Genomic DNA, 57052 nt, shown 5'->3' with positions numbered 1-57052 from the left:
CCTGGTCGCCCGACACCCGCACGAGCGCGACCGCCTGCGGCGACAGCCGAGGGGCCTCGCCGAGCAGCTCGAGCAGCTGCGGGAGCATCGCGGCGACACCCTCGTCGGAGGGCACCACCACCTCGGCACGACGGACGGAGCCGACGAGCGTCAGCCGGGTGAACGTGCTCACGGGGTCCCCCCGGTCGACGTGGGAACGGTGGTGCCGACTCCGCCACGCAGCGAGCCGCTGTTGGCCTGGATGAACGAGTACCCGGCGCAGCCGGCGCAGAGCAGCGCGGCGATCACGGTGCTGCCGACGAACCGGCGGACGTTGTCGTTGGTGGTCCGGCGGTCGCGCAGGTCGCCGTGCAGGAACGCCGCGCGCAGCCGGCCGCGGTGCACCTTGACCGACTCGAGCAGGATCGCATCAGGGTCGCGGGCCATCGAGCACCTCCTCGAACGGTCCGCCGGTGCCCAGCGCGCGCCGCACGTTGTCGTGTCCGATCGCGTCGAGCACCGCGTCGAGCGCGGTCCACCCCTCGCGGTCGAGCGTGCCGAGCGGGAAGTACAGGCCAGGGACGCGCGGCCGGCCGACCACCCGGGCACCGAGCCGCGCGGTGAGCTCGTCGACCGGCAGGCCCAGCTCGCGCACGCCCGGCGGGCCCATCAGCAGGCCGAGGGGGGTCGGCGGCGCCTCCAGCACGGACGGGAACGTCAGGTCGCGACGCCCGTGCCGACCCATGACCAGCCCGAACAGGGGCATCTGGTGGGTGGCCAGCGCGGCGAACACCGACGGCAGGGAGTCGATCGCGGTCCGCGCCTGGTCGCTGCCGGGCTCGCCGATGCCGACGAGCAGCTGCGTCGTCTCCTCGAGCCCGCTCTCCGTGCGGGCGGTCCGGAGCGTGCCGATCAGCGGGCGTTCCGGTGACCCCGCCACCATGACGACCGTCTCGTTCGGCATCCGCTTGCGGGCCAGCTCCGTCAACCGCGTCCGGTCCCACGTGCTGACCGCGGGCTCGTGCGCGCCCCAGCCGCTGGGCACCGCGCCCGTCAGCTCCTGCGCGAACAGCTCCGCGGTGGCGCCCAGCAGGGTGGTGTCGGCGGCCTTGTGCCGGACCGACTGCGAGATCAGCAGCTGCACCGACTCGGCCGGAACGGGCCGCAGGAAGCGCACGGCGACGTCGTCGGCGTGCTTCAGAGGGGTGCGGTCGGCGGCGTCCGCGATCGACGCGAGGCGCCGACCGTCGAGCCCGTCCCGCAGCGTGCCGTCGGTCCCGCGGACCACCCACCGGCCGCCGGCGTCCCGCAACGCCTCGCGCAGCGGGTACGTCATCCGGGTCACCTCGTCGCTGACCAGGGCGACGGTCCGGTGCGCGGCCGACGCCTGCACCAGCAGGTCCGCGCGGGCCTCGCTCAGGTACGCGATCTCGGCGCGGGTCTCGGTGGCGATGACCTCGCCCGCGGAGGCGTCGATCGCGGGGTGCGGAGCCGTCACGCGCCCACCGGCCCCTCGACGGTGAACGTCTGGTCGCCGAAGTGCACCGACGTGCCGACCGGGAGGGCTTCCTCGCCGCCGGGGGGCAGGAGCGTGCGCGCCCCGCCGCCGATCGACACGGTGGTGCCGTTGGTGGAGCCGCGGTCCGCCACCCAGAGCGTGCGGCCGTCCCAGCGCAGGGACGCGTGCGTCTTGGACACCGACCGGGACAGGTCGATGAGCGGGACCAGCTGGTCCGCGACCTCGCCGCGCACCGGCTCCGGGTTGCGGCCGACGAGCGTGAGGCCGGTGACCTCGAGGCGGTGGCCGTCGGCGGCGACGAGGACCATGCCACTCACCGCCGGGGCGCCCGCGGCGGGGGTGTCGATGACGGGGACCGCGCCGGTGGGCGGCTGCGACCGGCGCGAGCGGCGCGACCCGTCGGGCTCGGCGGGGACGGCGGGGAAGGAACCCGTGGCGGGTCTGGTGGTCGACGGGTGGGAGACGGCGGGCACCGCGCCGGTGGTCGGCGGGGCGGGCACGGTGGGGAAGGCACCCGTGGCGGGCCTCGTGGTCGGCGGGGCGGCCACGGCCGGCACCGCGCCGGTGGCGGGGGCTCCCGCGCGGCGCGCGGCGCGGGTGGCTCCGGTCGGTATCGCCCGTGCGGCGGCGACGTCGGGCCCGATCTCCCGGGGACCGGAGGCCGCAGCGGTCACGTCCGGCCCGACCGCGCGGGGTCGCCGCGTCGCGGGAGCAGCCGCGACCTGCGTGGTCTCGTGCGGTCCGTCCGGCGTCACGTCGTGCAACGGGTCACGGCCCGCGCGCACGTCCAGCGTCACGGTGTCCCGCCACCACGTCCGCAGCCCCACGCCGGTGCCGGGCGGGAGCCCGGTGAGAGCGTCGACGGTCCGCAGTCCCAGCAGCGCGCCGCCGAGGGTCTGACCAGCACGAGCGAGCGAGACCCACATGGCCAGCAGCAGGCCGACGACGAGCACGGCGCCCGTCGCGATCAGCGCGGCACGGGCGCCGGACTCGCTCAGCAGGCCGATCACCAGCGGGGAGACCGCGACGAGCAGCAGGACGACGTCCACGGCCGTGGCCCCCGCACGGGACCCTGCGGCAGCGGGCAGGGTGCCGGCCAGGACGGTGGGCATCGTGGCCTGCGGGTGCTGCACGCGCGATCCGCACCGAGGGCAGACGTCGCGCCCGCCGGGCAGAGCGGACGCGCACACGCCACAGGAGGCGGCGACGGCGACGGTCATGCCGGCGGACCCCCTCGATGTAGCTGGGTGCCACGGCGGTCGGCGGTCAGTCGTGGCCCTCTGCGACCGCCGATACTGGCACGTTTCCCGCGGCCCTGCGACCGCCCCCCGAGCGACACCGGTGCGCTCAGCCCGAGGTGGTCCACGACGCGGGGACGAGCTGAGTGGTGACCACCTCGACCAGGTGGTCGGTCGGCACAGTGACCTCGTACACCGCCGCGTCGACCTTGGGCAGCTGCAGCCCTTCGGCCAGGTCGGCGTTGTGGCCGGTGTAGGACACGCGTGAGACACCGGCACCGTCGGGCGTCGGCCACTGGTCGACCACCCGGACCTCGAGCCCGTTCCACCGGCCGGACATGTCCATCTCGAACAGCTCGGTGGTCTCGGCCTTCGGCACCACGCGACGGAACCGACCCGCGGGCGTCCGCTCGAATCCGTACGCGGCGGGCGGCTCGACCTCCGCCACGACGACCACGTCGTCCCCCAGCACGTCGGCACTGAGGTAGGTGTTCTCCCACTTGGCCATCGGGCCCACCAGGCGCGAGATCCGCGGATTCGGCGAGGGCGTCACCGTCACCACGTCGGACACCCACGCGAACCCCACGTCGACGTACCGGGCGAGGAGCGTGCTCGTCCCGTCGGCGGCGATCCGCACCAGCTCCGACCCGGCGGGCACCCGCGAGTGGACCAGCCAGTAGAGCGGGACGAGGTGGCCCGGCGCGAGCACGAACCCGGTGCCCTGGAACGGAGGCCGGTCGACGAACGGGCCGCCGGTCAGCTCGCGCGTCTTCTGGTCGGGGCCGCCCGTCGCGTTCTCGAACCGCAGCTGCGGCGTCGCGGGGAAGCGCAGGACGTCGACGTGCGGGGCGTCAGCAGTGAACGGGGACCCCGGGAAGCCGAGCCCGTGCGCCTCGAACAGGTCGGCCGGCGTGGTCGCCCACGCGACGTCCTCCGCGCGCACCACGAACCCCGCGAGACGGTCGTAGCCACCGTCGAGGTACGCCGCGCTCATCGCGGGGGTCACGGCCTTCTGCATGACGGACAAGTGGTCCTCCGGGGTCGTCGGCAACGGCTACCGAGTATGTCGCAGGGGCGGCAGGCGGACCGGGCACGTCCACAGCTCGCTCACGTCGGCGCCCCGAGGGCGAGGGCCCGGACCAGGAGCTCCATCGCCGACCGGCGGAACGCAGCACCCAGCGGGTAGGGGGATGCGTCGGTCACCGCCGGGTCGATGCCGCGCTTCGCGACGATGCGCCCGAGGTCGTACCGGATCGCTCCGGCCAGCGAGGTGAGAGCCGCGATCGCACCGGGAGCCGATCCCGACGTCCCCACCGCGCGACCGTGGACCGGCACCGACTTGCAGACCTCGACGAGCGCGTCGGCGCGGCCGCCCTTGCGAGCGGCGCGCCACGCGATCTCCTCCCACTCGTCGGCCGGGCCGCGGCGGGCGGCGATCCGCGCCCGGTCGATCACGGGACTCGCCTGCTCGAGGAGGGGCCGGGCGTTCAGCGCCGTGTCGTCGTCGGTCACCGGCGGGAGCATCCGCAGGGCGTCGGCCAGGTCGGCGAAGCCGCCGATCGCGGCCCAGGTGGCGGTCGCGGTGCGCAGGGTCCAGTCCAGCCGGAGGTAGCCCCGGGCATCGTCGAGGTCGTCGTCGACCGCCAGGATCCGGGGTGTCTCCTGCGCGATCATCGCCGCACCGTCCGCGTCCGCCGCCCTGGCCAGTGCCGCGACGAGGTCGCGCAGCTCGCGGTTCCGCGTGCCACCGCTCGCCACCCACTCGGCCAGCTCGGGACTGACTCCTGCGCCGGGTGCGAGGCGAGGCGCCCGGATCACGCGAGCGGTCGGTGCTGCCGGTGGTGCCGGGACCGGGAGTGACCTGATCTCCTCCGCCACGTCTGTCAGGTCACCGACGGGCACGACGTCCGCGCGGCCGTCGGTGTGCTCGACCAGGGCGTTCGACCCGTCGACCGATCGCACCGTCACGCGCGCACCGGCCAGGCTCGCGGTCGTCGACACCGTGCTCATGGCTGTCACCTCGCCGAGACCGGCGATCGCGTCCCCGACGGGCAGCAGACCCGCGAACGCCTCACCGCTCGGCAGCGTTCGTCCGCCGACCTCCGCGTACGTGCCGACCTGCGTCGGCACGGGTCCGTCGACCACCCAACGCGGCCGGCGACGCAGGAGATCCGTCTCGCGCTCGACGACCTGGGTGAGCTCGGTCGGGTCGACGACCTGCTGCCAGGTGTACCCGGTATCGCGTACCGCAACGCCGCGCGGGCGGCTCGCGGCCTGTCCCAGGACGACCACGCCGGCCAGGCGGATGGCCTGCACCTCCACCGGGGCGTCGTGCCACACGGCTGTCGTCGTCACACGGAACACCCGGGTCACGGCGGCCCGATCGACCTCGCGGGTGGTCAGCGTGGGGTCGTCGTCAGCCTCCGTCGACCGCAGCCGGATGCGCGGGGAGTACGGCGCCTCGCACGGGTGCACAGCCTCGGCGACCTCGGCGTAGTGGCCCACCCGGATCGCGGTGCGCGACGGTCCGGACCGCACGTCAGAGCGGGACGTCGGTGACGACCTCGACGACGTCGCTCAGTTCATCGACCGGGACGGTGCCCTGCCACTCGAAGCGACCGATGCGGCGCACGGCGGGGTTGTCCAGGGGGAGGTCGTCCCCGTCGTAGCTGAACGTCGCCTTGTTGCCGACGACGTTGTCGACAGTGACCGTCCTGCCCGACCACGTGGCAGTCGTCTGCACCCAGAACAGGCGACTGATCGCCGACCGGTCCACGAGACGACCCCACCGGTCCCACCCGTCGTGCTCGAACCCGGGCAGCGGTTGTTCGTCGCCGAAGGCCAGAATCCGGACGGTCGGGCCGTGCAGGGCCACGGCGGGGTAGGTGACGCCGTCAACCTCCGCGTAGGGCCCAGCTCTCACGGGACGACCTTCCACACACCGCCTGTGTAGACAGCGGCGATCTCCTGCGTTCCGTCGGGTCGGACGCGCCAGAGCTCCGAACCCTCGATGATCTGGATCTTGTTGGATCCGTATGCCAGCTCAGGGCTGTACGCCGAGGACGTCCCGCTCCAGCCCGATCCCCGGAAGGGGTTGCGGTCGGGGCCGACGTTCGGCACACCGGTCGCCCGGTCGACGTCGAACGCGCGAGCGGCGTCGTACGTCGAGCTCGGGTCTACGGTCCTGACCCAGTCGAACATCGCGGTCCGACGGGCCGCGTCGTTCGTGATCTGGAAGATGCTGTCGGGCATGGACGCCATCGCGCGCAAGGTGCCGTCCGGGATCCCCGCGACGACCGGCGTAGGCAGCGGCCCGGGTGCGATCCCGTCGCCGGCCATGTAACGCACCGTGAACACGGAACCACCGTCGGGGCTGAACGTGCTGCCGGGGTAGTTCAGACCGAGCTGGTGGTACAGCTGCGCCGGGGTGGCACCGTCGACGTCGATGAGGCGCGACACGAACCCACCGATGGTGGGAACCTGCTGCGCGCCGGATGCCCTCGCGGCGGCAAGCTGGTCGGGCTCCATGAACCGCGCTGCGTCCCCGTCGAGGAGGCCTAGCGCCTGCTCCTGGGTGATCACCTTCTGCAGGAGGGTGTCCGCGTACACCGGCGGCATGGCCTGCCGGATGTCGACGAGCACGTCCACCTGCGCGCGCGTGAGGTCCTCGACGCGGGTCTGCAGCAGCTCGCGGAAGTGGGTGCGGTTGAGCCCGTTGTCGAGCAGGACGTCGTCGAGCACGTCCGTGAACTTGAGCTCAGGACCGGACGGCGAGCTGCCCAAGCCGGTGCCCGGCGGGGTGGGCGGCGGAGGCCCGCCTGCCGGGCTCGAGGGGTCGTGCGGTGCGACCGGGTCGACCGGACCCGAGCCGGGACCGGTCGGGGTCACGGGGTCGACGGGACCGCCCGATCCGCCACCGATCGGGGTCGCCGGAGCATGACCCCCACCGGAGGGCGGAGTGGTGGAGCCGCCGGTGCCCGCACCGTCTCCGGTGGAGGGGCCGTGCGACGACCCACCCGTCGGCGCGTCCGTCCCGGGCGTGTGGATCGGACCGGCCGGCGGTGCCTGCGGGCCGGCGAGGTCGTCGGCGCCCGAGCCGGTGCCGCCGGGGGTGTCCCGGATGGGGTTGCCGTCGGGTCCGACCAGCTGGTTCGCCGGGACGGGGACCTCGACCGGCTCGTGCACGGTCGGGACCTCGGCGTCGGGGTCGCGCAGCGGGGGCAGGCCGTCGGCGAGGTCGTCGAGGTTGCTGGTCGGCAGGTCGAGGTTGGTGGGCACGTCGGGGATCCGCAGGGCGCCTTCCAGGCCCTCGGTGGCGCCGCGCATGCCGGTGAGCAGGTCTCCGAGCTTGGGCAGGGCGAACTGGCCGCCCTTGATGACCAGCGAGACCGGGTCGAGGAAGTCGACGATGCGGGCGCCCTTGGACAGCAGGGCCGCCGCGCGTCCGGTGGTGCCGGCCGCTGTCGCGGCGGCCTTGGTGCCGGAGACGGCTGCGCCGGCGGGGATGACGATGGTGGCGATGTTGAACACCGCGCCACCCGCGGCGCGCGCCGGGTCGTCCTCCCACGTGTCGTAGGCGATCAGGCCCTTGCCCAGCGCGAGCCAGGAGTCGCCCGCGTTGCCCCAGGACCACTCGCCGTCGGCGTACCCGATCAGGCCGCCCATCGCGGTCCACGACTCGGTGAAGTTGTCCGCCGACCACTTCCAGTCCTTGATGCCGACCAGCGCGCCGAGGCCCACGACGGTCCCCCACAGCCCGTCGACGACCACGCCGTCCCAGACGAACCGCTTGACGCCGACGGCCGCCGACTTGGGGCAGTGGTCCTGGCGCTCGACCGAGGAGCCCCAGGCCATCGGGGCGTCGGCGGGGATCTCCGAGACGCCGTAGCCCAGCGGGTCGTCCGCGCTGGTGGCGGCGTGCCAGGGGGCGGCGCAGTACAGCGCCCGGATGCCGTTGGCGCAGGTCCGCTCGGCGTCCCAGAGCTTGATCTGCGCAGAGTTGACCCGGTTCACCAGGTCCGTGTTCTCGTCGACCAGGTCCTGGTCGTAGTCCCACTCGGAGTTCGAGGCGATCTTGTCCCGGAACGCGTACGCGTCGCGCCTGACCGCGTCCAGGGAGGCCTTGATCACTCGGAGTTCGAGGCGATCTTGTCCCGGAACGCGTACGCGTCGCGCCTGACCGCGTCCAGGGAGGCCTTGATCGGGCGGATCTCCTCGGCGTAGGCCTTGAGCACGGTCGCGACCTGCTGCACCGCGTCGCCGAAGGTGCGGGCGTTGGTCTCCACGGGGTCCATCACGGTGAACAGCTGCCCCGACTCGGGCGCCTCGTAGTGCGCCCCGAGGCCACGCCACTTCCCGACGACGTCCGCACCCGCGTCCCGGACGGACCCGCCGCCCGTGCTCAGCGAGTTAGCGGCGGAGATCACGCCGTCAGGGTCGAGGTCCGCACCGGGGATCGCGTACGGCTGGATGCCGCCGCCCGCGTAGCACATGTCCGCGCTCATGAACCCGGCACCGGGGGGACGGTGAACGTGGACACACCCGTGCCGGCGACGGTCTGGGCGGCCGCCTGCTGCTCGGCGGCCATCGTCTCGTCGCCCGTGAGGTACCACCGGGTGGCCGCGGCCGCGCCGCCGACGGACGCGTTGATGCGGTTGCCGATGGACGTCAGCGTGGGCTTGTAGAACTCGAAGAACCCCGCGATGGCGTCGGCGATGATCGGCGAGTTGGCCGACCCTGCCACGACCGTCTCGGCGTGCGGGGGAAGGTTCTCCACCGCCGTGCCGAGCAACTCAGCAGCCGTGCCCACCTTGGTGAGGACGGTCTGCACTCCCTCCGGTTCGATCCGCCATCCCGTCATCGGGTCAGCCGATCGCGTCGACGGCGGCCTTGGCCTTCTTGAGGGTGTCCTGGGCGGTGGTGTCGTTCTTCTCCAGCGCGCCACGGAGCGTGCGGATGATCGTGCGCACCTCGCCGGCCACCCGGTTCCACCGGGCTTCCTTGGCGGCGTAGTCCTCGGACACGCCGTCGGCGGTGTAGTCGGCCATCGCGCTCTTGACGTCGCGGTCACGGGCGTCGATGAGGGACTCGAGGCGCGAGGCGACCGCGTTGAAGTTCTCCTGCGCGGTCTGCGAGGCGGCGAGCTCGTAGTCGCGGCGGTCGATGCTGTTGCCGGTGCTCATGGTGGTCCCCCTCAGGCCTTGGTGGAACCGAAGCGCGCCGCGTCGAACGCGGTGCCACCCTCGGTCGATCGGGTCTCGTCCGCCATCTGCTGGTCGCCCTCGCCGAACGAGCGGTCCATGCCGGCGATGCCGCCGAGCACGCCCGCCAGCGCGGCGTTGAGGTCTGCCGAGATGCGGTCCGTCTCGCCCTTGAACTTGTCGAAGGCAGCGCGACCGGCACCGTTGAACTTGCCGTGGAGAGGCTCGGCGGCGGCCGAGAGCTGCTTGACCAGTGCTCCGAGATCCTCGCTGGACGTCGAGGTCTTCTTGGTCAGCGTCGAGAGGACGTCTGAACCCATCGCAAACTTCATGTCGGCCCCCAAAGTCGCCGTCAGATCCGTCATCGCACCGCCCGGCTCGGCGGCAAGTCAGCATCGTGCCAGGTATGCCCGTCTCGTGCAGCGTGTGTCCACACTCGAAAGAGGTTGCCCCGGGGGACATCGGACGGGCCAAATCGCGCTCTGACGACGGACTATGCCCGATGACCCCACCCGAGAACCAGTTGCCCGATTCACCCGTCTGGGGTCACGCGTCGCGGACGACGACCGTCCCGGCCGCCTTGTCCGCGAACGTCTGCCGACGCCGGTCCCCCAGCGGCCAGAGGAAGCCGACCAGCAGCGGGAGGTCGAGGACGTGCAAGAGGTCCCTGCTGAGCGCGGGTCCGGACCCGATCGGCTGCCCGGTCGCGGTCGAGACGAGCCGGGTGCCCGTCAGCGACCGCCCCAGCGACTGGCCCGAACGACCCTGCTGGCCGCCGCGGTTCCAGATCCACACGACCGGGATCAGGACCGCGCCGGCGACGACGACGACTCCGCCGACCGTCGGGGGTTCGGCGGTGCCGTCGGGGTCGGTCAGGAGCGTCAGCGCGACGCCGAGCAGGTACACGGCGAACGCGACCAGCACGTCGACCACCGAGCCGGCGGCGCGCTGCCACCAGGGCGCGTACCGGGGCGGCTCAGGGGCCGGTGCCGGTGCGGGCGGCCCCCACGAGAGGTCCGGCCCGACCACGGGGTAGGGGGAGTCGTCGGTCACGCGGGCATTCCTACCACTCCTCAGCCGAGCAGTCGGTCCACCAGGAGCAGCGCCTCGTCGACCGACGACACCTGCGCGGGACCCTCCGCGGGCGCCGGCACGCGCCAGCCGTTGATGGCCACCACCGGCACGCCCGTCCGCACGGCCAGCGCCACCTCGCTCAGGGTGCCCCAGGACCCGCCGACGCTCACGACCACGTCGCTCGAGCGCACCAGCAGCGCGTTGCGCAGCTCGCCCAGCCCGGTGGGGATCGCGACGGTGACGAAGGGGTTGGCATCGGCCCGGTCGGCACCGGGCAGCAGGCCGACGACGGTCCCGCCGGCAGCCGCAGCCCCGCGCGAGACCGCCGCCATCACCCCGCCGAGCCCGCCGCACACGACGACGTGCCCGCGCTCGGCGAGTCCGCGTCCGAGCCCTTCGGCGTCGACGAGCTCGTCAGCCGCCGCGCCCGAGGGCCCCACCACTCCCACGTAGGCCATGTGCCGCTCCTCGAGCTCGGTGCTTCGCGTCGAGATCGGTGGGTAGAGCCACCGAGCTGGGCACCGACCACCGAGCTCGGCGCCCGACGCCGGTCAGAACCGGTCCGGGTCCCCGGCGCCCACGCGGACCACCTCGGGGGTGCCCTCCGTCCAGTCCACCACCGTCGTCGGTTCCGTGCCGCAGTCGCCGGCGTCGACCACCGCGTCGAGCACCAGGTCCAGCTCCTCCTTGATCTGCCAGCCCTCGACCATGGGCCACTCGTGGCCGGGCATCAGGAGGGTGCTGGACAGGAGGGGTTCGCCGAGCTCGCGCAGGATCGCCTGGGCCACCGGGTGGTTCGGGATGCGCACGCCGACCGACCGCTTCTTCGCGTGCGCCAGCCGCCGGGGCACCTCGGGGGTGGCCAGCAGGATGAACGTGTACGGGCCGGGGGTCGCCGCCTTGATGGCGCGGAAGGCGCTGTTGTCCAGGTGCACCAGCTGGCCCAGCTGCGCGAAGTCGGCGCAGACCAGCGTGAAGTGGTGCCGGTCGTCGAGGTGCCGGATCTTGCGGATGCGGTCGGCGCCGTCGTGGTTGTCGATGCGGGAGCCCAGCGCGTAGCAGGAGTCCGTGGGGTAGGCGATCACCGCGTCGTTGCGCAGCAGGTCCACCACCTGCGCGATCGACCGCGGCTGAGGGTTCTCGGGGTGGACGTCGAAGTACCGGGCCATGGTGTCGAGGCTACGGCTTGTGGGGTGCGACGCCCCGGACCTGGTCGGCGGCGAACCGCACGTGCGAGGCGGCCAGCTTGGCGCGCGCCGCCTCCCCGAGGTCGACGCCGAGCACGTCCGCCAGGCACACCAGGTAGACGAGGACGTCGGCCATCTCCTCGGCGACGCGCGCATGCCGGTCGGGTGCGGAGAACTGCGCGACCGCGTCGTCGGCGGGCACCCACTGGAACAGCTCCGCCAGCTCCCCGACCTCCCCGACGAGCGCGAGGATCACCGACTTGGGGTCGTGGAACTGCTGCCAGTCACGCTCGGTGCTGAACTCCCGCACGAGGCGGCCCAGCTCGGCGAGCTCGGTCACGCGGGGACCAGGTGGTCCGGGCAGACCTCGAACCGGTCGGGCGCGATGGTCAGCTCCGCGCGGCCCCCGGTGAGCGAGCGCAGGTCCAGCACGTACCGGCCCAGCTCGGCCTCCGGCACCGACGCGTCGATGCGCACCAGCCCGTCGTCGAGGGACGTCGTCGCGTTGATGTGCCCCCGGCGCGCGGACAGGTCGCTCATGACGTCGCCCTGCGCGGCGATCGGCACCGTCACCGACACGTGGCTGATGGGCTCCAGCACGGTGGTCCCGGCGGCGTGCAGGGCCTCGCGCACCCCGTTGCCCGCGGCAGTGCGGAACGCCATGTCCGAGGAGTCCACCGAGTGCGACTTGCCGTCGTAGACCTCGACGCGCAGGTCCACCACGGGGTACCCGTGCGGGCCGCCCGAGGCCATCGCCTCGACCACCCCCTTGTGCACCGCCTGGACGTAGGTGCGGGGGATCGCGCCGCCGACGATGGCGTCGACGAACTCGAACCCCGAGCCCTGCGGCAGCGGCGACACCCGCAGCTGCACGACGGCGAACTGCCCGTGCCCGCCGGACTGCTTCTTGACCTTGCCCTCCGCCTCGACGAGCCGACGGATCGTCTCCCGGTACCCGACCGGCACGGGTGACGTGCTGACGTGCACCCCGAACACACGCGCGAGCCGCTCCAGCGCGACCGCGAGGTGCGTGTCACCGAGACCGCGCAGCACCGTGCTGTCGCCGGTGCGGTCGATGCTCAGGGTCGGGTCCTCGGCGGTCAGGCGGGACAGCGCGGCGGAGAGGCGGTCGTCGTCGGACTGCGTGACGGGTTCGAGCGCCAGCGCGTAGACGGTGTCCCGGGCACGGGGAGGCCGGGCGGTCATCGACGCGCCCGGCCCGGTGCGTTCCGCCAGCAGGCTCCCCGACGGCGTGCCGGTGAGCTTGGCGACGGCGCCGATCTGCCCCGCCGGGACGGCGTCGACGGGGAGGTGCTCCTTGCCGCGCAGCCGGAACAGCCCGGGGATGCGCTCCTCCGTCCGCGTGGTGGTGTTGAGCAGGCGGTCGCCGTTGCGGACCGTGCCGGACAGCACCCGGAACATGGTCACCTGGCCGACGAAGGGGTCCGCCATCGTCCGGAACGCGTACAGCAGCGTGGGTCCGGCGGGGTCGGCGGCCACCTCGACCTCGGTCTTGCCCGCCAGCACGCGGGCGGTGCGGTCCGCCGGGGACGGCCCGAGCTCGCACAGCAGGTCCGCCAGCCGGTCGACGCCCACGCCGGTGACGCCGGACGACAGCAGCACGGGGAACGCCTCGCAGGCCCGGACCTCCTGGGCGAGCGTGCTCTCCAGCTCGGCCGTGGTCGGCACCTCGCCGGACAGGTAGCGCTCCAGCTGGTCGTCGTCGTGCGCGACGATCTCCTCGGTCACCTCGTCGTGCAGGCGGTGCTCCTCGTCGGCCAGCCCGGCCGGCAGGGCCTCGGTGTGGTGGTGGCCGTCCCGGTCGTAGGCCAGGCCCTGCTCGCTGAGCACGTCGGCGACGCCCGTGAACGACGTCTCCTCGCCCAGCGGAAGCTCGAGCGGCACCAGGCCGTCGCCGAACGCCGACCGCAGGTCCGCCAGGACGTGCCGGAAGTCCGCCCGCGCCTTGTCCTCCTTGGTGACGACGAGCATCCGCGGCACCCCGGCCTCGGCCGCGAGCCGCCACGCGGCGTACGTGCCCGCCTGCACGCCGTCCACCGCGCTGACCACGATCAGGGCGAGGTCAGCGGCGGCGAGTGCGGCATCGACCGCGCCCGCGAAGTCCGCCGAGCCGGGGGCGTCCAGCAGCGTCACGTCGTAGGCGTTGCCGTCCGTCGCGGTCCACGGAAAGGGCGCGACGCCGAGGCCCAGGGAGATCCCGCGCGCGATCTCCTCCGGCTCGTGGTCGGTCACCGTCGAGCCGTCCTCGACGCGACCCGCTCGGGTGAGCACCCCGGCCCGATGCAGCAACGACTCCGTCAGAGTCGTCTTGCCGGACCCGGCGGCGCCCAGCAGCGCCACCGTCCGGATCCTCGGCGTCGCTGCCTGGTCCATGGCTCACTCCTGGTTCGAGGTTGCTCCTGAGCCACCCTAGGACGCGACGAGCCCGGGACGCGAGGCGCGTCCCGGGCTCGTCCTCCGTTCGGTCGGTCAGACGGCCCCGAGGATGTCGACGACGAAGATCAGCGTCGAGCCGGCGGGGATCGTCTCGCTCGCCTGGTCGCCGTAGCCGAGGTCCGGCGGGATGACCAGGAGCACCTGGCTGCCGACCGTCTGGCCGGCCAGACCCTGCGTCCAGCCGGGGATGACGCCGGTCAGCGCGAAGGTCGCGGGCTCGCCCGAGTCCCAGGACGAGTCGAACTGCGTGCCGTCCCAGAGCCAGCCGGTGTAGTTCACCGTCAGGGTCTGGTCCTCGGTCACCTCGGCGCCGGTGCCCTTGATGAGCGGCTGCGCGACGAGCGTGGTGGGCGCCGGGTCGGTCAGCGGCGTGATCGACGGCTTGCCGTCGGCGTCGAGCGTGACGGTGGGCAGGCCGGCGGGGGGCGTCACGGCCTCGCCCTCGGCGCGCTCCAGGGCAGGCACGGTGTCGTTGGCCTCGACGACCTCACCGACGACGACGTTGGTGCCCTCGCCGTCCGGGACGGCGAACAGGATCCGGACGCCGACCTTCTGGCCGACGAGCGCGTCGTGCAGGTCGGGGAGCAGCTGGTCGTCCGCCACGATCTTCTCGGGAGTGCTGGAGTACGTGTCCCCGAGCTCGGTGCCGTCGGTGCCGGACACCGCCGTCGTCTGGATCGAGAGGGTCTGGCCCTCGGTGATCTCGTCGCCCGTGCCCTCGTCGACCACGCGGACCACGAGAGCCGAGACCGTGAACGGCGTGGTGGGGAGCGTGATGGTGGGCTTGCTGCCGGGCTCGCCCTCGACCTCGACCTTGGCCAGGGCGGCCACGTCGGCGGGGTCGGCGGTCGACGTCGACGTCGCGGAGGGCGTCGGGTCGTCGGCCGAGTCGCCGGCGCAGGCGGCCAGCGAGAGGCCGAGGGTGAGGGCGAGAGCTGCGGCGGCGAGGCCGCGGCGGGCGGTGGTCGTGCGGCGCACGAGGGTCCTCCGTCGGTTCGGGTCCCGCCCGGGGAGGCGGCGGACCTCGGCACGGTACGCGAGATTGCTGGGAGTCCGCTGAGCGGGCCGGTGGCTGGGCGGCACGAATCGCTTCAGAGCAGCCGCCGGTCGCCCTCCCGGATCACGCGCAGCCAGCGGTACCCGTAGCCCTCGAGCTCGACCTCGGTGGCCCCGCGGGCGTCGATCGTGCACGACCCGTCCTGCAGCAGGTCGACGAGCCGGACGGTCTCGTCGCAGTCGTCGAGCCGCAGCGGGACGACGACCGCCTCGGTGCCCAGGTTGTGCAGTGCCACGAGGGACCCGTCGTCCCAGGTGCTCCGGTGCGCGAGCACCGCCGGGAACGGCTGGTCGAGGATCTCGGCGCGGGGCGTCCAGCCGAGCTCGGGGCACTCGCGGTAGCGGCGGACGAGCAGCTGCACGAAGGACAGGAGCGAGTCGGGGTCGCGGCGCTGGTCGGCGACGTTGACGTGCTCGGGGGAGAACCCGCCCTCGGTCACCGGTCCGGCCAGCTTCCGCTTCGGTGCGCGGGAGAACCCGCCGTTCAGGCCGGACGTCCACTGCATGGGGGTGCGGACGGCCAGCCGACCCTCGGCGGCTAGGTTCTCGCCCATCCCGATCTCCTCGCCGTAGAACAGCACCGGGGTGCCGGGCAGCGAGAAGAGCAGGGAGTAGACCATCCGGATGCGGCGCGGGTCGCCGCCGAGCATCGTCGGCAGGCGTCGGCGCAGACCCCGGTCGTAGAGCTGCATGTCCGGGTCCGGGCCGAAGGCGTCGAACACCTCCTGCTTCTCGTCCTCCGACAGCTTGTCCAGCGTGAGCTCGTCGTGGTTGCGGACGAAGGTGGCCCACTGGGCGTCGTGCGGGATCTCCGGGCGGTCGCCGAGGGCCTTGGCGATGGGCCGGGCGTCCTGCCGGGCCAGCGCCAGGTACAGGTTCTGCATGCCGATGAAGTCGAACTGGAGCGTGAGCTCGTCGCTGTCGGCCGCGTCGCCGCCGAAGTACAGCTTCTGCTCGGCGTACGGGAGGTTCACCTCGCCCATGAGGATCGCGTCGCCCACCCGGCGCGTGAGGAACGACCGCAGCTCCTTGAGGAAGTCGTGCTTGTCCTCCACCTTGTCGCCCGGTGTCTTCGCGGCGTCGGCCAGGAAGAACGGGACGGCGTCCACGCGGAACCCGCTGAGCCCGAGCTCCGCCCAGTAGCCGATGACCTTGGCGATCGCGTCCCTGACCTGCGGGTTCGCGGTGTTGAGGTCCGGCTGCTGGTGGTAGAACGTGTGCCGGTACCACTCGCCGGTGGCGTCGTCCTTGGTCCAGATGCCCGTCTCCTTGTCGGGGAAGACGACCTTGTCCTTGGTGGACGGCGGCTTGTCGGAGCGCCACACGTAGAAGTCGCGGTACGGGCTGTCCTTGCTCCTGCGGGCGCTCTGGAACCACGGGTGCTTCTCGGAGGTGTGGTTCACGACGAGGTCGACGATCACGCGGATCCCGCGGTCCTTGGCGGTCCGGATCACCTCGACCAGGTCACCGGCGTGCCCTAGGCGGGGATCCACCCCGTAGAAGTCGGAGATGTCGTAGCCGTCGTCGTAGTCGGCCGTCGGGTAGAAGGGCATGAGCCACAGGCACGTGACGCCCAGGTCGGCCAGGTGGTCGAGGCGCTGGACCAGGCCGGGCAGGTCGCCGACGCCGTCGTCGTTCCAGTCCATGAACGTCTCGACGTCCAGGCAGTAGATGACGGCGTTCTTCCACCAGAGGTCGCCCGTGTCGTGGATCCTCATGCGGTCACCTGCTTCAGCTGGGGGAGGAGGTGCTCGGCGGCCATGTCGACGAACGCGTCCAGGGTGGCGCTGCGCGGGGTGCTCGTCGGTGCGGCGTCGTCGTGCTTGTCGTCGCCGGGCCGAGGGTCCGTGGCTGCCTGGTGCAGGTAGACGGCGTCGAAACCGATGGCCACCAGCTCGCTCACGCGGTCGGCGAGGCGCGCCGGGTCGTGGTCGACGAGCACGCTGCGGTGCAGGGAGTCGTCGCCGACGTGGACGCCGAGGGAGTCGAACGCCTCCGGGGTGTCCAGGTCCCACGCCACCGGCGGACCGAACACCTGGCCGGCCATCTGCTCCCTGGCGACCTGCAGTGCCAGCTCGGCGGACGGTGCCCAGGAGACGTGCACCTGCAGGGCGACCTGCCCTCGGCCACCGGCGTCCCGGTACTCGTGCAGCACCTGCTTCAGGATCTCCGGCGACTGGTTCACCGTGACCAGCCCGTCGGCCCAGTCCGCGTGCGCGCGGGCCGTCGCCGGGGTCACCGCCGGGCCGATGAGCAGCGGCTTCTCGTCGGGAAGCGTCCACAGCTTGGCCCGGTCCACCGTGACCAGCCCGTCGTGCGTGACCTCCTCGCCGTCCAGCAGCGCGCGGATCACCTCGACGCACTCGCGCAGGCGCGCGTCCCGCTCGGCCTTGGCCGGCCAGCGCCCGCCGGTGATGTGCTCGTTGACGTTCTCGCCGGAGCCCAGCGCCACCCAGAACCGCCCGGGGAACATCGCCCCGAGGGTGGCCACCGCCTGCGCGATGATCGCCGGGTGGTACCGCTGGCCCGGCGCGTTGACCACACCGAAGGGCAGCTCCGTGGTGGCCAGCGCCGCGCCGAGCCACGTCCACGCGAAGCCGGAGTGCCCCTGCCGGACCGACCAGGGGGCCCAGTGGTCCGAGCACATGGCGGCGTCGAACCCCACCTCCTCGGCGCGCCGCGTGGCCGCCAGGAGCGCGGCGGGGTGGACCTGCTCGTGCGAGTTGTGGAAGCCGACAATGGTCATGGGGTTCGGTTCTACCGGCTGCGGGGCTCCTCCGCGCGGCGAGCGTCCGTGCACAGGCCGATGAACGCGCCCAGCTCCGCCAGCTGCTCCGGGCGTGCGGGCAGGTAGTCGGTCAGCCGGCGGGAGCGGACGATGATCGCGCACCACTGCGCCCGGGAGACCGCCACGTTCAGCCGGTTGCGGTTGAGCAGGAACTCCATCCCGCGCGGCACGTCGTCGGCCGAGGAGGCGCAGGTGGTGACCAGCACGACGGCGGCCTCCTGGCCCTGGAACTTGTCGACCGTGCCCACCCGGACGCCCGTGATCCCGGCGTCTCTCAGTGCGCGGGCGACAGTCCAGACCTGGGCGTTGTAGGGGGCGACGACGAGGATGTCCGCCCCGGTCAGCGGCCTGCTGGTCCCGTCGGTCCAGCGGCGACCGAGCAGGTCCCGGACCTGGTCCACCACCACCGCGGCCTCCTCGGGCGACGAGACCGCGTTGCCTTCGTGGTCGACGACGACCGTCCGCAGCCCGGGCGCGACGCCCTCGAGCTCGCGGTCGGCGGTGCGCGGGACCGCGGTCAGGCGGTCCTCGTAGGAGAGGCGCGAGACGGCCGCGCAGAGTGCCGGGTGCATCCGCCAGGTGCGGGCCAGGAAGTAGCCGAGCTCGTCCGGCAGCGTGTCCTGGCCGTCCACCAGCCACCCGAGCGCCGACCGGTCCACCGGCTCCGGGTGCCGGCCCTGGGTCACCTGCGGCAGCTGCTGCGGGTCGCCGAGCAGCAGCAGGTTCCGGGCGGCGGTCGACACCGCGATGGTGTCGGCCAGGGAGAACTGGCCCGCCTCGTCGATCACGAGCAGGTCGAAGCCGCCGTCGGGGATCCGCTCGCGGCTGGTGAAGTCCCACTTGGTGCCGCCGATGACGAAGCCACCGGGCTGCCGGGCATGGAACGCGGTGGCGTCCTTGCCCTTCGGCAGCGACTGCCAGACGGCGTCGTCGGGGTGCTCGTCCTGCGCCTTCTTGCCGATCTGCTCCGCGGGCAGACCGGCCGCGTTCACCGCGCGCAGCATGTTCTCCACGACGGCGTGCGACTGCGCGACGACGCCCACCTTCCACCCCTGCGCGGCGAGCGCGGCGATGACGTGACCGCCGGTGTACGTCTTGCCGGTGCCGGGCGGCCCCTGCACGGCCAGATAGGAGCCGTCGAGGTCGAGGACCGCGCCGATGATCGCCTCCGTGGTCCCGCTGACGTCGTCGGGACGCGGGAGCGGCAGGGTCCGGGTGCGCGGGGGCACGCGGCGCAGGATGTCGACCGCGGGCAGGGGCGGGAGGTCCGGGAGCCCGTCGGCCACGCCGCCGACCAGCGTGCGGATGGCCTCGACGATGCTCTTCACGCCCGGGCCGGCGGAGGGTGCCAGCGCCATCGGCAGGTCCGGCCCCGGGGTCGCGCCGGTGGGCAACCGGTCGCTGACCAGCAGGACGTCGCGCGTGCCCGACGCCGAGTCGGTCGCCGCGCGGACCGTCACCTCCAGGATGTCCACCCCCGAGGTCCAGCCGCGGTGGCCGGTGCTCGACGTCTGCGCGTACTCCGGCGGCGGGTCGTAGAGCGCGTACGCGGTGCCGCCCGCGCGCAGGTCGCTGCCCGGCTCCAGCTGCCCGGTCAGCCGCAGTGTCCGAGCGAACGTGCGCTTGCCGGGTCCGATGGTCCAGTCCTCGACCACCTCGGGGGTCCCGTCGACCAGGAGGGTGCCGCGCGGGTCCAGCCACTCGGCGGGATCGGACTGCAGCCGGTCGAAGTGGGCCCACCAGAACGGCTTCGCCTCGCGTGAGTGGTAGCCGACCGCCGCGGCGAGCATCCGGACCGCCTGGTGGTCACCGGGGTCGTCCAGCACCTCCGACCTCGCCAGCACGTCCGCCACCAGCGGGTCCTCGTCCGCGGGCTCCTCGAGCTCGCCCGCCGCGGAACCCGTCGGAGCCGGGCCGTGCGCCAGCAGCCAGTCCCGCAGCCGGAGCGTGGAGACGCAGTCGTACCGGTTGTACTCGGCGATCTCGGCGAGCTTCGCCTGCCAGGCGGTCTCGTTCCCCGCGTCGCGCAGGTCGCACGCCTCCGCGTACTCGGCGATCGAGTCGGCCGCGGTCGTCACCTCGCTCTCCCGCGTCTCGTCGCCCATGTAGAGGGGTTCGAGCTTCTTCAGCGAGTACGAGCTGCTGCCCACCCGCAGACCCCGGCGCACGGTCGCGTACAGGTCGACGAGCACGCCGTCGCGCAGCAGCTGGTCCACCACGTCCTCGCCGACGCCGTACCGTCCGGCCAGCCGGAGCAGGGCCGTCCGCTCGTACGGGGCGTAGTGGTAGACGTGCATGCCGGGGTGCGCGGTGCGGCGCTCCGCGACGTACGCGAGGAACTCGACGAACGCCTGCCTCTCCTGAGCGCGGTCGTGCGCCCAGAACGGCCGGAACGTCCCGTCGGCCTCGACCACCCCGAACAGGTACTCCAGACCCCAGTCGGCGGGCGCGTCGGCGGGGACCGTGTCGTCCGTCCACAGCGGGTCCCCCTCGAAGTCGAAGAAGATGTCGCCGGGGTCCGGCGCGGGCAGGTCCTGCACCGCCCCCGCGTCGATGACCTCGAACACCAGCGGCTCGGTCGCCGTCTCCTGCCGCACCTGCAGGGCCGCCTGCCGGCGCAGGTTCGCCAGCGTCGCGCCCCCGATCCCCACGACCGGGCCGGTGCTCGCGGCCAGCTCGTCGACGGTGCCGATCCCGACCGCCGCCAGCCGCGCGCGCTGCGTCGACCGCAGCCCCGCGACCAGGAGGACGTCCCGGTGCGCGGCGATCTGCGCGGCACACACGTCGCACCGACCGCACGCCCGGTAGCGGGGGTCGCCCCAGGCCACCGGCTCCCGCGCGGCGCGGTGCTCGTCGAGCACGTCCTCGAGCCGCGTCCGGCGCTCGCGGTAGAGCGGCAGCAGGTCGGCCAGCCGGTGGCTCGACCGCGTCCGGTCGCCCAGGATCAGGTGCACCTCGTCGGTCACGGGGATGCCCGCACCGATCAGCTGGTCCGCGTAGGCCGCCAGCTGGAGCAGGGCGGTGACCTTCGCGCTCCGGGCCAGCTTGGTGTCGAGCACCGCCCAGCCGCCGTCCTCGCGCACCACGAAGTCGGCCCACCCCGTGAACCGGCCGTCGAAGAACCCCGCCTGGTAGATCACGTCGGCGCCGGACCCCAGGGCGGCCAGCGTGGCCGCGTGCACGCGCTCCAGGGCGGCACGGTCGCCGGCCTCGTCGTACCGCGGGCGGGCGATCGTGACGACCTCGCCGGACGCGCGGTACTCCTGCAGGACCCGGTCCTCGTGCGCCGTGCCCAGCGCGGACACCCGCGCGAGCATGGCGTCCGCCGCGATCGGCGTGGGCTCCGCCAGGCCGAGCCGGCTGTCGAGGTTCCGCAGCACGGCGAGCTCGCAGGCGGCGGCGTTGGCCAGGTCGCTCGGGCTGAGCACGAGGCCACCGTCGTCGAGGAGGAACATGGGCCGAGGGTAGAGGGCGCCTCGGACAGGGTGGCTGCGGGTGCGCTAGACACGTGCCATGCCCCGCCTCTACCCCGAGGACCCGCAGTTCCGCGACGACGTCGGCGCCGAGCGCACGGTCTGGGAGGCGCTCCGGGACCAGCTGCCGGACGACGTGGCGCTCGTCGCGGGGGTCGGCCTCCAGGACGGCTCGACCGAGCGCGAGATCGACCTGCTCGTCGCGTGGCCGGGCGTCGGGCTGGCGGTGATCGAGGTCAAGGGGGGCCACGTGACGCGCGAGGGCGGGACGTGGTGGCAGGGCTCGGGGGAGCGGCGGCACCGGATCGACCCCGTCCACCAGGTGCAGGACGCCCGGCACGTGCTGCACGAGCTGCTGTCGCGACACGGCCTCGACGCCGCCCGGGCGCGCTCGGTGCACGTCGTCGCGCTCCCTCACGTCTACGTCCCTCAGGACTGGTCGGCCACCGACCTGCCGCGCACGATGCTCATGGACCGCAACGACGTCGGCAGCGCCGCGGGACTCGTGAAGCACGCGATCGACGGGCACGGCGCGGGGCACGTCCCGCTCGGCGAGGCCGCCCTGGAGGACCTGGTCGACTACCTGGCCGGCAGCTTCCCGTCCCAGGTCGAGGTGCTGGCGCACGCGGCGCAGTTCGAGGACCACCTGGACCACCTCACCCGCGACCAGGCCCGGATGCTCGAGCACTTCACCTCGTTCAACCGGCTGCAGGTGGTGGGCGGTGCGGGCACCGGGAAGACGTGGCTCGCGCTGGAGCAGGCCCGGCGACGAGCCGCAGGGGGCGAGCGGGTGGCGCTGCTCTGCTACTCGCGCGGGCTCGGCAGGTACCTCCAGCGGATCACGCAGACGTGGAAGCCGAAGGAGCGCCCCGCATTCGTCGGGCTGTTCCACGACCTGCCCATCGCGTGGGGCGCCCAGCAGGGTGCGGACGACGACGTGGACTTCTTCGAGCGCATCCTCCCGGTGCGTCTCGGCGAGCTGGCGGACAGCCGGCCGCGGAGCGAGCTGTTCGACACCGTCGTCGTCGACGAGGCGCAGGACTTCGGCGAGCAGTGGTGGCCGTCGCTCGTCCGGTGCCTCCGGGACCCCGACAACGGCGGGCTGTTCGTGTTTCTCGACGAGGCCCAGAGGGTGTTCGGCAGGGACGGTGTCGCGCCCATCGCCACGCCACCGGTCCGGCTCGACGAGAACCTGCGCTCCACCAAGCAGATCGCGCAGCTGTGTGGCTCGCTCCGGGACGACGTGACCCGCCCGCGCGGGATGGACGGTGCCCCCGTACGGATCCTCGACGTGCCGTACGACCGAGCGATCGACGTGGCTGACGACACGGTGGACGCGCTGCTCGAGGAGGGCTGGCTGCCCGGACAGGTCGCGCTCCTCGCCACGGGCTCGCGGCACCCGCTCCAGGTCGAGCTCGTCAGCGGCGCCGGGCACGCGGGCTACTGGGACGGCTTCTTCGCCGGGGAGGAGGTCTTCTACGGCCACGTGCTCGGGTTCAAGGGCCTCGAGCGGACGGTCGTGATCCTGGCGGTGAACGGGTTCCGGGAGGCGCAGCGCGCCCGCACCCTCCTGTACACCGGCCTGTCACGGGCCCGGGTGCTGCTCGTCGTGGTGGGACCGCGCGCCGAGATCGAGCGCATCGGCGGCGAGGGAGTCCGCAGGCGCCTCGAGCGGGCGGACGTGCGGCAGCCGGACTAGGCGCCGACGAACCAGTCGGTGACCGCGGCGGCGTCCTCGTCGAACACGCGGACCTCCGTGGCGACCTCGGTGAGCTCCGCGAGGAAGCCGTCGTCCGCGTCCACCGTCCCCCGGGCATGCACGACGACCACCACGGGAAGCCGGTCCGCCTGCGCCGGGTGCAGGACCGGGCTCACGCGCTGCACCAGCTGTCGGCGGGTCCGGCTCCCGGCGAGGATCACCACCGCGTCGATCGCCGGCAGGTCGAGGCCCTCGTCGAGCACCTTCGGGACGGACAGCACCGTGACGCCGCCGCTGCGCAGGTCGCGCAGGGTGTTCCGACGGACCTCGGGCTCCTGACCGTTGTGGAACCACGAGGCGGTGACGTCGACCGACCGCAGTCGCGCGGCGGCGGTGTCGGCGTCGTCCTTCGTGTGCGTGTAGACCAGGCCGCGGGCCGACCGGGCGAGCAGGGGCGCGAGCTGCGCCACGGCATCGATCTTGGCCGCCGACGTCGCCAGCAGGTCGCGCCGGCTGCTCACCGCGCGCAGCCACGCGCTGGCGTCGGCCGCGGCGCGCGCGTTCTCCCGCCAGCCGCCCTGCAGCCGGATCGCGTCGTCGTGGAACGTGTCCGGCGCACAGCCGTACGCGGCGAGGCGTTCGTGCAGCGCGGTGAGCTGCGCGGACAGTGAGTCGTACTCCGCCTGGTCGGCGGCGTCGAGGTCCACGGGGACGAGGGCGAGCCGGAACCGGCCGAGCACGCCCTCCGCACGGCCGCGGCGCAGGTCACAGCCGTCGAGCACCGTGCCGAAGTACGGCCGCAGCACCTCGTCGACCCCGGCGTCCTGGCGTTCGACCGACGTCGTCAGGCCGAGGCGCGCGCCGAACCCCTCGCGCAGCGTCTCCGCCGGACGGGCCGAGCCGTACTTGTGCACCTCGTCCGCGACCAGCAGGCCCGCCCGGTCCTCCAGGAGGTCACGCCCGAACGCGCTGCTGACCAGCGACACCAGCACGTCGCACTCGTCGAACGTGTGCGCGGTCGTGAGGTCACGACGACCGAGCGACAGGCCGGGCAGCTGGACCGTCAGGGTGGTCAGCCACTGCTCGAGGAGGTCCGTCGTGGGGACCAGGACGAGCACCTTCTCGCCGCGCGTCAGGGCGTCCCAGGTGGCCAGGACGCCGACGACACCTCGGCCCTGCGCGCTCACCGCCTCGACGATCCCACGACGGCCCGCGGCCAGCCACGCGTCGAGCACGTCCTTCTGCCACCGGCGCAGCTGGGGTCCGACGTACCGGACCTCGCCGCCGGGCGGGAGAGGGCCGCGGTCGGCGACCGGCGGAGCGGCGCGGACAGGGGCGACCGGCGCGACGGAGGGAGTCGCGACGGTCCTGGTCACAGGTGCGAGGGACTCGACCGGCGCGACCGGGGCGACCGGGGCGACAGGCTCGGCGATCCGGGCGACGGGGTGCGTCGTCGGGGGTGCCGGGAGCGTCGCCGTCGTGCTGGAGGAGTGGGTCGGGACCGGCCGTGCCGGCAGGGCGGGAGGCGTCGCGACCGGACGGGCGGGCAGTGCCGGCGGCGTCGTGACCGGGGGTGCGACAGCCTCGACGGCTGCGGGCGGCGGGTCGATGGCCGCCAGGCGCGAGATCACGGGGACGCGGACCGGCATCGGAGCTGCCGGGGGTGGGACGGCGGCGTCCGGGATCGTCTCTGCGGGTGCGGCGTCGTCCAGGAGCCGCACCGACGGCCTGCCCGCGAACGCGGCCGCAGGCAGGATCCCGCGCGGCGTGACCGGCGGGGAGGCGTCGGCCGCAGCCCGGTGGCCGAAGGACGCCGCGGGTGCGAGCACCTGCGTCGCGGGGTGGTGCGGGGTCGGGATCTGCAGGACCGTGCTCGGGTGGCCGGCGCCCAGGGCGCGCCACCGCGGCGGCGTGCTCCCGTCGTACCGGAGGCGCGGGTCGCGGTGGAGGACCTGTTCCACCTCGGCATCCGTCAGGCCGGGGTGCCCGGCGACCGCGAGTGCCTGCGCCAGCTCCCGCGCGGTCTGTTGCGGGCGAGCGATCAGAGCAGCGTGCAACGCGTCGTTCGGCGTAGACACGGCCTGCCCTCCAAGACGTCGACGTGCGAGGCGGGCCCGGATCGCGGAGCCCACGCCTAGTTGTCGGCATCCGAGGGGCCAGAGTTCAGTCGCGGACCCTCACTCGTCCGACGGAACCCCTCAGGGCACGCTCGGGCAAGCCCCTGTCGACGCCGATGAGCGCCGGGCTGCCGCTCAGCCGGCGACGATCTCCTCGGCGTTGTCCATGATCCACTCCATGAGCGGAAGCAGCCGGGCCACGAGCTCGGACCCGCGCTCGGTGAGGGAGTAGTCGACGCGCGGCGGGATGCTGGCGGTCACCTCGCGGTGCACGATCCCGTCGGCCTCGAGGGTGCGCAGGGTCTGGGCCAGCATCTTCTCGCTGATCCCCTCGACGATCCGTCGCAGCTCGCCCCACCGCATGGTGCGCTCGGACAGGGCGACCAGCAGCAGGACCCCCCACTTGCTGGTCACGTGGTCGAGGACGACGCGCGACGGGCACGCGGCCGCGAGAACTCCGTCGGTCATCAGTCGTTCCAGCGCGCTGACCTCGTTGCTCACCGTCACGTGCGTACCTTACGCCAAAGTGGGTACCCACGATCTGGAAGGTTCCCGGCACGCGGCCGGTTGCGGCGGACGACACCCAGTCGCTCCACCGAGAGGAACTCCCCATGTCCGTCGTCGTCACCGGTGTCACCGGCCACCTCGGCCCGCTGGTCGTCCAGCACCTCCTCGCCGGCGGGCTCGCCGCCGACCAGATCGTCGCGGGCGGCCGCCGCCCCGAGCTGCTCGCGCACCTGGGCGTCCGGACCGCCGCCGTCGACTACGACGACGCCGCGTCGCTGGAGACCGCGTTCGCCGGCGCCGAGACCGTCCTGCTCGTCTCCGGCAGCGACGTCGGCCGGCGGGTCGCGCAGCACGGCCGGGTCATCGACGCCGCCAAGGCCGCCGGTGTCCGCCGCGTCGTCTACACGAGCGCCCCGCACGCCGACACGACCGAGCTCGTCCTCGCGCCGGACCACAAGGCGACCGAGGAGCTCCTCCGGGCGTCCGGGCTGGCGTGGACCATCCTGCGCAACAACTGGTACACGGAGAACTACGTCGGCGCCGTCGAGCAGGCCCGGACCACGGGCGTCATCCTCACCAGCGCCGGCGACGGCCGCGTCGCCAGCGCCACCCGTAGCGACTACGCCGCCGGCGCCGCCGCGGTGCTGCTCGGCGGCGACCACGACGGCCGCGTGTACGAGCTCTCGGGCGACGTCGCCTGGACGTTCGACGAGCTCGCCGAGGCGGCGTCCACCCTGCTCGGCGTCCCCGTCGTCGCCCAGCAGGTCTCGTTCGACGAGCACCGCGCGATCCTGCTCGGCGTGGGTCTCGACGAGGGCACCGCGGGCTTCGTCGCGACGCTCGACGCAGGCATCCGCCGCGGCGACCTGGCGGACGCGACGTCGGACCTGCGGACGCTCATCGGTCGGCCGACGACACCCCTTGTCGACGGTCTGCGTGCGGCGCTCGACTCCTAATCAGGGAGCAGCACGGTCGGACGTCCGCGTACCTTCTCCGAGTCCCGCCGTCCGTCGGCGGGGCTCGGCCGAAGGAGAATGACCGCATGACCGCAACAGTGCAGGCCAAGGGTGTCGGGGCCGGCTTCGGCGATCGTGAGCTGTTCTCCGGTGTCGACCTCGTCGTGGCGCCCGGGGACGTCATCGGCCTCGTCGGCCCCAACGGCGCGGGCAAGTCCACGCTCCTGCAGATCCTCGGCGGCCGTCGGCAGCCGGACTCCGGGAGTGTCGCGGTGTCGCCGTCGCACGCGCAGCTGGGCTACCTGGCGCAGGAGATCGAGCGTGTCGACGGGGAGTCCGTGCGTGCCCACCTCGAGCGGCGGACGGGTGTCGCGGACGCGCAGCGCGCGCTCGACGACGCCGCGGACGCGTTCGGCGCGGGCCAGGACGGTGCCGACGACGTCTACGCCGAGGCCCTCGAGCGCTGGCTCGCACTTGGCGGCGCCGACCTCGAGGCCCGGCTCGGCACGGTGGCCGACGACCTCGGGCTGACCGTCGACCTCGACCACCCCATGACCGCGCTGTCCGGCGGGCAGGCCGCCCGGGTCGGTCTCGCGGCGCTGCTCCTCTCGCGGTACGACCTGTACCTGCTCGACGAGCCGACCAACGACCTCGACGCCGCCGGGCTGGACCTGCTGGAGGAGTTCGTCGACCGGTCGGAGGCCGCGATCGTGGTGGTCAGCCACGACCGCGAGTTCCTCAGCCGCACGGTCACGGCCGTCGTCGAGATCGACCGGAGCCTCCAGCGCGTCACCACCTACGGCGGCAGCTACGACTCCTACCTCGACGAGCGCTCGATCGCCCGCCGCCAGGCCCGCGAGGCCTACGAGGGGTACGCCGCCCGACGCGACGCGCTGAACGCTCGCGCCCGCATGCAGCGCGCGTGGATGGAGAAGGGCGTGCGCAACGCACGTCGCAAGGCGACCGACAACGACAAGCACATCAAGCACCACCGCGGCGAGACGTCCGAGAAGCAGGCGGCGAAGGCGCGGCAGACCGACAAGATGATCGCCCGCCTGGACGTGGTCGACGAGCCGCGCAAGGAGTGGCAGCTGCAGATGAGCATCGCGACGGCCGGCCGCTCCGGTGCCGTCGTCGCCGTCGCGCGGCACGCCGTCCTCACGCGCGGAGCGTTCACCCTGGGCCCGGTCGACCTGCAGCTCGACTGGAAGGACCGCGTCGCGGTCACCGGTCCGAACGGCGCCGGCAAGTCGACCCTCCTCGCTCTGCTGCTCGGGCGGCTGGAGCCCACGTCCGGCGCGGTCGACCTCGGCTCGGGCGTGCTGGTCGGCGAGGTGGACCAGGCGCGTCGCGCGTTCGAGGGCGACGAGCCGTTGGTCGACGCCTTCTCCCGCGAGGTGCCGGACTGGCCGACCGCCGACGTCCGCACGCTGCTGGCCAAGTTCGGTCTGGGCGGCCACCACATCCACCGACCCGCGTCGTCGCAGTCACCGGGGGAGCGGACCCGCGCCGCGCTCGCGCTCCTGCAGGCCCGCGGCGTGAACCTGCTGGTGCTGGACGAGCCGACCAACCACCTCGACCTGCCCGCGATCGAGCAGCTGGAGCAGGCGCTCGACAGCTTCGAGGGGACGATCCTGCTGGTCACGCACGACCGGCGGATGCTGGAGACGGTCCGGCTGACCCGCCGGTGGCACGTGGAGGACGGCCGGGTCACCGAGGTGACCGCCGACTAGTCTCGACGCCGACGCACCCACCGACGACGAGGACGGTTCCATGGCACCCATCAGGTTCGGCGTGGTCGGCAGCGGGTGGCGGGCGGAGTTCTTCGTCCGCATGGCGCGGCTGATGCCGGAGCGGTTCCAGGTCACCGGCGTGGTCACGCGCTCCGCCGAGCGGGGTGCCGAGGTCGAGCGCGCGTGGGGCGTGCCGACCGTCCGGACGATCGAGGAGCTGGTCACCAGCGCGCTCCCCGGTTCGGGGACGGACCGCCCGGAGTTCGTCGTCGTCTCGGTCCCGTGGCCCGTGACCCCGGAGGCGACCGCCGAGCTGGTGTCGCTGGGCATCCCGGTGCTCGCCGAGACCCCGCCCGCGCCGGATGCCGACGGGCTGCGCGAGCTCTGGGCCGAGGTCGGCTCGTCGGGACTCGTCCAGGTGGCCGAGCACAGCCCGTCGATGCCGTCTCACGCGGCCCGGATCGCGGTGGTCGACGCCGGGACCATCGGCCGGCCGACGAGCGTACAGATCAGCTCCACGCATCTGTACCACGCGGTCGGGCTCATCCGGCGACTGCTCGACGCGGGCCGCGGCGAGGTCACTGTGCGCGCCTCGACGTTCACCGCGCCCCTCCTAGGACCGCTCGGTCGCGACGGCTGGACCGGTGCCACGGAGCCGGCCGACGCGTGGAACATCCTGGCCACGCTGGACTTCGGCAGCGGGCGCAGCGCGCTCTACGACTTCACCGACAACCAGTGGCACAACCCGCTGCGGACCAACCGGATCGTCGTCCGCGGATCGCACGGCGAGATCGTCGACGACGCGGTCACGCGGTGGGTCGACGAGCGCACGGTCATCACGTCGCCGATCGTCCGACGGGTCACCGGCCTGGAGCAGAACCTCGACGGATTCGACCTGGAGCACCTGAGCCTGGACGGCCGGGTCCTGTACCGGAACCTGTTCCAGGGCGCCCGTCTGGCCGACGACGACATCGCCGTGGCCGCGCTGCTCGACGCGACCGGTGCGTGGGTACGCGGGGAGGGCCCGGCGCCCTACCCGTTGGCCGACGGCTGCCAGGACCACCTGCTCGGTCTGGCCATCGAGGAGGCGGCGCGCACCGGCGAGACCGTCCGGACCGGCCGGGAGGCCTGGGCGGACGCGTAGCGGATGCGAGCCGGCGACGGCGGTGCCACGGTCGTGAGACGACCGACCGAGAGGAGTCCGCACATGGCTGTCACCGCATTCGGCGACCTCCCGCTGGCCGACCGCGACCGGGCCTGGGACGGCGACGCCGCCGAGAAGCGCGTCCGCGCCTGGGCCGAGGCCGAGGCCGAGCCGAACGAGAGGTACCGCGACGCGCACGTCTGGTACGACGCCGAGAACAAGGAGAACTTCACCGCGTACAAGCTGTTGGTCGCCGACGTGATCGACGGGCGCCTGAAGGCCGTACCGCGGGGAGTGTTCGCCGCCGCGGCCGTCATGCAGGGTTCGCGCGGCGGGGTCGACGTGCCGGACAAGGACCGCGACCGCATCAAGAGCCACCTGGCGAAGTACTACACGAAGCTCGACGAGACGCCGCCCTGGGAGGACTAGACGCACCGGCGGGCGCGACACCATCGGTGCCGCGCCCGCCGGTGCGTGCGCGCCTGCCCTCAGATCGTCAGGAGGCCGTGCACGTCAGGCTCGGCCACGTCCAGTTACCGCCGTGCTGGACCGTGAAGCCGAACGAGGTCGTCTGACCCGCGGAGAGCGCGCCACTGCCGCTCGGCCGCATCGTCATGACGTTGCCGGAGGAGTCCCACGTCGGCGAGCCGTTCCATGTCGCGATGATCCGCTGCGGGTTCCTGACCGTGACGGTCGACTGCCAGCCGCTGATGTTCGTGTTCGCGCGGATGGTGACCGTGCCGTTGAAGCGGTCGCTCCACTTCTGCCCCTCCGAGTACGTCGCGGTGCAGCTGCCGCCGCCCGTGGGCGGGGGCGTCGTCGTCGGCGTCGGTGCCGGCGTGGTGGGCGTCGGGTTCGGGGTGGTGGTCCCGCCCGCGTTCAGCTGGTTCAGCACGCTCGTGTAGGCGGCCTTCTTGTTGCCGGAGCCGTCGAAGAGCAGAGGCGTGCCCGAGGCACGCCACGAGTCGGAGTCCCGGACGCCCCACACGGTGATGCCGGTGCAGCGGGACACCGAGAGGCACGCCTGGACCACGCCCTGGTACTGCTGCGCCTGCGAGCTCCCCGAGCCCTCGATGTCGAGCTCGGTGATCTGCACGTCGACGCCCAGCGCGGCGAAGTTGCGTAGGGTCGTGTCGTAGTTGGACGGGACGGGGTTGCCCGAGTTGAAGTGCGCCTGGAAGCCGACGCAGTCGATCGGCACACCGCGGGACTTGAAGTCGCGGACCATGTTGTAGACGCCCTGCGTCTTGGCGTGCGACCAGTTGTCGGTGTTGTAGTCGTTGTAGCAGAGCTTGGCGGCCGGGTCCGCAGCGCGGGCGGCCCGGAAGGCGGCCTCGATCCAGTCGTTGCCGGTGCGCTGCAGGTTGGAGTCGCGACGCCCACCGGAGGAACCGTCCGCGAACGCCTCGTTCACGACGTCCCAGGCGTAGATCTGGCCCTTGTAGTGCGTGGCCACCTGGGTGACGTGGTTCAGCATCGCGTTGCGCAGCGACGTGCCGGACATGTTCTGCATCCAGCCCGGCTGCTGCGAGTGCCAGGCGAGCGCGTGGCCGCGCACCTGCTTCCCGTTCTGCCGCGCCCAGCTCACGATCCGGTCGCCGTTGCCGTAGCTGAACTGGTTCTGCGACGGCTCCGTCGCGTCCATCTTCATCTCGTTCTCGGCGGTGATCATGTTGAACTCGCGGTTCGCGATGGTCGTGTACGTCGAGTCGCTGAGCCGGTTGGCCGCGATGGCGGTGCCGAAGTACCGCCCGCTCTCGCTGGCCGCTGCCTGCAGGGTGCTGCCCGCTGCCGCCGCCGGCAGGGCCAGTGCCACAGACAGGCCGGCGACGGCGAGGCCGCCGATGGCCGCGGTCAGGCGTCCTGGTCGTGGGGTCGTCATTGATCCTCCTCGGTGGTGCGCTCGTCGGCTGATCGCCGGCGCCTCACCTTCTGAGGTCCCTCAGGCACGGTCAAGGGATGGGAGCGCTCCGGTAGTTGCGATAACTCCAGCGAAACGTTTCTTAACTCTTATGGGTGACTTCCATCGGTGTAAACAATGCCCTGGGCGGTGACGGCGCGGCGATGGCATCGAACGCTCGGCCGTGAACGCCGAGCGGAGCACGCAAGTATCGGACCCGCGTCCTGGTCAGCCGTCGCGTCGCGGCGTGCTCTCTCGCTCCACGAGGCGCATGCCGGCGAGGTAGAGCACCGGCGCGCTGTCCACCGCGCTCGGGTCGAGCCGCTCGCGGACCCGGCGGCGGAGGATGTCGACGGCGACGTGCGCGATCTCCCGTCGGCCGGGGTCGACGGTGGTGAGCGTCGGCACGGAGTAGCGCGAGTCCTCGATGTCGTCGAAGCCGACCACGCCGACGTCCTGCGGGATCGCCAGGCCGCGCGTCTGCAGCTCGTACATCGCGCCGATGGCCAGCGCGTCGTTGAACGCGACCACGCCGTCGACCCGCACGCCGGAGTCGAGCACGGCGGCCATCGCGCGCGCGCCGTTGGCCCGGTGCCAGGCCTCGTCCGACCAGCCGAGCAGACGCGTGTCCACCTGGATCCCGCGTGCCTCGAGCGCCTGCCGGTACCCGGCGTAGCGCAGAGAGGCGGATCCGGCGGTCTCCGCATGCAGCATGCCGATCACGGCGATGTGGCGTCGGCCGGCGTCGAGGAGGAGGTCGGTCGCCGCCCGGGCGCCGTCGATGTTCCGCATGGTGACGTGGTCGACGCTCGGTGAGAACAGCTGCTCGCCGAGGAGGACGAGCGGGTAGCCGAGGTCGTCGAGGAGGTGCGCGTCGCTCTGGACGAGCGCCGCGGGGCTGAAGATCAGACCGTCGACGAGGCCACGGCGGGGTACCCGCAGCGCGGCGAGCTCACCCTCGCGCGTGAATCCCGTCGGCTCGATGAGCACCTGCAGGCCGTGGCTGCGGGCGGCCGAGAGGATCTCGTCGGCCAGCTCGCCGAAGTAGGGCTGACCCAGCTCGGGGACCGCAAGACCCACCACTCCGCTGCGGCCGGAGCGGAAGATCTTCGCCGTCACGTTGATCTCGTAGCCGAGCTCGTCGACAGCGACGAGCACCCGGTCCCTGGTCGTGTCGCGGACGTGGGGGTAGCCGCTGAGCACGTTCGACACCGTCTTCACGGACACACCGGCGTGCCGTGCGACGTCCGCCATCGTCGCCACAGCCCCTCCTTCGCGTCCCACGGCACGGGCGGTCGCAACCTACCGGACGCCGGGAGCGGTCGGGCCGTGGTCCTGGTCCGACCTCAGGCCGCGGGCGTCAGCGCTCGGTGGAGAAGGCGCCGAGCTCGCTGACGTCGTCGTGCCGGAGCTCGAACCAGACCGCCTTCGCGGCGTCGCCCTCCTCCTCGACCGTGCCCCAGCTGCTGGACAGCCGGTCGACGAACATGACGCCCCGGCCCCCGAACGCGGTCGGCGGCGGGTTGCGCACCACGGGCACCTCGCGGACGCCGTCGGTGACCTCGACGCGGGTGCGCTCGTCGTCCACGTGCACGCGCAGGGTCACGGGCGGGTCGGCGTGCGCGACGGCGTTGGTGACCAGCTCGCTGACCAGCAGGACGAGCAGCTCGAGACGTCCGTCGTCCACACCTGCCTCGGCCAGTCGGTCCCGCGCCCAGTGCCGTGCGGGCGCGATCGCGGAGAGCGAGGGCGACACGGCCGTCTCGGCGTACATCGGGAGCCTCCCGGGGAGTGGTCGGAAGGCCGCATCGGCCCCCCGTCGGTCCCGGCCACGGTTGTGCACAACTGATGATTCGGCAACCTGAACACCGCCCTGGAGCCAGTTTCTCGCCCTCGCGGCTGGGACGATGAGTGCGTGCAGACCTCTTCCACCTCGTCGGGCGCGGACGTTCCCGCACGTCAGACGCCCTCGAGCTCCCAGATCCGGCGGTGGCGGCAGTATCTGGCCGACGAGCGCGCGGAGGCGGCCGTCTACCGGGACATCGCGTCGCGCCGCACGGGCGAGGAGCGGGAGATCCTGCTCGCCCTGGCCGAGGCGGAGGGTCGTCACGAGCAGCACTGGCTGGACCTGCTCGGCGACGACGTCGGCAAGCCCCGCCGCGGCGACTTCCGGACCCGGGTGCTCGGTGTGCTCGCCCGGCGGTTCGGGTCGGTGTTCGTCCTGGCCCTGGCGCAGCGCGCGGAGGCGCGGTCGGGCTACGACGGCGAGGCCGACGCGACGCCGACGATGGCGGCCGACGAGGCCATCCACGAGGAGGTCGTCCGCGGTCTGGCCACCCGGGGGCGCAACCGGATCTCGGGCACGTTCCGGGCTGCGGTGTTCGGCGCCAACGACGGGCTGGTGAGCAACCTGGCGCTGGTGCTCGGCATCGGGGCCAGCGGGGCGTCCGCGTCGATCGTGCTGCTGACCGGCCTGGCCGGTCTGCTGGCGGGAGCGTTGTCGATGGCCGCGGGGGAGTACGTGTCGGTGCGCTCGCAGCGGGAGCTGCTCGAGGCGTCCCGCCCGGGGCAGGCGGCCCGCGCGGCGCTGCCCTACCTGGACGTCGACGCCAACGAGCTCGCGCTGGTCTACCGCGCCCGCGGCATGGAGCCGGCGGAGGCGCAGGCACGGGCAGACGAGCGGCTGCGGACGCTCGGCGATCCGGGGTCGGTCGCGCCGACGAGCGCCGACGAGGTCGACGAGCACGAGGCCGTCGGCACCGCGGTCGGTGCGTCGGCGGCCAGCTTCTGCTTCTTCGCCTCGGGCGCGGCGATCCCGGTCCTGCCGTACCTGCTGGGTGCGGAGGGCCTGACCGCGGTGGTGTGGGCGTCGGTGCTGGTGGGGCTCGCGCTGCTGACCACGGGTGCGACCGTCGGGGTGCTCTCGGGGGCGTCGCCGGTCAAGCGCGCGCTCCGTCAGCTGGCCATCGGGTACGGCGCCGCGGCGGCCACGTACCTTCTGGGGCTGGCGTTCGGCGCCACGGTGTGACGCCCATCATACGAACAAGGTTTGCCAACCCTTACTTAGTGCAGGCTAACCTCACCGTGTGACCACCCTCGAGCAGGACGCCCTCCGCGGCGACAGCCTCACGCTGGCGTACCACGGCACCGTCGTGGTGACCGCCGCGGACCTGTGCCTGCAGCCCGGTCAGGTGACCGCGCTCATCGGGCCCAACGGCTCCGGCAAGTCGACCCTCTTGCGCGCGCTCGCCCGGCTGCACGCCCCGCAGGAGGGGACGGTCAGCCTCCCCGACGTCCCCGACGCCCACACGCTGTCCGCCAAGGACTTCGCGCGCAGGGTCACGCTCCTGTCGCAGTCGCGGCCCACGCCCTCGGGGGTGAGCGTCCGCGACGTCGTCGGCTACGGCCGGCACCCGTACCGCGGCCGCTGGCGCCAGAACGACGCCGACGGCCCCCGCGCGATCGCCTGGGCCATGGAGGTCACGGGCGTCGGCTCGATGGCCGACCGCGGTGTCGACGAGCTCTCCGGCGGCGAGCTCCAGCGCGTGTGGCTGGCCACCTGCCTCGCGCAGGACACCCGCGTCCTGCTGCTCGACGAGCCGACCACCTACCTCGACCTGCGCTACCAGGTGGAGATCCTCGACCTGGTGCGGGACCTGGCCGACGACCACGGGGTCGCCGTCGGTGTCGTCCTGCACGACCTCGACCAGGCCGCCGCCGTCGCCGACCACGTGGTGCTCCTGCGCCAGGGCGTGGTCGTCGGCTCCGGCCGCCCGCACGAGGTGCTCACCGCCGACGCGCTCACCGAGACGTACGGCATCCGCATCGACGTGGTGCGCGACGAGCACACCGGCCGCGTGCACACCCGCCCGGTCGGCAAGCACACGCACCGCCAGCACCTGACCTCTGTCTAGTCCCCCCGTCTCACCTACCTCTGAGGACACCCCTGTGCGCAAGACAGCCTTCCCCGCCCTGCTCGCCGGAGCAGCCCTGCTCCTGGCCGCCTGCGGCACCACCGAAGACGCAGCGGACGCGCCGGACGCCGCGGCGTCCGAGTCCGCCGCCGGTGGACCGATCACGATCACGGACGACCGCGGCACCGTCGAGCTCGACGGCCCCGCCACCAAGGTGGTCTCGCTCGAGTGGGGCCTGACGGAGAACCTGCTCACGCTCGGGGTCACGCCGGTCGGCGCGGCGGACGTCGCGGGCTACAACACCTGGGCGACCGTCGTGCCGCTCGACGAGTCGACGCCGGACGTCGGCTTCCGCGGCGAGCCGTCGCTCGACGCGATCGCCGCCCTGGACCCGGACCTGGTGGTCACCACCACCGACCTGCCGGCCGAGGTCATCGAGCAGATCGAGGCCGAGTACCCGGTCATCGCGCTGCGCGGCTCGGACGCGACCGACCCGATCGGCAAGATGCGCAGCACGCTGGAGATCCTGGGCGAGGCCACCGGCACCTCCGACGAGGCCGAGACCGCGCTCGCGGACTTCGACGCCAAGGTCGAGGACGCCAAGACGCAGCTCGACGAGGCCGGCCTGGCCGGCGCCGAGTTCACCATGGCCGACGGCTGGGTGTCCGACGGTGCGGTGTCGATCCGGATGTACACGCCCGGCTCCTTCCTCGGCGGCGTCGCCAGCGAGCTCGGTCTGACGAACGCGTGGACCGGCGAGGGCGACCCCGACTACGGCCTGGCGCAGACGGACGTCGAGGGCCTCACCAGCCTGGGCGACATCCACTTCCTCTACGTCGGCAACGACACCGACGGCGGCGACGCGTTCAAGGACGGGCTCGCCGGGAACGCGATCTGGGAGCAGCTGCCGTTCGTCGTCGCGGGCAACACCGCCCGCCTGCCCGACGGGATCTGGATGTTCGGCGGCCCGCAGTCGGCGTCGGCGTTCATCGACGCGGCCGTCGCGGCACTGACCGCGGCCTGACAGCAGCTCCGTGAGCGTCGACGCACCGATGGAGGCAGGATCCGCCGCGCTGGGCGTGGCGGATCCTGCCGCCGCGCCCGCGCGCACCCGCGGCGCGCAGCCGGCGCGGATCGTCGCCGTGTTCGCCGCCGCGGTCGTCGCGGTGGTGCTCCTCGCGCTGGTGGACCTGACGCTCGGCACCTCCCGGATCGGGGTCGGCGACCTCCTGGGCCTGCTCACGGGATCGGGTGACGACGAGGCCCTCGCGGTGCTCGTCGCCTCGCGCGCGCCACGGGTGCTCGCCGCGCTGATCGTCGGCACCGCTCTGGGCCTGTCGGGCAGCGCGCTGCAGTCCGTGGCGCGCAACCCGTTGGCTTCGCCCGACACCCTGGCGGTCAACGCCGGCGCCTACTTCACGGTGGTGCTCGCCGCCGTCACCGGCCTCACGCTGCCGTTCGCGGTGAACGGCGCGCTCGCGTTCGTCGGTGGCCTCGGTGCGGCCGCGCTGGTGCTCGCCATCGCGCGGGGCGGCGCCGAAGGACCCACCCGGCTGGTGCTCGCGGGGTCCGCGACCATGCTTGCGCTCTCGTCCCTGACCATCCTGCTCATGCTCCTGTTCGAGCAGGAGACGGCCGGGATGTTCGCGTGGGGCGAGGGCTCGATCGTGCAGTCCGGCACGTCCAAGGTGGCCCAGGCGGCGCCGGTCGTGCTGCTCGCGGGGGTCGCCCTCGTGGTCTGGGCGCGCCGGCTCGACGTCCTCGCCCTCGGCGACGACACCGCCGCGGTGCTCGGCCTCGACGTGCGGCGCACCCGCGTGGTCTCGGTCCTGCTGGCGGTCCTGCTCGCCGCGGTCGCGGTCACGGTCGCCGGGCCCATCGGGTTCGTCGGTCTGACCGCACCTGTCATCGCGCGACTGGTCGCCGGGCGCGTCCCGGGGTTGGCGCGGCACCGGCTGCTCCTGCCGCTGGCGGCGCTCGCCGGCTGCGTCGTGGTGCTCGGCGCCGACGTCCTGCTGCGGCTGGCGGTGCCCGGGGTCGCGGGCGTGGCCATCCCCACCGGCATCGTCACCACCCTGTTCGGCGCCTCCGTGATGGTCTGGCTGGCCCGTCGGCTGCGTGACTCGGGTCCGGCCCGCAGCACCGCGTCCGTCGGCGCCCACCCCGCGACGCGTGCCCGGGTGGCGCTCGTGGTCGTCGTGCTCGCGCTCGCGGTCATCGCCGCACTCGTGGCCGGGTTCCTGCTGGGCGACCGCCTGCTCCTCACGGGCGACGTGGCCAACTGGTTCGCGGGCGTCAGCGGCCGGCAGGTCAGCTTCGTCCTCGACCAGCGCAGCCCGCGCGTGCTCGCCGCCCTTCTTGCCGGCGCGGCCCTCGGCCTCGCGGGCACGACGGTGCAGGCGGTCGCGCGGAACCCGCTCGCGGAGCCGTCGCTGCTCGGCATCACCGGCGGCGCCGGCGTCGGTGCCGTGCTCGCGATCGTCCTGCTGCCCGGTGGCGGCTTCTGGATCGTGTCCGCCGCGGCCTGCGTCGGTGCGCTCGCCACGTTCGCGCTCGTCTACACGCTGGCCAACCGGCGAGGGCTCAGCTCCGACCGGCTCGTGCTCGTCGGCATCGGGGTGTCGGCCGTGGCGACGTCGCTGATCACCTTGCTCGTGGTGCTCACCAGCCCGTGGAACACGACGATGGCGCTCACCTGGCTGTCCGGCTCGACCTACGGACGGACGGCCGAGCAGGTGTGGCCGGTCGCGGTCGCGCTCCTCGTGATCGTGCCGCTGGTGGTCCGCTGGCGTCGGGACCTCGACGTGCTGGCGGTCGACGACGACGTGGCCCGCGTCCTGGGGGTCCAGCTGGAACGCACCCGGCTGGGTCTGCTGATCGTCACCGCGCTGCTCACGGCGGCCGCGGTGTCGGCGATCGGGGTCGTCGGGTTCGTCGGCCTCATCGCCCCGCACCTGGCCCGCTCGCTCGTCGGCTCCTCGCACACGCGGGTGATCCCGGTCGCGGTCCTGCTGGGCGCGCTGCTGGTCAGCGTGGCGGACACCCTCGGCCGGACGGTGATCGCCCCGGCGCAGATACCCGCGGGCCTGCTGACGGCCATGATCGGCACCCCCTACTTCATCTCCCTGCTGTGGCGGACGCGAAGGAGCGCACTGTGACCAACACCGTTGTGAGGACAGCCTCACCTTCCTCTACCCTGGGCGACGTGCCCGTCTCGGTCGAAGCCCCCGCGCTGCCCTTCCGCATGTTCGCCGTGCAGGTCGCTGCCGTGCAGACCATGTGCCCGAGCGTCCTGCGCGTGACGTTCACCGGCGACGACCTGGATCGGTTCGCCGACAACGGGTTCGACCAGCGGATCAAGTTCTTCCTTCCGCTGGAGAACTCGCCGTACGACGAGCTGCTCAGCCTCGAGTCCAGCGCCGACTGGTACGGCCGCTGGCGCGCGATGCCCGACGACAAGCGCCACCCGATCCGCACCTACACCGCCCGCGGGGTGCGCCAGGACCGCCGCGAGGTGGACGTCGACATCGTCCTGCACGGTGACCTGGGACCGGCGTCGCGCTGGGCCCTGAACGCGGCCCCCGGCGACGACCTGGTGATCCTCGGCCCCAACGCCGAGGCTGAGGGCCCGCACGGCGGCGTCGACTTCGTGCCCCCGGTGCACACCGACCGCCTGCTCATCGCCGGCGACGAGACCGCGCTGCCGGCCATCGCGGGCATCCTCGAGCGCCTGCCCGCCGACGCCCGTGGCGAGGCCTTGATCGAGATGCCGCTCTCGGGCGACCGGCTCGACCTTGTGGCGCCGGACGGGGTGACGGTCCGCTGGTACGGCCGCGACGGTCGCCCCCACGGCGAGCTGCTCGTCCCTGCCGTGCAGGCCGCGTGCGCGCGACTGCTGCCCGGTCAGGCACCCGCGCCGGACGTCGAGCTGGAGGACGTCGACATCGACGAGGGGCTCCTGTGGGAGGTCCCGGTCGACGCCCAGGGCCAGCCCCTGCGGGCCGACGCCGCGCTGTACGCCTGGCTCGCCGGTGAGGCCGCCGTGATCAAGACCCTGCGCCGGCACCTGGTGGCCGAGTGCGGGGTGGACCGCAAGTCGGTGGCGTTCATGGGCTACTGGCGCGCGGGGCGCTCCGAGGCCAACTGAGCCGCTGCTCAGGCGGCCCGTAGCATCGGCAGGTGCCCCCCAGATCACCGCTCCCGGCACGGCACGGCCTCAGCGCCGCCTGGCTGCGGACCCCTGATCGCGACCGCTCCCGCACGGACGAGTGGTCGACGATGGGCGCCTGGCTGCGCGACCGGTTGCCCGAGCACGTCGACGTGCCGCAGATGCTGGCGGCGCAACGCTTCGTCGACGAGGACGGCCGCCCGGTGCGCTCCGAGGACCCCTACTCGCCGCACCGGTTCGTGTGGTTCCACCGCGACCTGCGCGAGGAGCCCGAGGTGACCGCGCCGATCCACGTGGTCCACCGCGACGAGCGCCTGGTGGTCGTCGACAAGCCGGCGTTCCTGTCCACGATCCCGCGCGGCCGACACGTCACCCAGAGCGTCGTCGTCCGGCTGCGTGCCGAGCTGGGCCTGCCGGACCTGTCGCCGCTGCACCGTCTGGACCGGGTCACGTCCGGCCTGCTGATGCTGGCGACCGAGCCCCGGTGGCGCGGGCCGTACCAGACCCTGTTCGAGCACCGGGCGGTGGAGAAGACCTACTGGGCGCTGGCACCGCTGCGCGAGGACCTGGTCCTCCCGGTCGTGGTCCGTGACCACCTGCACAAGGAGCGCGGCGCCTGGCAGGCCGAGGTGGTGCCCGGCGCCCCGGTGAACGCGGAGACGCTCGTCGAGCTCGAGTCGGAGATGGACGGCCGCGGGGTCTACCGGCTGACCCCGCGCACGGGCCGCACCCACCAGCTGCGCGTGCACCTGCACGGGCTCGGCATCCCGATCGTCGACGACCCGCTGTACCCGGTGGTGCACGAGGTGGAGGTCGACGACTTCAGCCGCCCGCTCCAGCTGCTCGCCGGGGAGATCGCGTTCACCGACCCGGTCGACGGCACCCCGCGCCGGTTTCGCAGCGTCCGGCGACTCCCGCTGAGCGCGGAGGGCTGACGTACCCTCGTCCTCGTGGCCACGTTCTCCGCCGTCACCCGGCAGCACATCCTCCAGGCCATCGCCGAGTACGACTCGCGCGGCGGCGACGACTTCCTCGGCGTCTACGGCTTCGCCCCGGGCGGGTACCCGCTCGTGCACGAGGGCCGCAGCTACGACTCGACCGCGATCCTCGGGGTCGCGCACCGGTACGCGACCGGCAGGCTCGCGAGCGCCGACGAGGTGGGCTCGGGCGGCTCCGCGGTCCTGCGCAAGCGCGGGTTCGACGTGACCGAGCCGCCGTCCGCACGCCGCGCACCCGCCCCTCCGGTCCGGCGAGCACCGGCCGCCCGGCGCGCCTCCGCGGCCCCCGAGCGGGTGGCCGCGATCTGCCCGACCTGCGCGATGGCGCTCCCTGCGACCGGCATCTGCGACGACTGCGGCTGACGGCCCGACGACCGCCAGCCGCTCCCGTCAGAGCAGCGAGCGGTAGAGGTCTTCGATGTCGGCGACCGACGCCTCGCGCGGGTTGCCGCCGGCGCACACGTCCTCGAACGCCGCCTTGGCCAGCGCGGGGACGTCGGCCTCGGTGGCGCCGACCTCGCGCAGAGCGGTCGGGTTCCCCAGCTGACGGGTGAGCGCGGCAACGGCGGCGACCGCGGCCGTGCGGGCGTCGTCGAGCGGCATCGTGTGGGCGTCGGCGACCCCGAACGCGGCGGCGATGTCGCGGTACTTCTCCCCGCTGGCCGGCGCGTTGAACGCCATGACCGGCGCGAGCAGGATCCCGTTGGCCACGCCGTGCGGCGCCGAGTAGAACGCACCGAGCGGGTGCGCCATGGCGTGCACGAGGCCGAGGCCGACGTTCGAGTAGCCCATGCCGGCCACGTACTGCCCGAGCGCCATCCGCTCGGCCGCGGCCTCGTCGCCGTCCGCCGCAGCCTGCAGCGATGTGGCGATGACCTGGATGGCCTTGAGGTGGAACAGGTCGGACAGCTCCCACGCGCCCTGCGTGATGTAGCCCTCGATCGCGTGCGTCAGGGCGTCCAGGCCGGTGGCGACCTTGAGCGAGCGCGGGGCGGTGGCCATCATCTGCGGGTCGACGACGGCAAGCACGGGGATGTCGTGGGGGTCGACGCAGACGAACTTCCGCTGCCGCTCGACGTCGGTGATGACGTAGTTGATCGTCGTCTCGGACGCGGTGCCGGCCGTCGTGGGGATCGCGACGATCGGGACCGACGGGTGCGTGGTCGGGGCCACGCCCTCGAGCGAGCGGACGTCGGCGAACTCGGGGTTGGCCGAGATGATCCCGACCGCCTTGCACGTGTCCTGAGGAGAGCCGCCACCGATCGCGACGAGCACGTCAGCGCCGGCTGCTGCGAAGGCCGCGACACCCGCCTGCACGTTCTCGATCGTCGGGTTCGCCTGGACGTCGCTGTAGACCTCGTACGGGAAGCCGGCCGTGTCCAGCAGGTCGGTGACGCGCGCGGTCACGCCGGTCTCGACGAGGACCGCGTCGGACACGACGAACGCCTTGGTGAACCCACGCCGGGCCAGCTCGTCGGGGACGACCTCGATCGAGCCGGGGCCGAAGTGCGCCGTCTGGTTCCAGATCATGCGGTGCGACATCGTGCAGCCTCCTTCGTGGCGTCGTCGATGACGCCGTGAATCGATTCAGGCACTATTCAAGCGCGCGCGTTCGGCAGTCGGGCAGGGCTAAAGGTCCCCCTTCGCGGGCACGCGGCGGGCCCGATCGCAGGCGCGATCGGGCCCGGGCGGGCGGACGCGGCGAGCTAGCTGCCTTCGGAGATGTTCGAGACACCCGCTGTCACGGTGCAGGCCGTCGGCACGGACGCGGCCGTGAGGCTGATGTCGAACGGCGCCGGTGTGCCCGGCACGACCGTTCCGCTCAGGTACGTGGATCCGGCTGCGACCACGGTGCCGGCGGCGTCCGTGCAGATCGCTGCCGCGGCCACGTTCGTGACGGACTGGGTGTACGTCGAGTCGATCGTGCCGGTGACCTTGGTCGACCACTCGTCGGCCAGGATCGTGATGTTCCCGGCGGTCATCGCGATGTCAGGGTGCGCATCCGGCTGGGAGTCGGAGACCGTCACCTGGGCGTCGACCTTGGCGATGGCGGAGCCATCCGGGACGCTGATGTACGTCGCGGTCTGCGACGTCGTCTCCGACGCGATGACGTCGTACGACACGGTCGTTCCCAGCACCGCCCCCGCGGCGTCGTAAGCGGCGTAGTTCACCTCGACCATGACGACGTCGAGCGTCGAGTTCACCAGGGTCGCGTAGACCGTCGGAAGGATGTCGTCGGCGACGAAGCCCACCGATCCGAGAGCGACCTCGCCAGTCTCCTGCGACGCCTCGTCCGTCGCCGGTGCGCTGGACTCGACCTGCTCGTCGGGGGTGGACTCGACGCGGTCCGTGCTCGCAGGCGCATCGCCCGAGCAGCCGGCGAGAACCAGCAGCGCAGCAGCGGTCAGGGAAACGAATGCACTACGACGCGTGACGCGCACCAGAAGCTCCTCAGTCAGGGAGCTCCGGAGTGAAGTTCCGAGGACACAGTGAAGCGCGAGCCGTGCGCCGCTCTGTCGGCTCGCAGCACGCGGCCGGCACCCATTGCCGGGCATCCCAGGACAGTTACGACGGGGTCGTTGCGCGATCGTGATCAGACGCGCGTCGCCGTGGACATCTGCTGCACACAGCGTGAGACGAGCTCCGCACGGTCGGGCGCCCAGCCGGGTCCTGCCGTCATCCCTGGAGGGTGCCGGCCCACCTCCGCGCGCGGTCCGTCTCGCCGTCGGTCAGCGGCCCGGTGGTGCCGGCGACGACGAAGTCCGTGCCCTGCCGGGCACTGAGCCCTCGGCGCCGCAGCATCGTGACGGCCGCCTTGCTGGCGGAGCCGGAGAACCGGCCTTGCACCTTGGTCGCGAACGTGACGACCGGCGTGCTCGACGCCCCGAGCGTGCCGATCCACTCGCGCAGGCCGGAGCTGACGGGGTGCGCCCCGCGGTGGACGGCCGACGCGCGCGACGTGCCGGTCGGCAGGCCGAGGTTGTGCGTCGGCGCGCCCGCCAGGACCAGATCCGCGTCGTCGAGGTGCGGGGTGGCGGACGCGGCGTCGACCAGCTCGACCTCGACGCCGTCCTCCCGCAGCCGGTCGGCGACCACCTGGGCGATGACGTGGGTGTTCCCGAACAGCGACTCGACCACGATCAGGACCCGCATGTCAGCCCACCTGCCATGCCGGGTTGCCGGCCGTGACGGCCTCGAGGGCCGCCCCGAGGACGACAGCCGCCGAGACGAGCGTCGCCGCGGCGAGCACGCCCACGACCGCGGCCCACCAGCGCGCTGCGGTGCCCCCGGCGGGCCGCGCCGGGCGCAGCGGCCCCCAGACGGTGGCCAGCGTCGAGGCGAGCAGCAGGAACACCGAGGTGGTCAGCGCGTCGGATCCGTGCCCGTGCGCCTGCGCGGCGGCCACCTCCCCGGCCGACCCCAGGGACTCGACGGCGGTCAGGAGCGTCGTGCCCGTCCCGCCGGCGAACGCGATGGCCGCCATCGCCAGGACGCCGGCGATGACGACGGGCCATCGCATCGTGCGCCGGGCCCGCGGCGCCGCGACGTAGACGAGTGCAGTCAGCGCCGCCAGCACGGACAGCAGCAGCGCGACCAGACCGAGGACGGCATGAGCAGGCACGGAAGGTCTCCCGAGTCGATGAGACATGATGTCTCATGCAGAATAGACATCATGTCTCAGACGAGTCAACGCACCGGGAGCGCCGGGTCCCGCGTGATCGACGCCGCGGTCGAGCTCATCCGGCAGCGCGGGCTCACGGTCGGCCTCGACCACATCAGCCTCGAGGAGGCCATCGCCGCATCCGGCGTCTCCCGTGCCACCGCGTACCGGCACTGGCCGACGAAGGCGGACTTCCTGCAGCAGGTGCTCCTGCGCGTGGTGCGCAACGCCGAGCTCGAGTCCGAGTCCGACGAGGACATCGCCGCGGTCCGCGACCTGGTGGTCGAGCACCGCGAGGTGCTGGCGACGCCCGCGGGCAGGCGGACGCTCGTGGTCGAGAGCCTGCGGGTGGCCACCGAGAGCGACTTCGGCCGCATCGCCGGCTCGAGCGCGTGGCGCGACCACCTGGCGCTCCGGGCCACCTGCTCGAGCCTGCCGCCCGGCGACCTGCGCGACGCCGTCGCCGCCGAGCTCGCCAGCTCCGAGCGCGCCTTCACCGACCGCCGCGCGCGTGTGTACGCCCGGCTCCCGGACGTCGTCGGCTACCGGCTCGTCCCGTGGCTCGATCCCGACACCGGGTTCACGCTCATGGCCGAGGCGACGGGAGCGCTGATGAGCGGTCTCGTCGCGCGCGCCGCCATCGTCCCGTCGAAGCCGCCGCTGCTCATGCGGGCGCTCGGATCCACCACCGAGTCGCCGTGGACCACCGAGGCGTACGCGGTCGTCGCGACCGTGCTGTCCTACCTCGAGCCGGACCCCGACGTGGTCTGGGACGCCGGTCGGGTGGAGACCGCGATCGCGCGCTCGTTCGACCTCGAGGACGAGGCCCGACGGCTGCGGGTCCGCTGAGCATCTCGACTCCCTCCCGCAGCGTCGGAGCGCGGTCAGGGACCTTCGGCCCTTCAGGGGTGGCTGGCGCACGAGCAGCGTGAAGGGAGGACGGCGCCACGCGAGCGGTGCGGCATGCGGTGAGCAAGGCCCGCCACCTCGCCGTTCGTGCACCGCCCGGCCGGAGTGCCGGTCCGTCGGCACGCCGGAGTCGAGGGTAGGGGGATCCGATGACCGACACCGACACCGCTGCACAAGCGGGCCGCACGCTGCTGCCGAACACTCTGGATGTCGCGGTGACACGCCTCGCCGCGAACACGCCGCCGCCGCGAAGCGGAGCGGGGCGAACGCGCGAGGGCGCACTCGCCGGGGGTCCAGGCGCCGGTGCCGACTCGGCGATGTCGGGCGGATCGGCGTCGACGGCGGCGAACGGTCGTCCTGATCGAAGTCGGGCGCCAGCGACGGGGGACCAGCTCTTCCAGCGAGCGGACGGAGGGGCCAGGTACGCCGAGTACGCGAGCAGGTGGCACGACAGCCGCGCCACCCTGTGGGGCCTGGTCGACACGTGGGCTCGTCTCCTGGTTGCCGTTGCGGCGTCGCTGAGCGCCTTGAGCCTCGTGACGTCCAGCGCCATCGTCACGGCGACTCTGTCGGTGCTGACCGCTGTCGCGTCGGCGCTGAACGCCGCGCTGGAGCCAGCCCAGAAGGAGGGAAGGAACCGTCGGGCCGCCGCGGACTACCGCCCCTTGGCCCGTGACCTCGGGGCGCTGGCCACAGAGACCATGTCGCTCATCTCCGGGCACGAGGAGACCGTGTATGCAGACGGTGCCTACCGAGGCCGGTGGGTCGGACCTCCCGGACTCACGAGCGAGCGGCTAGCCGGAATGGCCAGCGATCTGCAAGATCTCGAGATCAGGCTCTACGCGATCATGGACGCCGCACCATCCCTGAACCGGACGAAGCGCCCCGACTATGCGCCCCGGACCAGGTACGGCTTGCAGCGGATGGCATGGAGGCTCGCGCGGAAGCAGCAAGCGCTGATGGTGGAGGACGTGTTCAACCAGAGCCATCCCCTCGACGACCTGACCGCTCTGCACATCCCCGAGCTCCTCCCTCGAACTCGCTGGGGGATGAGGCGGCTCGAGAAGCGCCTGCACGAGCGCGTGGACCTGCAGAGAGCCCTCCGCGAGATCCAGGACGAAGCCTTCGACGAGACCACCGGCGAGGAGCGCCGGTGACGGCGTGACCCGCGTGCGCCCTCAGTTCGTGGTCACGTGCCCGACCACCAGCCGGTTGATCACGTAGAGCACCACGCCGATGGCCAGCAGCAGGCCCGCGCGCAGGTAGACGTCGGCCTCGCGGCCGGTCAGCGGGGATGCGAGCAGCAGCGACACGACCGCGCCGACCACGGGGACCCAGGTGGGCGCGCGGAACGAGGGGCCGTCGTCGTCCTCGGCGGGCTCGTCGTCGGGCTCCTTGCGCAGCACCAGCACGGAGATGTTCACCACGACGAACACCAGCAGCAGGAGCAGCACGGTGGTGTCGGCGAGCCCGGCCAGGTCGCCGGTGCTCACCAGGGTCAGCGCGATGAGCACGGTGAACGCGATCGCCACGTACGGGGTCTGCCGGCGCTCGTGCACCCGGCCGAGGACCTTCGGCACGATGCCCTCGGTGGACATCCCGTACACGAGGCGCGACGCCATGATCATGTTGATGAGCGCGGTGTTGGTGACCGCCAGGAGCGCGATGACCGCGAACAGTCCGGGCGGGAACGTCAGGCCGGCCACCTTGACCACCTCGAGCAGCGGACCGGTGGACCCGGCGAGGGTCTCGGTGTCCACGAGCATCGACGTCGTGAACGCCACCCCGAGGTAGATGAGGCCGGCGATCGCGAGGCCGCCGAACAGGGCGCGGGGGAAGTCGCGGCGCGGCTTCTTCGTCTCCTCCGCCAGGTTGACCGAGTCCTCGAAGCCGAGCAGCGCGTAGAAGGCCAACGCGGTCGCGCCGAGCACCGCGATCCACGGCGTCCCGTCGGTCTCCAGCTCCATCGTGCGGCCCGGCTGGCCGTCGCCGCTGACCAGGGCCCAGGCGCCGATCGCGAGGATGACCAGCAGGCCGGCCGCCTCGACGAGGGTGAGCACCACGTTGACCCGCACCGACTCCGAGATGCCGATCAGGTTGACCGCCGTGATCGCGAGCAGGAAGAACCACGCGGCGGCCAGTGTCGGGACCGTGACGAACTCCGCCAGGTAGTCGCCGCCGAACGCCCGGGCCGCCGCGGACGCGCTGGTGATGCCGGACATCATCACGGCGAACGCGACCATGAACGTGAGGAACGGGCGCCTGAACGCACGGTTGGCGTAGAGCGCGGCGCCGGCGGCCTGCGGGAACCGGCCGACGAGTTCCGCGTACGACGCCGCGGTCAGTCCGGCCAGCACGAACGCGCACAGGAACGGCAGCCAGATCGCGCCGCCCACCTCGGCGGCGACCTTGCCGGTCAACGCGTAGATGCCGGCACCGAGGATGTCTCCGACGACGAAAAGCAGGAGCACCCTGCGGCCGATGGACCGCTTGAGGGGTGTCGTCGTCACGGTCTGCTCGCTCATCGTCGCCTCCCCCTCCAGTCTTGTGCGCGGAGCGCTCCACCGCGCGTCGACGCGGAACCGTGCCTACGCTCGGACACTCAGCCGAGTTCGGGAGGACCACGCATGATCAAGCGAGTGGTGTTCGTCGCCGGCGTCTCCGCGGGGTACCTGCTCGGTACGCCGTCCGGGCGCCGTCAGCTGGAGAAGATGAAGGTCTGGGCGGGGGACGTCTGGCACGACCCGCGCGTGCAGGACTACGTGCAGGAGTACGAGGCGCAGGCCACGGCGTTCGCCAAGAAGCAGGGCGCCGCCGCGTGGGAGAAGGCCGTCGACACGGCCAAGAGCGCGGTGTCGTCGTCGACCACGAAGTATCCGACCGACGACGCGTCGCCGACCGTGGTCGAGCCGCTGATGGACGCGGACGACGCCAACCCCGGGCAGCGGTGACCCCCACCCCGCTTCCGGCCGCTCCCGGTCAGGAGTCCGTCTGGGACTACCCGCGGCCGCCACGGGTGGAGCCGACGTCCGAGCGGGTGGTCGTGACGCTGGACGGTGTCCCGGTCGCGACCACCACCGGCGCGGTCCGCGTGCTCGAGACCAGCCATCCGCCGGTGTACTACCTGCCGGTCGACGCGTTCGAGCCGGGGGTGCTGGAGCCGGCGGCGGGCTCGTCGGTGTGCGAGTTCAAGGGTCGGGCGTCGTACGTGTCCCTGCGCGTCGGGGGACGTCTGCTGTCGCGGGTCGGCTGGACCTACCCGGCGCCGCTGCCGGGGTACGAGTCGCTCACCGACCGGGTCGCCCTGTACGCCACCGACCTGACCTGCACGGTCGACGGCGAGCTGGTGGTGCCGCAGGCCGGGGAGTTCTACGGCGGCTGGATCACGTCGCGCGTCGTCGGACCGTTCAAGGGGTCGCCGGGCAGCTGGGGCTGGTAGTCGTTGACATGTGACTAATTAGTCACCTATCGTCGTCGGCATGGACGAGGACCTGGTGTTCAAGGCACTTGCGGACGCCACCCGTCGCCACCTGCTCGACCAGCTCTACACGCGTGACGGCCGCACGCTGACGGAGCTCGAGCAGGACCTCGAGATGACCCGGTTCGGGGTCATGAAGCACCTCAAGGTGCTCGAGGAGGCGGGCCTCGTCGTCACGCGCCGATCGGGGCGGGAGAAGCTCCACTTCCTCAACGCCGTCCCGATCCAGCTGATCCACGAGCGGTGGATCGACAAGTACGACGTGCTCGGCGCCGAGCGCCTGCACGCCCTCACCGACCTCAAGACAGCCCTGGAGACCACCATGTCCACCCAGACCGACACGGCCACCACGACCGTTCTCGTCAACCGCATCTGGATCAAGGCCGACGCCGCCACCGTGTGGAGGGCCATCACCTCGCCGGAGTGGAACGCCCGCTACGGCTACAAGAGCCCCTCGACGTTCGACCTCACGCCCGGCGGCGCGTTCACCACGCTCCCGTCGGCGGACATGGTCGCCTACGGCACCCCCGCCGACCAGCCGATCCTCGACGGCGAGGTGGTCGAGGTCGTCGAGAACTCCCGACTGGTGCTCACCTGGCGCACCCTGTGGGACGACGAGGCCCGCGCGGAAGGGTTCACGCGGCTCACCTACGAGATCGAGCCCCGCGGCGAGGGCGTCACGCAGCTGACCCTGGTGCACGACGTGACCGGCGCCCCGCGCACCGCGGCGCTCATCTCCGGCGACCTGCCGCAGTTCGGCGGCGGCTGGCCGCAGATCCTGTCGGACCTCAAGACCCTCCTGGAGACGGGCACGTCGCTGGAGGCCTGAGGGCAGTCGCACGGGCCGGTCGCTCAGGCGGCCGGCCCGTCGCCACGCGCGGGCCGTCGTCGCACTCGCCGAGCTCGGTGCTTCGCGCCCAGCTCGGTGGTTCCAATCACCGATCTCGGCGACAAACGCCGAGCTCGGCGCGTCAGGAGCCGGGCGTCGCCCGGAGGCGGCGGAGGGCTTCCTCCGCGACCGACTCCGGCGGGCCGGTCACCGGGACGTCCACCCCGTCCTCGTCGGCCGCCAGCGGCTCGAGGGTCGCCAGCTGGCTGGCCAGGAGGGTCGCCGGCATGAAGTGGCCGGTGCGCTCCGTCAGCCGGCGGGCGAGCTCGTCGGGCGGGACCACCAGGTGCACGAACCGCACGCGGCCCTGCGCGGTGCGCAGGACGTCGCGGTAGGACCGGCGCAGCGACGAACAGGTCACGACGGTCGGTCCGTCGGCCGCCGTCATCGCGTCCCGGATGGCGCGCAGCCACGGACCGCGGTCGTCGTCGGTGAGCGCCCGGCCGGCGCGCATGGCCTCGACGTTGGCCGCAGGGTGCAGGTCGTCGCCCTCGATCAGCGGGATCCCGAGGCGCGCGGCCAGCAGGAGGGCGGTCGTCGACTTCCCGGTGCCGGACACCCCCATCACGACGAGGTGCTCGGGCTGGCTGGTCACGGCGACAGCCTCGCACGCGCACCCGGGACGACGAGCTCGGTGGCTACAGCCCGGCTCGGTGACTCCAGCCACCGAGCCGGGCGCGAAGCACCGAGCTCGCCGACAGTCCGCGTCGCTCGGGCAACTAAACTCGCCCGATGCCCTCGCTCGTCGTCGACACGACACCCCTGCGTGTCAGCCCGGCGTTCCGGCGGCTGTGGTGGGGGCTGTCGATCTCCAACCTCGGCGCGCAGCTGACGGTGGTCGCGGTCGGGCTCCAGGTGTACGCGCTCACCGGGTCGACCGCGTCGGTCGGCATCCTCGGGCTGTGTGCGCTGGTGCCGCTGGTGTTCTTCGGGCTGTACGGCGGCGCGATCTCCGACCACTACGACCGTCGCACCGTCGCGCTGGTGGCGTCGGTCGTGACCTGGGTGGTCACCCTCGGGCTGGCCGCGCAGGCCTGGCTGGGCAACACGCAGGTGTGGGTGCTGTTCGCGCTGGTCGCGGTGCAGTCCGGGGCGTTCGCGGTGGGCTCGCCGGCGCGGTCCGCGATCATCCCCCGGTTGCTCGACCCGAAGCTCATGCCGGCGGCGAACGCCCTGCAGACCCTCGGGTTCAGCGTCGCGTTCACGGTCGGCCCGCTGCTGGGGGCGTTCCTGGTGGCCGCGTTCGACTACGCCGTCGCGTACACGGTCGACGCCGTCCTGTTCACTGCGGCCCTGTTCGCGGTCTTCCAGCTCCCCGCGCAGCCGCCGCTGCCGTCCGAGACGCGCCGGGGGCGTGCCGGGTTCGCGTCCGTGGTCGACGGGTTCCGGTACCTGGGCACCCAGAAGAACGTGCGCATGACGTTCGCCGTGGACCTGGTCGCCATGATCACCTCGTCGCCGCGCGTGCTCTTCCCGGCGGTCGGGCTGGTCTACCTGGGCGGGGGCGCGACGACCACCGGGGTGATGGCCGCGGCGGCGGCGGTCGGCGTCGGGCTGGCGGGGCTGTTCTCCGGCGGGCTGACCCGGATCCGCTGGCAGGGCCGGATCATCGCGGTGGCCATCACGGTCTGGGGGCTGGCCATCGCCGGGTTCGGGCTGGTCCTCGTGCTCGCCGGCCAGGGGCATCCGGACCAGGTGCTCTGGCTGGCCCTCGCGATCGCGGTGCTCATGCTGGTGGTCGCCGGGGCGGCGGACGCGATCAGCTCGGTGTTCCGGCAGACCATCCTGCAGACCGCGACGCCCGACGACATGCGCGGCCGGCTGCAGGGCGTGTTCATCGTCGTCGTCGCCGGCGGACCCCGGCTGGGCGAGGCGCTGCTCGGCGGGGCTGCCGAGAAGGTCGGCGAGGGATGGGCTGCGGTGGTCGGCGGTTGCCTGTGCGTGGTGCTCCTGTGGGTGCTCGTCCGGACGCAGCGCTCGTTCTGGGACTACGACGCCCGCCACCCGGTGCCCTAGGGCCTGGGCACGTTCCGCAGGTTCGAGCGGGCCATCGCCATGACCTCGCCCAGCCCGCCGCCGAGCACCTCCTTGCTCATCGCCGCGGTGAACCCGGAGACCTGCGCGCGAGTGATCTTCGGCGGCAGCGACAGGGCCCGCGGGTCGGTGACCAGGTCGATCAGCGCGGGACCGTCGTGCGAGAACGCCTGACGCAGCGCGGCCCGGATCTCGGTGGGCTTCTCGACGCGGACCGACGGGATGCCGATCGCCGACCCGATCGCGGCGTAGTCGATCCGTGGGCTGTCGGTGGCGTAGGAGGGCAGCCCGTCGACGAGCATCTCGAGCCGGACCATGCCGAGCGTCGCGTTGTCGAACAGGACGATCTTCACCGGCAGGTCCAGGGCCTTCACCGTGATGAGCTCGCCCAGGAGCATCGACAGGCCGCCGTCCCCGGCCATCGCGACCACGTGCCGACCTCCGCCGGACAGGGCAGCGCCGATCGCGTGCGGGACGGCGTTCGCCATCGACCCGTGCAGGAACGACCCGATCACCCGCCGACGACCGTTGGGCGTGATGTACCGGGCGGCCCAGACGTTGCACATGCCGGTGTCGACGGTGAACACGGCGTCCTCAGGCGCCTCCTCGTCCAGCACCACGGCAGCGAACTCGGGGTGGATCGGCTCGGTGTGCTCGACGTCCTTGGTGTACGCGCCGATCACGCCGCTCATGGCCCGGTGGTGCTTCTTGAGCATCTGGTCGAGGAACCGGTGGCTCCGCTTCGGCTTCACCAGCGCGAGCAGCGCCGTGGCCGTCTCGCCGACGTCGCCGAGGACGACCAGGTCGTTGCGCGTCCGCCGGCCCAGGCGCGTCGGGTCGATGTCCACCTGCGCGGTGCGGACGCCGGACGGCAGGAACTGGTCGTACGGGAAGTCGGTGCCGAGCAGGAGCAGCAGGTCGGCGCCCTCCATGGCCGACTGGCACGCGCCGTACCCGAGCAGCCCGGACATGCCGACGTCGTACGGGTTGTCGACCTGGATGATCTCCTTGCCGCGCAGGCTGTGTCCGACCGGTGCGTTGAGCGCCCGTGCCAGCGCCAGCACCTCGGTGCGCGAGCCGCGCACACCGGCCCCGGCGAAGATCGTCACCTTGCCCGCCGCGTCGATCGCCTCGGCGAGCGCGCGCACGGCACCGTCGTCGGGCACCACCCGCGGGGCCGGTGGGGGAGTGAGCACGTCGATGCCGGCGTCGGGCGCGTCGAGGTCCGCGATGTCACCGGGCAGGGTCAGCACCGCGACCCCGGGAGCGCCGTACGCGTGGTGGATGGCCGACCGGATGACCCGCGGGGCCTGGGCAGCGGTCGAGATCATCTCCGAGTACACCGAGCACTCCAGGAACAGCCGGTCGGGGTGGGTCTCCTGGAAGTACTGGGTGCCGATCTGCGCGCTGGGGATGTGCGACGCGATGGCCAGGACCGGGACGCGTGATCGGTTGGCGTCGTACAGGCCGTTGATCAGGTGCAGGTTGCCCGGTCCGCACGACCCGGCGCAGACGGCCAGCCGGCCCGTGAGCTCGGCCTCCGCGGCGGCCGCGAACGCCCCGGCCTCCTCGTGCCGCACGTGCACCCACGCGATGTCGACACCGTCCTCGCGCGCCCGCCGCACGGCGTCGACCACGGGGTTCAGGCTGTCGCCGACGATCCCGTAGATGTGCCGCGCACCGGCGGCGACGAGTTGGGCGACGAGCAGGTCGGCGATGGAGCGACGTCGTGCCACGGGTGACCTCCGGGGTGCTGGGCGGATCCCCCATGGTCGGCCCGAGGCGGCGACCTCGCACTACCTGGCACGAACGTCAGTCGAGGGCCTCGGTGTACCGGGTCGCGGTGTCGAGGGCCGTCGCAACGGCCTGGCCGGGTGTGTCGCCGACGACCTGCACGCGGATCACGAGGCTGTCGCGCGCGGCCCAGAGGAACGCCGTGCAGTAGGGGTTCGCTGCGGCGCTGCCGTCGTCCTGGAACGACGCCTCGTCGCGCGAGAGCACCCACGCCGTCCAGCCGGGCAGGTCCACCTCGCCCACGCCGGCCGCGGAGACCACGGTCCGCGGCAGGTAGGTGCCGTCGGCGTTGTCCACCCGAGGCGTCTCCTTGTCGGCGGCCCAGCCGTCGAGGTCGGCGGCCTCGGTCGCGACGGCGGTCTGCGCCGAGTCCGCGTCGCTCATCTCGTACACCTCGACCGCCCGCGCAGCGCCGCCGGCGACGGGCAGCGCGACCGGGTCACCCACGGCGAAGGCGTGGCCGGCGACGGACGCGGCCCGCAGGTCGCCGAGCGTCGGGCTGCCGCACTGGGGCAGGGTCGGGCTCGGCGCGGCGGCCTCCTCGGCCTCCGTGGCGGCCATCTCCGCAGCGAGCTGGTCGAGGTACTCCTGCGCCTCGGGGGAGCCCGGCTCGTACTCGTCGCAGCGCTGGACTGTCGCGGTGGGCAGGAGCGTCTCGGTGAGCGCGGTCGTCGCCTCCTCGAACGTCAGCGGCGCGGGCGTCGGGGTCGAGGAGGTCGACGGGGACGCCGCCGGGCCGCCGCCGCCGTCCGCGGAGCAGCCGGCGAGGACCACGATCGCGAGGGCGACGGCGGCACCGCGGGCAGGACGGGAGAGGCACAGCGGGAGCATCCGCCCATCCTCACCTACACGCGGGTGCGCCCACGTCGGCGTCGAGCCTGACGTCACCCGGTCAGCCGAGGGACGCGAGCGCCGCGTGCAGGTTCGCCGTGACCGCCGCGCGGTGCGGCTCCACCCAGTCGCCCTCGAACTTCCGCGGCGTGATCTCGATCATCATCACCAGGCACAATCGCATCCGGTACAGGTCCAGACGGGTCCGGGCGGACGGGCTGTCGACGTCCAGCGGACCGTAGCCCTCGAGCAGCGCGGGCGTCCCGGGCTCGCGGCCCATGGGGTCGACGCCCACCAGGTCGGCCAGCGGGTCGCCCCAGAACGCGCGCTCGGGGTCGATGATCCCGACGACCTCACCGGTGCCCGTGTCGACGAACACGTTCCCGGCCCAGAGGTCGGTGTGCACCAGCGCCGGACGGCGGACGTCGTCGAGCACGTGCGGGTGCGCCTCGAGCGCCGCACGGACCTCGGCCGCCGGTACGGGCACCGACCACCGTGAGGCGTCGTCCAGGAGCTCGTCGATCATGCCGGTGAACGACTCGGTCCAGGTGGCCTCCTGCCGCCCGCACGGGTAGCCGTACGCCGGCCCCTCGATCGCGTGCAGCGCTGCCAGCACGGCTCCGGTCTCCCGCTCCGCGCGCACGGTCCTCGGGTCCGACGACGCCGGCCCGAAGCCCGCGTCGACCCACGGCACCCCCGGCAGGTGGCTGACCACGAGCGCATCGCTCGGCAGCAGCGTCCGCGAGAAGTCTGTGTGCAGCACCTGCGGCATGCGAAGCGCGGGCCGGTCGGCGGCGAGGCCGTAGACCAGCGCCTCGGCGCGCAGCAGGTCGTGCTCGTAGGTCAGCAGCCCGTCGGTGCCGACCGGCGCGGTCTTCACGACGACGCGGGTGCCGTCGGCGAGCGTGACCCGGTACGTCGTCGCGAACTGCCCGCCGGTGAGGCGCTCGACGTCCGAGAGCGGTCCGATCGGAGCAACGAGCGAGGTCAGGGCGTCGTTCACGCGTCGAGGGTACCGACCGAGCGCGCCGGCTCCACGGATTCCGCGACCTCGCACGCCGCCACCGCTGCGCCGCCGGTCGACGAGGGCGAGCCGGCCTCCACGGAGTCGTGCACGTGCTCGCCGGCGTCGCCGCGCAGGGTGCGCAGCGCCGCGAGCGTGGCCACCACCGCGAGCCCCGCGGAGACGACGACCACCAGGAACCCGGCGTGCGACCCGTCGGCGTCGATCTGTGCGCCCGCGATCGACGACCCGACCGACACCCCGACGCCGAGCGACGTCCCCACCCAGGTCAGCCCCTCGGTCAGCCGCTCGCGCGGCACGAGGTCCTGCACCAGCGCGTTGCCGTTGATGAGCGTGGGCGCGATGGCGAACCCGGCGACGAACATGACCGCGGCGAGCGCGACGAGCGACTGCACGAGGAAGAAGAAGCAGACGCCGACCGCCAGCGCGACCATCCCGGTGGCGAACCGCAGGTACAGGGGCCGCTTCCACACCCGCGTGCCGTAGAGCAGCCCCGAGATGAGGGACCCGAGCGCGAAGATCGCCAGGATGATCCCCGCGGACCCCTTGGAGCCGGACTCCTCCGCGAACGCCACGGTGGACACGTCGGTGGCGCCGAAGATCGAGCCCATCGCGACGAAGACGATCGCCAGCACGACCATCCCCGGTTTGCGCAGCACGGACCCCTTCGGCCGCGGGCTGCCGACCGGGGCGGGCGGCGGCTCCGTGGTGCGCAGGGAGAGGAACCAGTAGCCGCCGACGAGCATGGCGACCAGCGGGACGATCAGGCCGGCCGCCGGGGCGACGCCCGTGGCGAGCACGGTGGCCAGCACGGGGCCGACGATGAACACGAGCTCGTCGAGCGCCGACTCCAGCGAGTACGCGGTGTGCATCCGGTGCGGCTCGGCACCCAGCACGCGGGCCCAGCGCGCCCGGACCAGCGACCCGAACGACCCGATCCCCGCGCCGGTGACCACCGCGGCCGCGTACAGCCACCCCTCGGGCGCCTCCTGCGACGCCGCGATGATGACGCCGACGAGCCCCACGGCCGCGATCGCCACGGCCGGGCGCATGATGCGGCCCTGCCCGTGCCGGTCCACCAGCCGGGCCAGCTGCGGGGAGCACAGGGCCTGCGCGACGACGTACACCGCGGACACGCGACCGGCCAGGCCGTAGGAGCCGTAGACGGTGGAGACCATGAGGACGATGCCGATGCCGACCATGGACATGGGCAGCCGGGCGAGCACACCCGCACCGGAGAACGCGAGGGCCCCGGGACGCGTCAGCACGTCGCGGTACGGCTGGAGCATGCAGTCAGTGTGTCATCAGGTCTACCGCGCGGGCGCGCCGTGCCTCACCATTCAAGGCATGACGGACGTGCAGGTCAGCGACGCCCCCGACGAGCACCGGTTCGAGGCGCGCACCCCCGACGGCGAGCTCCTCGGGTTCACGGTGTACGACACGATCGGCGCCACGGTCGTGTTCACGCACACCGAGGTGGACCCGGCGTTCGAGGGACAGGGCATCGCGTCCACGCTCGTGCAGGCCGCGCTCGACGCGGTCCGGGCCAGCGGCCGGGACGTCGTGGCGTTCTGCCCCTACGTGAAGGCGTGGATCGCGCGGCACCCCGACTACCAGGACCTGGTGCGCGCGCCCCAGCACTGAGGCGCGCTAGGCGCCCAGCGCCGCCGAGACCACGTCCTTCGCCTCCGCCTGCACCTGCGCCAGGTGCTCCGCGGACACGAACGACTCGGCGTAGATCTTGTACACGTCCTCGGTGCCGGACGGCCGGGCGGCGAACCAGGAGTTCTCCGTGGTGACCTTCAGGCCGCCGATCGACGCGCCGTTGCCGGGCGCCTCGGTCAGCCGCGCGGTGATCGCCTCGCCCGCGAGCGTGGTCGCGGTGACCTGCTCCGGGGTGAGCCTGGCCAGCGTCGCCTTCTCCTCGCGGGTGGCCGCCGCGTCGACCCGGGCGTACCAGCTCTCCCCGAACTCCGCGACGAGCTCGCGGTGGTGCACCGACGGGGACTTGCCGGTGGTCGCCAGGATCTCCGAGGCCAGCAGCGCCGGCAGGATCCCGTCCTTGTCGGTGGTCCACACGGTGCCGTCCTTGCGCAGGAACGACGCCCCCGCGGACTCCTCGCCGCCGAACCCGACCGACCCGTCCACGAGACCGGGCACGAACCACTTGAACCCGACCGGCACCTCGAGCAGGCGCCGGCCCAGCTTGGCGGCCACCCGGTCGATGAGGCTGGAGGAGACCAGCGTCTTGCCGATCGCGGTCCCGTCCGGCCAGCCCGGGCGCGCGCCGCCGTACAGGTAGGAGATGGCGACCGCGAGGTAGTG

Annotated in this window: 56 protein-coding genes (2 of these 56 running past the window's edge); 19 read left to right on the top strand and 37 right to left on the bottom strand. The window is 73.0% G+C overall.

Annotation, left to right across the window (positions count from 1 at the left end):
* The 21 genes from ASD18_RS01855 to ASD18_RS01755 form a co-directional block, all read right to left on the bottom strand.
* Positions 1–172, bottom strand: the beginning of a protein-coding gene (locus ASD18_RS01855; RefSeq protein ID WP_056085941.1) for an EsaB/YukD family protein. The gene continues 1133 nt to the left of window position 1, outside the view; the window shows 172 of its 1305 coding nt (coding positions 1–172); the start codon lies at positions 170–172; its stop codon lies beyond the left edge, outside the window.
* The gene (locus ASD18_RS01850) at positions 169–426 is read right to left on the bottom strand and encodes a hypothetical protein (protein WP_056085940.1); all 258 of its coding nucleotides are present in this window, start codon (positions 424–426) and stop codon (positions 169–171) included. Before ASD18_RS01850 ends, ASD18_RS01855 begins: the two co-directional genes overlap by 4 nt.
* Positions 410–1477, bottom strand: coding sequence for a DUF6177 family protein (locus tag ASD18_RS01845; protein ID WP_056085939.1), 1068 nt, complete (start codon positions 1475–1477; stop codon positions 410–412). The genes ASD18_RS01850 and ASD18_RS01845 overlap by 17 nt, the downstream gene beginning before the upstream one ends.
* Positions 1474–2631 (bottom strand): RDD family protein, encoded by a 1158-nt coding sequence (locus tag ASD18_RS01840; protein ID WP_056085938.1) that lies wholly within the window; start codon positions 2629–2631, stop codon positions 1474–1476. The genes ASD18_RS01845 and ASD18_RS01840 overlap by 4 nt, the downstream gene beginning before the upstream one ends.
* Before the next feature lie 214 nt (positions 2632–2845).
* A complete protein-coding gene (locus ASD18_RS01835) occupies positions 2846–3754 on the bottom strand; it encodes a hypothetical protein (protein WP_056085937.1) in 909 nt (302 codons plus the stop codon).
* Between the two features lie 89 nt (positions 3755–3843).
* A complete protein-coding gene (locus ASD18_RS01830) occupies positions 3844–5274 on the bottom strand; it encodes a hypothetical protein (RefSeq protein ID WP_056085936.1) in 1431 nt (476 codons plus the stop codon).
* A 1-nt stretch (position 5275) separates the two neighbouring features.
* Positions 5276–5659 carry a hypothetical protein gene (locus ASD18_RS01825; protein WP_156387848.1) on the bottom strand — a complete coding sequence of 128 codons (384 nt, stop codon included), beginning with the start codon at positions 5657–5659 and terminating at the stop codon, positions 5276–5278.
* Complete coding sequence (locus ASD18_RS01820; protein ID WP_056085934.1) at positions 5656–7866, bottom strand: hypothetical protein; 2211 nt, start codon at positions 7864–7866, stop codon at positions 5656–5658. Before ASD18_RS01820 ends, ASD18_RS01825 begins: the two co-directional genes overlap by 4 nt.
* A complete protein-coding gene (locus ASD18_RS01815; RefSeq protein ID WP_156387847.1) occupies positions 7863–8240 on the bottom strand; it encodes a hypothetical protein in 378 nt (125 codons plus the stop codon). The genes ASD18_RS01820 and ASD18_RS01815 overlap by 4 nt, the downstream gene beginning before the upstream one ends.
* Positions 8237–8596, bottom strand: coding sequence for a DUF6507 family protein (locus ASD18_RS01810; protein ID WP_156387846.1), 360 nt, complete (start codon positions 8594–8596; stop codon positions 8237–8239). The genes ASD18_RS01815 and ASD18_RS01810 overlap by 4 nt, the downstream gene beginning before the upstream one ends.
* A gap of 4 nt (positions 8597–8600) precedes the next feature.
* On the bottom strand, positions 8601–8918 hold the full coding sequence (locus ASD18_RS01805) for a pore-forming ESAT-6 family protein (RefSeq protein ID WP_056085931.1): 318 nt from the start codon (positions 8916–8918) through the stop codon (positions 8601–8603).
* 11 nt (positions 8919–8929) lie between these two features.
* Complete coding sequence (locus ASD18_RS01800) at positions 8930–9301, bottom strand: hypothetical protein (RefSeq protein WP_369817243.1); 372 nt, start codon at positions 9299–9301, stop codon at positions 8930–8932.
* Positions 9302–9482: 181 nt separating this feature from the next.
* On the bottom strand, positions 9483–9989 hold the full coding sequence (locus ASD18_RS21150) for an RDD family protein (protein ID WP_056085929.1): 507 nt from the start codon (positions 9987–9989) through the stop codon (positions 9483–9485).
* Positions 9990–10009: 20 nt separating this feature from the next.
* Entirely contained in the window at positions 10010–10468 is a 459-nt protein-coding gene (locus tag ASD18_RS21145) for a TIGR00725 family protein (RefSeq protein WP_056085928.1), read from the bottom strand.
* 93 nt (positions 10469–10561) lie between these two features.
* On the bottom strand, positions 10562–11179 hold the full coding sequence (locus ASD18_RS01785) for an L-threonylcarbamoyladenylate synthase (RefSeq protein ID WP_056085927.1): 618 nt from the start codon (positions 11177–11179) through the stop codon (positions 10562–10564).
* Positions 11180–11189: 10 nt separating this feature from the next.
* On the bottom strand, positions 11190–11537 hold the full coding sequence (locus ASD18_RS01780) for a nucleotide pyrophosphohydrolase (protein WP_056085926.1): 348 nt from the start codon (positions 11535–11537) through the stop codon (positions 11190–11192).
* Complete coding sequence (locus tag ASD18_RS01775; RefSeq protein ID WP_056085925.1) at positions 11534–13591, bottom strand: elongation factor G; 2058 nt, start codon at positions 13589–13591, stop codon at positions 11534–11536. The genes ASD18_RS01780 and ASD18_RS01775 overlap by 4 nt, the downstream gene beginning before the upstream one ends.
* 96 nt (positions 13592–13687) lie before the next feature.
* A complete protein-coding gene (locus ASD18_RS21725) occupies positions 13688–14632 on the bottom strand; it encodes an FKBP-type peptidyl-prolyl cis-trans isomerase (protein WP_056085924.1) in 945 nt (314 codons plus the stop codon).
* 113 nt (positions 14633–14745) lie between these two features.
* Positions 14746–16428, bottom strand: coding sequence for an alpha-amylase family protein (locus ASD18_RS01765; protein ID WP_056085923.1), 1683 nt, complete (start codon positions 16426–16428; stop codon positions 14746–14748).
* The gene (locus ASD18_RS01760; protein ID WP_056085922.1) at positions 16425–17456 is read right to left on the bottom strand and encodes a TIGR03885 family FMN-dependent LLM class oxidoreductase; all 1032 of its coding nucleotides are present in this window, start codon (positions 17454–17456) and stop codon (positions 16425–16427) included. Before ASD18_RS01760 ends, ASD18_RS01765 begins: the two co-directional genes overlap by 4 nt.
* An 11-nt stretch (positions 17457–17467) precedes the next feature.
* Positions 17468–20953: a bifunctional RecB family nuclease/DEAD/DEAH box helicase gene (locus ASD18_RS01755; protein ID WP_056085921.1), complete on the bottom strand. Its 3486-nt coding sequence runs from the start codon at positions 20951–20953 to the stop codon at positions 17468–17470.
* Between the two features lie 58 nt (positions 20954–21011).
* Here ASD18_RS01755 and ASD18_RS01750 point away from each other — a divergent pair, with 58 nt between their 5' ends.
* Positions 21012–22670 carry a nuclease-related domain-containing DEAD/DEAH box helicase gene (locus tag ASD18_RS01750; protein ID WP_056085920.1) on the top strand — a complete coding sequence of 553 codons (1659 nt, stop codon included), beginning with the start codon at positions 21012–21014 and terminating at the stop codon, positions 22668–22670.
* Here the strand turns inward: ASD18_RS01750 and ASD18_RS01745 are convergent.
* Positions 22667–24748 (bottom strand): DEAD/DEAH box helicase, encoded by a 2082-nt coding sequence (locus ASD18_RS01745; RefSeq protein WP_156387844.1) that lies wholly within the window; start codon positions 24746–24748, stop codon positions 22667–22669. The two genes, ASD18_RS01750 and ASD18_RS01745, sit on opposite strands and share 4 nt — an antisense overlap.
* A 174-nt stretch (positions 24749–24922) precedes the next feature.
* Positions 24923–25294 (bottom strand): winged helix-turn-helix transcriptional regulator, encoded by a 372-nt coding sequence (locus ASD18_RS01740; RefSeq protein ID WP_369817242.1) that lies wholly within the window; start codon positions 25292–25294, stop codon positions 24923–24925.
* 104 nt (positions 25295–25398) lie between these two features.
* Between ASD18_RS01740 and ASD18_RS01735 the strand changes: the two genes are divergently transcribed.
* The 4 genes from ASD18_RS01735 to ASD18_RS01720 all read left to right on the top strand — a co-directional run bounded on the left by ASD18_RS01735 (position 25399) and on the right by ASD18_RS01720 (position 29556).
* A complete protein-coding gene (locus ASD18_RS01735) occupies positions 25399–26250 on the top strand; it encodes an SDR family oxidoreductase (protein WP_056085918.1) in 852 nt (283 codons plus the stop codon).
* An 86-nt stretch (positions 26251–26336) separates the two neighbouring features.
* Positions 26337–27983: an ABC-F family ATP-binding cassette domain-containing protein gene (locus ASD18_RS01730; RefSeq protein ID WP_056085917.1), complete on the top strand. Its 1647-nt coding sequence runs from the start codon at positions 26337–26339 to the stop codon at positions 27981–27983.
* Positions 27984–28023: 40 nt separating this feature from the next.
* Complete coding sequence (locus ASD18_RS01725; protein ID WP_056085916.1) at positions 28024–29127, top strand: Gfo/Idh/MocA family protein; 1104 nt, start codon at positions 28024–28026, stop codon at positions 29125–29127.
* Between the two features lie 63 nt (positions 29128–29190).
* Positions 29191–29556: a hypothetical protein gene (locus ASD18_RS01720; RefSeq protein ID WP_056085915.1), complete on the top strand. Its 366-nt coding sequence runs from the start codon at positions 29191–29193 to the stop codon at positions 29554–29556.
* A gap of 67 nt (positions 29557–29623) precedes the next feature.
* Here ASD18_RS01720 and ASD18_RS01715 read toward each other — a convergent pair whose 3' ends face one another.
* From ASD18_RS01715 to ASD18_RS01705, 3 genes are all read right to left on the bottom strand, one after another.
* Positions 29624–31009 carry an endo-1,4-beta-xylanase gene (locus ASD18_RS01715; protein ID WP_056085914.1) on the bottom strand — a complete coding sequence of 462 codons (1386 nt, stop codon included), beginning with the start codon at positions 31007–31009 and terminating at the stop codon, positions 29624–29626.
* Between the two features lie 246 nt (positions 31010–31255).
* Positions 31256–32281 (bottom strand): LacI family DNA-binding transcriptional regulator, encoded by a 1026-nt coding sequence (locus ASD18_RS01710; protein WP_056091339.1) that lies wholly within the window; start codon positions 32279–32281, stop codon positions 31256–31258.
* 106 nt (positions 32282–32387) lie between these two features.
* Positions 32388–32801: an ATP-binding protein gene (locus tag ASD18_RS01705; RefSeq protein ID WP_056085913.1), complete on the bottom strand. Its 414-nt coding sequence runs from the start codon at positions 32799–32801 to the stop codon at positions 32388–32390.
* A gap of 141 nt (positions 32802–32942) precedes the next feature.
* On the opposite strand from ASD18_RS01705, the gene ASD18_RS01700 reads away from it, so the two are divergent.
* From ASD18_RS01700 to ASD18_RS01670, 7 genes are all read left to right on the top strand, one after another.
* A complete protein-coding gene (locus ASD18_RS01700) occupies positions 32943–34055 on the top strand; it encodes a VIT1/CCC1 family protein (protein WP_056085912.1) in 1113 nt (370 codons plus the stop codon).
* A 58-nt stretch (positions 34056–34113) separates the two neighbouring features.
* A complete protein-coding gene (locus ASD18_RS01695) occupies positions 34114–34941 on the top strand; it encodes an ABC transporter ATP-binding protein (RefSeq protein ID WP_056085911.1) in 828 nt (275 codons plus the stop codon).
* A gap of 34 nt (positions 34942–34975) precedes the next feature.
* Complete coding sequence (locus ASD18_RS01690; RefSeq protein WP_056085910.1) at positions 34976–35965, top strand: ABC transporter substrate-binding protein; 990 nt, start codon at positions 34976–34978, stop codon at positions 35963–35965.
* Positions 35966–35993: 28 nt separating this feature from the next.
* The gene (locus ASD18_RS01685; protein ID WP_082573430.1) at positions 35994–38099 is read left to right on the top strand and encodes an iron ABC transporter permease; all 2106 of its coding nucleotides are present in this window, start codon (positions 35994–35996) and stop codon (positions 38097–38099) included.
* Positions 38100–38185: 86 nt separating this feature from the next.
* Positions 38186–39088, top strand: coding sequence for a siderophore-interacting protein (locus ASD18_RS01680; protein WP_056091333.1), 903 nt, complete (start codon positions 38186–38188; stop codon positions 39086–39088).
* A gap of 32 nt (positions 39089–39120) precedes the next feature.
* The gene (locus ASD18_RS01675) at positions 39121–40044 is read left to right on the top strand and encodes a pseudouridine synthase (RefSeq protein WP_056085909.1); all 924 of its coding nucleotides are present in this window, start codon (positions 39121–39123) and stop codon (positions 40042–40044) included.
* Between the two features lie 15 nt (positions 40045–40059).
* Positions 40060–40470: a hypothetical protein gene (locus ASD18_RS01670; protein WP_056085908.1), complete on the top strand. Its 411-nt coding sequence runs from the start codon at positions 40060–40062 to the stop codon at positions 40468–40470.
* A gap of 27 nt (positions 40471–40497) precedes the next feature.
* Here the strand turns inward: ASD18_RS01670 and fucO are convergent, their stop codons facing one another.
* The 4 genes from fucO to ASD18_RS21140 all read right to left on the bottom strand — a co-directional run bounded on the left by fucO (position 40498) and on the right by ASD18_RS21140 (position 43729).
* On the bottom strand, positions 40498–41649 hold the full coding sequence (gene fucO / locus ASD18_RS01665) for a lactaldehyde reductase (protein ID WP_056085907.1): 1152 nt from the start codon (positions 41647–41649) through the stop codon (positions 40498–40500).
* A 164-nt stretch (positions 41650–41813) separates the two neighbouring features.
* Positions 41814–42548 (bottom strand): hypothetical protein, encoded by a 735-nt coding sequence (locus ASD18_RS01660; protein ID WP_056085906.1) that lies wholly within the window; start codon positions 42546–42548, stop codon positions 41814–41816.
* Positions 42549–42783: 235 nt separating this feature from the next.
* Complete coding sequence (locus tag ASD18_RS01655) at positions 42784–43260, bottom strand: flavodoxin domain-containing protein (RefSeq protein WP_056085905.1); 477 nt, start codon at positions 43258–43260, stop codon at positions 42784–42786.
* 1 nt (position 43261) lies between these two features.
* Positions 43262–43729 carry a hypothetical protein gene (locus tag ASD18_RS21140; RefSeq protein ID WP_056085904.1) on the bottom strand — a complete coding sequence of 156 codons (468 nt, stop codon included), beginning with the start codon at positions 43727–43729 and terminating at the stop codon, positions 43262–43264.
* Positions 43730–43780: 51 nt separating this feature from the next.
* Between ASD18_RS21140 and ASD18_RS21135 the strand changes: the two genes are divergently transcribed.
* Together ASD18_RS21135 and ASD18_RS01640 are read left to right on the top strand one after the other, a co-directional pair.
* A complete protein-coding gene (locus tag ASD18_RS21135) occupies positions 43781–44617 on the top strand; it encodes a TetR/AcrR family transcriptional regulator (RefSeq protein WP_162251717.1) in 837 nt (278 codons plus the stop codon).
* A 209-nt stretch (positions 44618–44826) separates the two neighbouring features.
* Positions 44827–45834, top strand: a complete 1008-nt coding sequence (locus ASD18_RS01640; RefSeq protein WP_156387843.1) for a hypothetical protein — start codon at positions 44827–44829, stop codon at positions 45832–45834.
* 21 nt (positions 45835–45855) lie between these two features.
* On the opposite strand, the gene ASD18_RS01635 is transcribed toward ASD18_RS01640, so the two are convergent.
* Complete coding sequence (locus ASD18_RS01635) at positions 45856–47202, bottom strand: APC family permease (RefSeq protein WP_056085901.1); 1347 nt, start codon at positions 47200–47202, stop codon at positions 45856–45858.
* Positions 47203–47304: 102 nt separating this feature from the next.
* On the opposite strand from ASD18_RS01635, the gene ASD18_RS01630 reads away from it, so the two are divergent.
* Genes ASD18_RS01630 through ASD18_RS01620 form a run of 3 tightly spaced genes read left to right on the top strand, consistent with a single transcriptional unit; the run spans position 47305 to position 48984 of the window.
* Positions 47305–47628 (top strand): hypothetical protein, encoded by a 324-nt coding sequence (locus ASD18_RS01630; RefSeq protein ID WP_056085900.1) that lies wholly within the window; start codon positions 47305–47307, stop codon positions 47626–47628.
* Positions 47625–48116 (top strand): DUF427 domain-containing protein, encoded by a 492-nt coding sequence (locus ASD18_RS01625; RefSeq protein ID WP_056085899.1) that lies wholly within the window; start codon positions 47625–47627, stop codon positions 48114–48116. The genes ASD18_RS01630 and ASD18_RS01625 overlap by 4 nt, the downstream gene beginning before the upstream one ends.
* 40 nt (positions 48117–48156) lie before the next feature.
* Positions 48157–48984, top strand: a complete 828-nt coding sequence (locus tag ASD18_RS01620) for a metalloregulator ArsR/SmtB family transcription factor (RefSeq protein WP_056085898.1) — start codon at positions 48157–48159, stop codon at positions 48982–48984.
* 142 nt (positions 48985–49126) lie between these two features.
* Here the strand turns inward: ASD18_RS01620 and ASD18_RS01615 are convergent, their stop codons facing one another.
* Positions 49127–49639, bottom strand: a complete 513-nt coding sequence (locus ASD18_RS01615; protein WP_235522224.1) for a gluconokinase — start codon at positions 49637–49639, stop codon at positions 49127–49129.
* A gap of 137 nt (positions 49640–49776) precedes the next feature.
* On the opposite strand from ASD18_RS01615, the gene ASD18_RS01610 reads away from it, so the two are divergent.
* A complete protein-coding gene (locus ASD18_RS01610; protein ID WP_056085897.1) occupies positions 49777–51060 on the top strand; it encodes an MFS transporter in 1284 nt (427 codons plus the stop codon).
* Here the strand turns inward: ASD18_RS01610 and ASD18_RS01605 are convergent.
* The 4 genes from ASD18_RS01605 to ASD18_RS01590 form a co-directional block, all read right to left on the bottom strand.
* Positions 51057–52814 carry a pyruvate dehydrogenase gene (locus ASD18_RS01605; RefSeq protein ID WP_056085896.1) on the bottom strand — a complete coding sequence of 586 codons (1758 nt, stop codon included), beginning with the start codon at positions 52812–52814 and terminating at the stop codon, positions 51057–51059. The genes ASD18_RS01610 and ASD18_RS01605 overlap by 4 nt on opposite strands.
* A gap of 76 nt (positions 52815–52890) precedes the next feature.
* A complete protein-coding gene (locus tag ASD18_RS01600; protein ID WP_056085895.1) occupies positions 52891–53703 on the bottom strand; it encodes a hypothetical protein in 813 nt (270 codons plus the stop codon).
* Positions 53704–53764: 61 nt separating this feature from the next.
* On the bottom strand, positions 53765–54706 hold the full coding sequence (locus tag ASD18_RS01595) for a phosphotransferase family protein (RefSeq protein WP_056085894.1): 942 nt from the start codon (positions 54704–54706) through the stop codon (positions 53765–53767).
* Positions 54703–56016, bottom strand: coding sequence for an MFS transporter (locus ASD18_RS01590; RefSeq protein WP_056085893.1), 1314 nt, complete (start codon positions 56014–56016; stop codon positions 54703–54705). Before ASD18_RS01590 ends, ASD18_RS01595 begins: the two co-directional genes overlap by 4 nt.
* 58 nt (positions 56017–56074) lie before the next feature.
* On the opposite strand from ASD18_RS01590, the gene ASD18_RS01585 reads away from it, so the two are divergent.
* A complete protein-coding gene (locus ASD18_RS01585) occupies positions 56075–56371 on the top strand; it encodes a GNAT family N-acetyltransferase (protein ID WP_056085892.1) in 297 nt (98 codons plus the stop codon).
* Between the two features lie 6 nt (positions 56372–56377).
* On the opposite strand, the gene pgm is transcribed toward ASD18_RS01585, so the two are convergent.
* A protein-coding gene (pgm, locus tag ASD18_RS01580; protein ID WP_056085891.1) for a phosphoglucomutase (alpha-D-glucose-1,6-bisphosphate-dependent) crosses the window boundary here: on the bottom strand, positions 56378–57052 show its 3' end. 999 nt of this gene lie beyond the right edge of the window; the window shows 675 of its 1674 coding nt (coding positions 1000–1674); the start codon falls outside the window, past its right edge; it ends in the stop codon at positions 56378–56380.

The sequence above is a fragment of the Cellulomonas sp. Root137 genome (assembly GCF_001426725.1).
GTDB lineage: Bacteria > Actinomycetota > Actinomycetes > Actinomycetales > Cellulomonadaceae > Cellulomonas.
This window is presented reverse-complemented; position numbering and strand designations above follow the sequence as displayed.

Excerpts from the sequence above, each read along its gene's own strand:
- ASD18_RS01750 (WP_056085920.1), top strand. The coding sequence starts at position 21,012 with ATGCCCCGCCTCTACCCCGAGGACCCGCAGTTCCGCGACGACGTCGGC.
- ASD18_RS01730 (WP_056085917.1), top strand. The coding sequence starts at position 26,337 with ATGACCGCAACAGTGCAGGCCAAGGGTGTCGGGGCCGGCTTCGGCGAT.
- ASD18_RS01620 (WP_056085898.1), top strand. The coding sequence starts at position 48,157 with ATGGACGAGGACCTGGTGTTCAAGGCACTTGCGGACGCCACCCGTCGC.
- ASD18_RS01765 (WP_056085923.1), bottom strand. The coding sequence starts at position 16,428 with ATGAGGATCCACGACACGGGCGACCTCTGGTGGAAGAACGCCGTCATC.
- ASD18_RS01630 (WP_056085900.1), top strand. The coding sequence starts at position 47,305 with ATGATCAAGCGAGTGGTGTTCGTCGCCGGCGTCTCCGCGGGGTACCTG.
- ASD18_RS01640 (WP_156387843.1), top strand. The coding sequence starts at position 44,827 with ATGACCGACACCGACACCGCTGCACAAGCGGGCCGCACGCTGCTGCCG.
- ASD18_RS01755 (WP_056085921.1), bottom strand. The coding sequence starts at position 20,953 with ATGTTCCTCCTCGACGACGGTGGCCTCGTGCTCAGCCCGAGCGACCTG.
- ASD18_RS01610 (WP_056085897.1), top strand. The coding sequence starts at position 49,777 with ATGCCCTCGCTCGTCGTCGACACGACACCCCTGCGTGTCAGCCCGGCG.
- ASD18_RS01815 (WP_156387847.1), bottom strand. The coding sequence starts at position 8,240 with ATGAGCGCGGACATGTGCTACGCGGGCGGCGGCATCCAGCCGTACGCG.
- ASD18_RS01685 (WP_082573430.1), top strand. The coding sequence starts at position 35,994 with ATGGAGGCAGGATCCGCCGCGCTGGGCGTGGCGGATCCTGCCGCCGCG.
- ASD18_RS01680 (WP_056091333.1), top strand. The coding sequence starts at position 38,186 with ATGTTCGCCGTGCAGGTCGCTGCCGTGCAGACCATGTGCCCGAGCGTC.
- ASD18_RS01705 (WP_056085913.1), bottom strand. The coding sequence starts at position 32,801 with ATGTACGCCGAGACGGCCGTGTCGCCCTCGCTCTCCGCGATCGCGCCC.
- ASD18_RS01735 (WP_056085918.1), top strand. The coding sequence starts at position 25,399 with ATGTCCGTCGTCGTCACCGGTGTCACCGGCCACCTCGGCCCGCTGGTC.
- ASD18_RS01760 (WP_056085922.1), bottom strand. The coding sequence starts at position 17,456 with ATGACCATTGTCGGCTTCCACAACTCGCACGAGCAGGTCCACCCCGCC.
- ASD18_RS01725 (WP_056085916.1), top strand. The coding sequence starts at position 28,024 with ATGGCACCCATCAGGTTCGGCGTGGTCGGCAGCGGGTGGCGGGCGGAG.
- ASD18_RS01710 (WP_056091339.1), bottom strand. The coding sequence starts at position 32,281 with ATGGCGGACGTCGCACGGCACGCCGGTGTGTCCGTGAAGACGGTGTCG.
- ASD18_RS01785 (WP_056085927.1), bottom strand. The coding sequence starts at position 11,179 with ATGGCCCGGTACTTCGACGTCCACCCCGAGAACCCTCAGCCGCGGTCG.
- ASD18_RS01720 (WP_056085915.1), top strand. The coding sequence starts at position 29,191 with ATGGCTGTCACCGCATTCGGCGACCTCCCGCTGGCCGACCGCGACCGG.
- ASD18_RS01715 (WP_056085914.1), bottom strand. The coding sequence starts at position 31,009 with ATGACGACCCCACGACCAGGACGCCTGACCGCGGCCATCGGCGGCCTC.
- ASD18_RS01805 (WP_056085931.1), bottom strand. The coding sequence starts at position 8,918 with ATGAGCACCGGCAACAGCATCGACCGCCGCGACTACGAGCTCGCCGCC.
- ASD18_RS01600 (WP_056085895.1), bottom strand. The coding sequence starts at position 53,703 with ATGCTCCCGCTGTGCCTCTCCCGTCCTGCCCGCGGTGCCGCCGTCGCC.
- ASD18_RS01800 (WP_369817243.1), bottom strand. The coding sequence starts at position 9,301 with ATGACGGATCTGACGGCGACTTTGGGGGCCGACATGAAGTTTGCGATG.
- ASD18_RS21145 (WP_056085928.1), bottom strand. The coding sequence starts at position 10,468 with ATGGCCTACGTGGGAGTGGTGGGGCCCTCGGGCGCGGCGGCTGACGAG.
- ASD18_RS01775 (WP_056085925.1), bottom strand. The coding sequence starts at position 13,591 with ATGGACCAGGCAGCGACGCCGAGGATCCGGACGGTGGCGCTGCTGGGC.
- ASD18_RS01810 (WP_156387846.1), bottom strand. The coding sequence starts at position 8,596 with ATGACGGGATGGCGGATCGAACCGGAGGGAGTGCAGACCGTCCTCACC.
- ASD18_RS01850 (WP_056085940.1), bottom strand. The coding sequence starts at position 426 with ATGGCCCGCGACCCTGATGCGATCCTGCTCGAGTCGGTCAAGGTGCAC.
- ASD18_RS01635 (WP_056085901.1), bottom strand. The coding sequence starts at position 47,202 with ATGAGCGAGCAGACCGTGACGACGACACCCCTCAAGCGGTCCATCGGC.
- ASD18_RS21135 (WP_162251717.1), top strand. The coding sequence starts at position 43,781 with ATGTCTCAGACGAGTCAACGCACCGGGAGCGCCGGGTCCCGCGTGATC.
- fucO (WP_056085907.1), bottom strand. The coding sequence starts at position 41,649 with ATGTCGCACCGCATGATCTGGAACCAGACGGCGCACTTCGGCCCCGGC.
- ASD18_RS01585 (WP_056085892.1), top strand. The coding sequence starts at position 56,075 with ATGACGGACGTGCAGGTCAGCGACGCCCCCGACGAGCACCGGTTCGAG.
- ASD18_RS01590 (WP_056085893.1), bottom strand. The coding sequence starts at position 56,016 with ATGCTCCAGCCGTACCGCGACGTGCTGACGCGTCCCGGGGCCCTCGCG.
- ASD18_RS01655 (WP_056085905.1), bottom strand. The coding sequence starts at position 43,260 with ATGCGGGTCCTGATCGTGGTCGAGTCGCTGTTCGGGAACACCCACGTC.
- ASD18_RS01835 (WP_056085937.1), bottom strand. The coding sequence starts at position 3,754 with ATGCAGAAGGCCGTGACCCCCGCGATGAGCGCGGCGTACCTCGACGGT.